At 73.8% G+C, this 56,376-nt stretch carries 49 protein-coding genes and 2 pseudogenes (2 of these 51 only partly in view); 18 read left to right on the top strand and 33 right to left on the bottom strand.

The window, feature by feature from the left end; all coding sequences use genetic code 11:
• The 5 genes in view from GA0070613_RS12395 to GA0070613_RS12375 are tightly spaced (each overlapping or abutting the next) and all read right to left on the bottom strand, a layout consistent with a single transcriptional unit that may run on beyond the window.
• Positions 1-602, bottom strand: partial view of a complex I subunit 4 family protein gene (locus tag GA0070613_RS12395; protein WP_089012441.1) — the start only. The gene continues 901 nt to the left of window position 1, outside the view; the window shows 602 of its 1,503 coding nt (coding positions 1-602); it begins with the start codon at positions 600-602; its stop codon lies off the left edge, out of view.
• A complete protein-coding gene (locus GA0070613_RS12390) occupies positions 599-2,557 on the bottom strand; it encodes an NADH-quinone oxidoreductase subunit 5 family protein (protein WP_089012440.1) in 1,959 nt (652 codons plus the stop codon). Before GA0070613_RS12390 ends, GA0070613_RS12395 begins: the two co-directional genes overlap by 4 nt.
• Positions 2,554-2,949 carry an NADH-quinone oxidoreductase subunit NuoK gene (gene nuoK, locus GA0070613_RS12385; RefSeq protein ID WP_089012439.1) on the bottom strand — a complete coding sequence of 132 codons (396 nt, stop codon included), beginning with the start codon at positions 2,947-2,949 and terminating at the stop codon, positions 2,554-2,556. Before nuoK ends, GA0070613_RS12390 begins: the two co-directional genes overlap by 4 nt.
• A complete protein-coding gene (locus tag GA0070613_RS12380; RefSeq protein ID WP_089012438.1) occupies positions 2,946-3,548 on the bottom strand; it encodes an NADH-quinone oxidoreductase subunit J family protein in 603 nt (200 codons plus the stop codon). The genes nuoK and GA0070613_RS12380 overlap by 4 nt, the downstream gene beginning before the upstream one ends.
• Positions 3,545-4,126, bottom strand: coding sequence for a NuoI/complex I 23 kDa subunit family protein (locus GA0070613_RS12375; RefSeq protein WP_089012437.1), 582 nt, complete (start codon positions 4,124-4,126; stop codon positions 3,545-3,547). Before GA0070613_RS12375 ends, GA0070613_RS12380 begins: the two co-directional genes overlap by 4 nt.
• 317 nt (positions 4,127-4,443) lie before the next feature.
• On the opposite strand from GA0070613_RS12375, the gene GA0070613_RS12365 reads away from it, so the two are divergent.
• The gene (locus GA0070613_RS12365) at positions 4,444-6,945 is read left to right on the top strand and encodes an MSCRAMM family protein (RefSeq protein WP_157746334.1); all 2,502 of its coding nucleotides are present in this window, start codon (positions 4,444-4,446) and stop codon (positions 6,943-6,945) included.
• A gap of 14 nt (positions 6,946-6,959) precedes the next feature.
• On the opposite strand, the gene GA0070613_RS12360 is transcribed toward GA0070613_RS12365, so the two are convergent.
• Positions 6,960-7,367: an ester cyclase gene (locus tag GA0070613_RS12360; protein WP_089012434.1), complete on the bottom strand. Its 408-nt coding sequence runs from the start codon at positions 7,365-7,367 to the stop codon at positions 6,960-6,962.
• A gap of 93 nt (positions 7,368-7,460) precedes the next feature.
• Between GA0070613_RS12360 and GA0070613_RS12355 the strand changes: the two genes are divergently transcribed.
• Positions 7,461-8,513: a glutathione S-transferase family protein gene (locus tag GA0070613_RS12355; RefSeq protein ID WP_089012433.1), complete on the top strand. Its 1,053-nt coding sequence runs from the start codon at positions 7,461-7,463 to the stop codon at positions 8,511-8,513.
• Between the two features lie 52 nt (positions 8,514-8,565).
• Here the strand turns inward: GA0070613_RS12355 and nuoH are convergent, their stop codons facing one another.
• Together nuoH and GA0070613_RS12345 are read right to left on the bottom strand one after the other, a co-directional pair.
• Positions 8,566-9,528, bottom strand: a complete 963-nt coding sequence (nuoH, locus tag GA0070613_RS12350; protein ID WP_089012432.1) for an NADH-quinone oxidoreductase subunit NuoH — start codon at positions 9,526-9,528, stop codon at positions 8,566-8,568.
• Positions 9,528-10,331: an NADH-quinone oxidoreductase subunit C gene (locus GA0070613_RS12345; protein ID WP_089012431.1), complete on the bottom strand. Its 804-nt coding sequence runs from the start codon at positions 10,329-10,331 to the stop codon at positions 9,528-9,530. Before GA0070613_RS12345 ends, nuoH begins: the two co-directional genes overlap by 1 nt.
• Before the next feature lie 113 nt (positions 10,332-10,444).
• Here GA0070613_RS12345 and GA0070613_RS12340 point away from each other — a divergent pair, with 113 nt between their 5' ends.
• Complete coding sequence (locus GA0070613_RS12340) at positions 10,445-11,491, top strand: glucose 1-dehydrogenase (RefSeq protein ID WP_089012430.1); 1,047 nt, start codon at positions 10,445-10,447, stop codon at positions 11,489-11,491.
• A gap of 20 nt (positions 11,492-11,511) precedes the next feature.
• Here GA0070613_RS12340 and GA0070613_RS12335 read toward each other — a convergent pair whose 3' ends face one another.
• Both GA0070613_RS12335 and GA0070613_RS12330 read right to left on the bottom strand, forming a co-directional pair.
• Positions 11,512-12,828 carry a DUF2252 domain-containing protein gene (locus tag GA0070613_RS12335; RefSeq protein ID WP_089012429.1) on the bottom strand — a complete coding sequence of 439 codons (1,317 nt, stop codon included), beginning with the start codon at positions 12,826-12,828 and terminating at the stop codon, positions 11,512-11,514.
• 36 nt (positions 12,829-12,864) lie between these two features.
• Positions 12,865-13,440: an NADH-quinone oxidoreductase subunit B gene (locus tag GA0070613_RS12330; RefSeq protein WP_089012428.1), complete on the bottom strand. Its 576-nt coding sequence runs from the start codon at positions 13,438-13,440 to the stop codon at positions 12,865-12,867.
• Positions 13,441-13,576: 136 nt separating this feature from the next.
• Between GA0070613_RS12330 and GA0070613_RS12325 the strand changes: the two genes are divergently transcribed.
• From GA0070613_RS12325 to GA0070613_RS12310, 4 genes are all read left to right on the top strand, one after another.
• On the top strand, positions 13,577-14,143 hold the full coding sequence (locus tag GA0070613_RS12325) for a SigE family RNA polymerase sigma factor (RefSeq protein ID WP_089012427.1): 567 nt from the start codon (positions 13,577-13,579) through the stop codon (positions 14,141-14,143).
• Positions 14,136-15,344: a hypothetical protein gene (locus tag GA0070613_RS12320; RefSeq protein WP_089012426.1), complete on the top strand. Its 1,209-nt coding sequence runs from the start codon at positions 14,136-14,138 to the stop codon at positions 15,342-15,344. Before GA0070613_RS12325 ends, GA0070613_RS12320 begins: the two co-directional genes overlap by 8 nt.
• 146 nt (positions 15,345-15,490) lie before the next feature.
• A complete protein-coding gene (locus GA0070613_RS12315; RefSeq protein ID WP_089012425.1) occupies positions 15,491-16,429 on the top strand; it encodes a hypothetical protein in 939 nt (312 codons plus the stop codon).
• A 135-nt stretch (positions 16,430-16,564) separates the two neighbouring features.
• Positions 16,565-17,512 (top strand): hypothetical protein, encoded by a 948-nt coding sequence (locus GA0070613_RS12310; protein WP_089012424.1) that lies wholly within the window; start codon positions 16,565-16,567, stop codon positions 17,510-17,512.
• Between the two features lie 118 nt (positions 17,513-17,630).
• Here the strand turns inward: GA0070613_RS12310 and GA0070613_RS12305 are convergent, their stop codons facing one another.
• The 3 genes from GA0070613_RS12305 to GA0070613_RS12295 are packed head-to-tail and all read right to left on the bottom strand — an operon-like array spanning position 17,631 to position 20,878.
• Positions 17,631-19,112, bottom strand: coding sequence for a pyridoxal phosphate-dependent decarboxylase family protein (locus GA0070613_RS12305; protein WP_089012423.1), 1,482 nt, complete (start codon positions 19,110-19,112; stop codon positions 17,631-17,633).
• 27 nt (positions 19,113-19,139) lie between these two features.
• Positions 19,140-20,531, bottom strand: coding sequence for an MFS transporter (locus tag GA0070613_RS12300; protein ID WP_089012422.1), 1,392 nt, complete (start codon positions 20,529-20,531; stop codon positions 19,140-19,142).
• Between the two features lie 32 nt (positions 20,532-20,563).
• Positions 20,564-20,878 carry an MGMT family protein gene (locus GA0070613_RS12295; RefSeq protein ID WP_089012421.1) on the bottom strand — a complete coding sequence of 105 codons (315 nt, stop codon included), beginning with the start codon at positions 20,876-20,878 and terminating at the stop codon, positions 20,564-20,566.
• A gap of 61 nt (positions 20,879-20,939) precedes the next feature.
• Here GA0070613_RS12295 and proB point away from each other — a divergent pair, with 61 nt between their 5' ends.
• Complete coding sequence (gene proB, locus GA0070613_RS12290; protein ID WP_172875802.1) at positions 20,940-22,049, top strand: glutamate 5-kinase; 1,110 nt, start codon at positions 20,940-20,942, stop codon at positions 22,047-22,049.
• Between the two features lie 10 nt (positions 22,050-22,059).
• Positions 22,060-23,301 (top strand): glutamate-5-semialdehyde dehydrogenase, encoded by a 1,242-nt coding sequence (locus tag GA0070613_RS12285; protein ID WP_089012419.1) that lies wholly within the window; start codon positions 22,060-22,062, stop codon positions 23,299-23,301.
• Positions 23,302-23,385: 84 nt separating this feature from the next.
• On the opposite strand, the pseudogene GA0070613_RS12280 reads toward GA0070613_RS12285, so the two are convergent.
• The 6 genes and pseudogenes from GA0070613_RS12280 to GA0070613_RS12255 all read right to left on the bottom strand — a co-directional run.
• Positions 23,386-24,270: pseudogene (locus GA0070613_RS12280) on the bottom strand (hypothetical protein); the annotation flags it as partial.
• Positions 24,271-24,326: 56 nt separating this feature from the next.
• Entirely contained in the window at positions 24,327-25,547 is a 1,221-nt protein-coding gene (gene moeZ, locus GA0070613_RS12275; RefSeq protein ID WP_172875801.1) for an adenylyltransferase/sulfurtransferase MoeZ, read from the bottom strand.
• Positions 25,548-25,617: 70 nt separating this feature from the next.
• Positions 25,618-26,511: a DUF3152 domain-containing protein gene (locus GA0070613_RS12270; protein WP_089012418.1), complete on the bottom strand. Its 894-nt coding sequence runs from the start codon at positions 26,509-26,511 to the stop codon at positions 25,618-25,620.
• 88 nt (positions 26,512-26,599) lie between these two features.
• Complete coding sequence (locus GA0070613_RS12265) at positions 26,600-27,508, bottom strand: DUF3152 domain-containing protein (protein WP_089012417.1); 909 nt, start codon at positions 27,506-27,508, stop codon at positions 26,600-26,602.
• Between the two features lie 5 nt (positions 27,509-27,513).
• The gene (locus GA0070613_RS12260; protein WP_089012416.1) at positions 27,514-28,488 is read right to left on the bottom strand and encodes an alpha/beta fold hydrolase; all 975 of its coding nucleotides are present in this window, start codon (positions 28,486-28,488) and stop codon (positions 27,514-27,516) included.
• Positions 28,489-28,533: 45 nt separating this feature from the next.
• Positions 28,534-31,374: a hypothetical protein gene (locus GA0070613_RS12255; protein ID WP_089012415.1), complete on the bottom strand. Its 2,841-nt coding sequence runs from the start codon at positions 31,372-31,374 to the stop codon at positions 28,534-28,536.
• A 148-nt stretch (positions 31,375-31,522) separates the two neighbouring features.
• Here GA0070613_RS12255 and GA0070613_RS12250 point away from each other — a divergent pair, with 148 nt between their 5' ends.
• From GA0070613_RS12250 to GA0070613_RS12225, 5 genes are all read left to right on the top strand, one after another.
• Positions 31,523-32,161, top strand: coding sequence for a TetR/AcrR family transcriptional regulator (locus GA0070613_RS12250; RefSeq protein WP_089012414.1), 639 nt, complete (start codon positions 31,523-31,525; stop codon positions 32,159-32,161).
• A 65-nt stretch (positions 32,162-32,226) separates the two neighbouring features.
• Positions 32,227-32,454 carry a DUF3107 domain-containing protein gene (locus GA0070613_RS12245; RefSeq protein WP_007073114.1) on the top strand — a complete coding sequence of 76 codons (228 nt, stop codon included), beginning with the start codon at positions 32,227-32,229 and terminating at the stop codon, positions 32,452-32,454.
• Between the two features lie 571 nt (positions 32,455-33,025).
• Positions 33,026-34,678, top strand: a complete 1,653-nt coding sequence (locus tag GA0070613_RS12235) for a DEAD/DEAH box helicase (RefSeq protein WP_089012413.1) — start codon at positions 33,026-33,028, stop codon at positions 34,676-34,678.
• A 309-nt stretch (positions 34,679-34,987) separates the two neighbouring features.
• Positions 34,988-36,154, top strand: a complete 1,167-nt coding sequence (locus tag GA0070613_RS12230; RefSeq protein ID WP_089012412.1) for a class I SAM-dependent methyltransferase — start codon at positions 34,988-34,990, stop codon at positions 36,152-36,154.
• Between the two features lie 153 nt (positions 36,155-36,307).
• On the top strand, positions 36,308-36,724 hold the full coding sequence (locus GA0070613_RS12225; RefSeq protein WP_089012411.1) for a helix-turn-helix domain-containing protein: 417 nt from the start codon (positions 36,308-36,310) through the stop codon (positions 36,722-36,724).
• A 4-nt stretch (positions 36,725-36,728) separates the two neighbouring features.
• On the opposite strand, the gene GA0070613_RS12220 is transcribed toward GA0070613_RS12225, so the two are convergent.
• The 4 genes from GA0070613_RS12220 to GA0070613_RS33945 form a co-directional block, all read right to left on the bottom strand.
• Positions 36,729-37,688 carry a hypothetical protein gene (locus GA0070613_RS12220; protein WP_089012410.1) on the bottom strand — a complete coding sequence of 320 codons (960 nt, stop codon included), beginning with the start codon at positions 37,686-37,688 and terminating at the stop codon, positions 36,729-36,731.
• Positions 37,663-37,893 (bottom strand): heavy-metal-associated domain-containing protein, encoded by a 231-nt coding sequence (locus GA0070613_RS12215; protein ID WP_089012409.1) that lies wholly within the window; start codon positions 37,891-37,893, stop codon positions 37,663-37,665. The genes GA0070613_RS12220 and GA0070613_RS12215 overlap by 26 nt, the downstream gene beginning before the upstream one ends.
• A 136-nt stretch (positions 37,894-38,029) precedes the next feature.
• Entirely contained in the window at positions 38,030-40,153 is a 2,124-nt protein-coding gene (locus tag GA0070613_RS12210) for a RecQ family ATP-dependent DNA helicase (RefSeq protein WP_089012408.1), read from the bottom strand.
• Between the two features lie 114 nt (positions 40,154-40,267).
• The gene (locus GA0070613_RS33945; protein WP_089012407.1) at positions 40,268-42,136 is read right to left on the bottom strand and encodes a BTAD domain-containing putative transcriptional regulator; all 1,869 of its coding nucleotides are present in this window, start codon (positions 42,134-42,136) and stop codon (positions 40,268-40,270) included.
• 142 nt (positions 42,137-42,278) lie between these two features.
• Here GA0070613_RS33945 and GA0070613_RS12200 point away from each other — a divergent pair, with 142 nt between their 5' ends.
• Positions 42,279-43,088: a hypothetical protein gene (locus GA0070613_RS12200; protein WP_089012406.1), complete on the top strand. Its 810-nt coding sequence runs from the start codon at positions 42,279-42,281 to the stop codon at positions 43,086-43,088.
• Between the two features lie 91 nt (positions 43,089-43,179).
• Here GA0070613_RS12200 and GA0070613_RS12195 read toward each other — a convergent pair whose 3' ends face one another.
• The 6 genes from GA0070613_RS12195 to GA0070613_RS12165 all read right to left on the bottom strand — a co-directional run bounded on the left by GA0070613_RS12195 (position 43,180) and on the right by GA0070613_RS12165 (position 48,696).
• Positions 43,180-44,286: a branched-chain amino acid ABC transporter permease gene (locus GA0070613_RS12195; RefSeq protein WP_089012405.1), complete on the bottom strand. Its 1,107-nt coding sequence runs from the start codon at positions 44,284-44,286 to the stop codon at positions 43,180-43,182.
• Positions 44,283-45,173, bottom strand: coding sequence for a branched-chain amino acid ABC transporter permease (locus GA0070613_RS12190; protein ID WP_089012404.1), 891 nt, complete (start codon positions 45,171-45,173; stop codon positions 44,283-44,285). The genes GA0070613_RS12195 and GA0070613_RS12190 overlap by 4 nt, the downstream gene beginning before the upstream one ends.
• A complete protein-coding gene (locus GA0070613_RS12185; RefSeq protein WP_089012403.1) occupies positions 45,170-45,958 on the bottom strand; it encodes an ABC transporter ATP-binding protein in 789 nt (262 codons plus the stop codon). Before GA0070613_RS12185 ends, GA0070613_RS12190 begins: the two co-directional genes overlap by 4 nt.
• Positions 45,955-46,698: an ABC transporter ATP-binding protein gene (locus tag GA0070613_RS12180; protein WP_089012402.1), complete on the bottom strand. Its 744-nt coding sequence runs from the start codon at positions 46,696-46,698 to the stop codon at positions 45,955-45,957. Before GA0070613_RS12180 ends, GA0070613_RS12185 begins: the two co-directional genes overlap by 4 nt.
• A gap of 3 nt (positions 46,699-46,701) precedes the next feature.
• Positions 46,702-47,907, bottom strand: a complete 1,206-nt coding sequence (locus GA0070613_RS12175) for a substrate-binding domain-containing protein (protein WP_089012401.1) — start codon at positions 47,905-47,907, stop codon at positions 46,702-46,704.
• A gap of 486 nt (positions 47,908-48,393) precedes the next feature.
• A complete protein-coding gene (locus tag GA0070613_RS12165; protein ID WP_089012399.1) occupies positions 48,394-48,696 on the bottom strand; it encodes a DivIVA domain-containing protein in 303 nt (100 codons plus the stop codon).
• 250 nt (positions 48,697-48,946) lie between these two features.
• Here GA0070613_RS12165 and GA0070613_RS12160 point away from each other — a divergent pair, with 250 nt between their 5' ends.
• Positions 48,947-49,210, top strand: coding sequence for a GntR family transcriptional regulator (locus GA0070613_RS12160; protein ID WP_408630984.1), 264 nt, complete (start codon positions 48,947-48,949; stop codon positions 49,208-49,210).
• A 246-nt stretch (positions 49,211-49,456) separates the two neighbouring features.
• Here the strand turns inward: GA0070613_RS12160 and GA0070613_RS12155 are convergent, their stop codons facing one another.
• Positions 49,457-50,572, bottom strand: coding sequence for a glycerophosphodiester phosphodiesterase (locus tag GA0070613_RS12155; RefSeq protein WP_089012397.1), 1,116 nt, complete (start codon positions 50,570-50,572; stop codon positions 49,457-49,459).
• A gap of 106 nt (positions 50,573-50,678) precedes the next feature.
• Between GA0070613_RS12155 and GA0070613_RS12150 the strand changes: the two genes are divergently transcribed.
• Both GA0070613_RS12150 and GA0070613_RS12145 read left to right on the top strand, forming a co-directional pair.
• Positions 50,679-52,013, top strand: coding sequence for a TrkH family potassium uptake protein (locus tag GA0070613_RS12150; protein WP_089012396.1), 1,335 nt, complete (start codon positions 50,679-50,681; stop codon positions 52,011-52,013).
• Entirely contained in the window at positions 52,003-52,668 is a 666-nt protein-coding gene (locus GA0070613_RS12145) for a potassium channel family protein (protein ID WP_089012395.1), read from the top strand. The genes GA0070613_RS12150 and GA0070613_RS12145 overlap by 11 nt, the downstream gene beginning before the upstream one ends.
• A gap of 68 nt (positions 52,669-52,736) precedes the next feature.
• On the opposite strand, the gene GA0070613_RS12140 is transcribed toward GA0070613_RS12145, so the two are convergent.
• The 3 genes and pseudogenes from GA0070613_RS12140 to GA0070613_RS12130 all read right to left on the bottom strand — a co-directional run.
• A complete protein-coding gene (locus GA0070613_RS12140; RefSeq protein ID WP_089012394.1) occupies positions 52,737-54,347 on the bottom strand; it encodes a serine/threonine-protein kinase in 1,611 nt (536 codons plus the stop codon).
• A 70-nt stretch (positions 54,348-54,417) separates the two neighbouring features.
• Positions 54,418-55,696, bottom strand: a pseudogene (locus GA0070613_RS12135) (fused MFS/spermidine synthase).
• 60 nt (positions 55,697-55,756) lie between these two features.
• On the bottom strand, positions 55,757-56,376 hold the 3' portion of the coding sequence (locus tag GA0070613_RS12130) for a coiled-coil domain-containing protein (RefSeq protein ID WP_089012393.1). The gene runs 418 nt beyond the window's last position; only the last 620 of its 1,038 coding nucleotides appear in the window; the start codon falls outside the window, past its right edge — the gene reads right to left on this strand; it ends in the stop codon at positions 55,757-55,759.

The following is a 56,376-nucleotide window of genomic DNA, read 5'->3' as shown; positions in this document are numbered from 1 at the left end:
TCGGCGGTGCCGGCGGCGGCGACCACCACGAAGACGCCGACCAGCAGCAGCACCGAGCCGAAGAGCGTGTAGAGGGCGAACTTGCGGGCCGCCCGCCGCCGGTCGTCGCCGCCCCAGCCGGCGATGACCGCGTACATCGGGAGCAGGACGACCTCGAAGAACACGAAGAACAGCACCAGGTCGAGGGCGAGGAAGGTGCCGAGGATGCCCACCTCGACCACCAGCAGCAGCGCGACCAGGGCCCGGCCGCTGCCGCCGTCGGGCACCCGCCACAGCGTGTACCCGCAGCAGAGCAGGGTGAGCAGGGCGGTGAGCACCACCAGCGGCCAGGAGATCCCGTCCACCCCGAGGTGGAAGCGCAGGTCGAGGCCGGGCACCCAGGGCAGGTCGAGCCGGTGCCAGGGCTGCACGGCGGGTCTCGGCCCGTAGCCGAACCAGCCGTGGTCGCCGCCGACCAGCGGCAGGGTGGCGAGCAGGGTCAGCGCGGCGGCGACCGTACCGACCAGCCGGGCCCCCCGGTCGTGCGGGGTGGCCGCCACCGCGACCGCGCCGAGCGCCGGCACGGCGAGGACCGCGACCAGCAGGAACTGTCCGAGGCTCACGGCGCCACCCCTCCGATCACTGCGACGGCGAGGCCGATCAGCAGCGCGCCGGCCAGCACGCCGGCCGCGGCGCGGGGCAGCGCGGCCCGGTGCAGCGCCGCCAGCCCGCCGCCCAGCTCCACCGCTGCGTGGCCGCTCCCCTCCACCAGACCGTCCACCCCCAGCTCGTCCCCGGTACGCGCGGCCCGAGCGAGCGCGGTCGTCGGGCGTACGACGAGGGCGTGCTGGACGTCGTCGAGCCGGAACGCCCGGGCGAAGACCGGCCGCAGCGGACCCAGGAAGCGGGCCGGGTCGGCGGCCGGGTCGCGGCGCCAGCCGGCCCAGGCGACGCCCGCCCCGACCAGCAGCAGCACCAGCGGCAGGAGCAGTGCGGGGCCGACGTGCACCAGGTCGGGGGCGACCCGGGACACGGCGGGCGTCCCCGGCCACAGGAGAGCCGCCTCCACGGGCGCGGCCAGTCGGTCGGCGAAGGTCTGCCAGAACCCGGCCAGGCCGAGCAGCGCGGCGGGAACCGCGAGCAGCAGCACCGGCCAGCGCATCACCGCCGGCGGGTCGTGCGGGCGGGCCAGCGGGCTCCGGGGTGCGCCGAGGAAGGTGCGAAGCAGCAGGCGGGTGGCGTACCAGGCGGTGACGGCGACGCCGAGCAGCCCAGCCAGCCAGACCAGCCATCCGACCCAGCCGTAGCTCGGGCCGGCACCGTCCAGCGCGGCCGCCTCGGCGGCGGCGAGCACGCCATCCTTGCTCCAGAAGCCGGAGAGCGGCGGCACCCCGGCGAGCGCGCCGAGGCCGACCACCATGCACCAGAAGGTCGCCGGCATGGCCGTCCGCAGGCCGCCCATCCGGGACATCAGGGTGGTGCCGACGGCGTGGATCACCGCGCCCGCGGTGAGGAAGAGCAGCGCCTTGAACGCGGCGTGGGTGAGCAGGTGGAACAGCGCCGCCGTGGGCGCCCCGACGGCGAGCGCTCCGGTCATGTAGCCGATCTGGGAAACCGTCGACCAGGCCAGGACGCGCTTGATGTCGTCCTGCGCGGTGGCGGCGAACGCGCCCAGCAGCAGGGTGATCGAGGCCATCACCCCGAGCACGGCGAGGGCCACCGGGGCGCGCTCGAAGAGCGGATAGAGCCGGGCGACTGCGTACACGCCGGCGGCGACCATGGTCGCGGCGTGGATCAGCGCGGAGATCGGGGTCGGGCCCGCCATCGCATCGGGCAGCCAGGTGTGCAGCGGGAACTGGGCGCTCTTGCCGGCCACCCCGGCGAGCAGCAGCAGGCAGGCGGCGGTGAGCGTACCGGTGGAGTAGGGGTGGCCGAGCACGTCGGCGATCTTGAAGCTGCCGGCGGAGACGCCGAGCAGGGCGATGCCGAGCAGGAAGCCGACGTCGCCGACCCGGGTCACCAGGAACGCCTTCACCGCGGCGGCCGGCGCCTCGGGCAGCCGCCGGTCGTGGGCGATGAGCAGGTACGAGCAGAGGCCCATCACCTCCCAGCCGACCAGCAGCATGATCAGGTCGCCGGAGACCACCACGGTCAGCATCGCGGCGGTGAAGAGGCTGATCTGCGCCGCGTACGGCGGATAGCGGTGATCCACCTCGACGTCGTCGTGCGGGCCGCGCCTCAGGTAGCCGATCGAGTAGACCTGTACGGCCAGGGCCACCGCGGCCACCGCCGTGGCGACCAGCACGGCCACCCCGTCCAGCCGGTACCCGAGGGTGACCGTCAACCCGCCCAGGTCGACCCAGCTGGTGGAGCCCTCGACCGGCCGGTCCACCCGGACCAGCAGCGCCACCGCGGCCAGCAGGGCCACCGCCGCGCCGGTCACGCCGAGCGCGATGGCCACCCGCCGGGCCGGGTCCTCGCCGGTCGCCGCGCCGCGCGGCGACGGCGGCAGCAGCAACCCGACCAGACCGACGAGCAGGGGTACGCCCGGCAGCGCCGCCGCGAGGAGCCCGGTCACTTCTCCTCCTCCGGCGCGCTGGCCGGCCCGCCCGAGCGCACGCTCGTCGTGCCGGCGGCCGGTACGCCGGCGGCCACGGGCGCCGGCGCCTCGGTCAGCGGCACGTCGTCCACGGTCACGCTGGCGCGCAGCCGGTAGAGCTGGAGCACGATGGCCAGCCCGACGCCGATCTCGGCGGCGGCGAGCACGATCACGAAGAGCGCGAAGACCTGACCGGAGTGCGGCAGCTGCGCCCGGACCGTGGTGTCCGCCGTGACCAGGATCAGGTTCACCGCGTTCAGCATCAGCTCGACGGCCATCAGCACGAGGACCGCGTTGCGACGGCGCAGCACGCCGTAGCCGCCGAGGCCGAAGAGCAGCGCCGCGGTGACGTACGGGACGACTGGCCTCACGCGCGCCCGCCCTCGTCCGCGCCCGTGACCGCCGCGCCGGCCGGCTCGGGCCGGGCCGGCGGTCGGCGTTGGCCGGCCGGCGTGCCGGCCGTCGTCGCGCCGGGCCGGCCGATGTCGGCGCGGGAGAGCACGATCGCGCCCACCAGGGCGGCGAGCAGCAGCAGCGAGAGCACCTCGAACGGCAGCACCCAGGAGCGGAACACCTGCTCGCCCAGGCGGTCGGCGGTGCCCGCGGCGGGCAGCTCCACCCGGGACCAGCGGAACGCGTCGACCAGCAGCACGGCCAGGCCCAGCCCGCTGCCGCCGCCGATCAGCGCGGCCGGCCAGCCCGGCCGGTCCAGGTCGTCGGAGGCGCCGATCGGGGCCCGGGTCAGCATCACCGCGAAGAGCAGCAGCACCACCACCGCGCCGACGTAGATCAGCACCTGCACCCAGGCCACCAGCTCGGCGGTGAGCACCAGGTAGTCACCGGCCAGCGCGCCCAGGCAGACCACCAGGTAGAGCCCGGCCCGGACCAGGTGCTTCGTGCTCACCACCAGCACGCCCGCGCCGACCGCCACGGCGCCGAGGGCCAGCAGCAGCACGTCCGCACCTGTCATGGGGTCGCACCTCCGCCGGCGGCGGGGCCGGGCTCGGGGCGTTCGGCGGCGGGGCGGGCCGGGGCTGCGGCCTTGCGCGCGGCGGTGGTCTCCTCCTTGGAGGGTTCGCCGTGCGGGTCGTGCGCGGGCGGCGGCGGGACGGTGGCCATCCACTCGCCCAGGTGGTCCTTGTCGTGCAGCAGGTCCTTGATGTCGTGCTCCGCGTACTCGAACTCCGGGGACCAGTAGAGCGCGTCGAAGGGGCAGACCTCCACGCATATGCCGCAGTACATGCAGAGCGAGAAGTCGATGTCGAACTTGTCGAGCACGTTGCGCTGCCGGGGGCGGGCGGCGCCCGGCACCGCCACCTCCTCCTTGTGCGAGTCGATGTAGATGCACCAGTCCGGGCACTCCCGGGCGCAGAGCATGCAGACCGTGCAGTTCTCCTCCAGCAGCGCGATCACGCCGCGGGAGCGGGGTGGCAACTCGGGGGCGACGTCCGGGTACTGCTGCGTGGTCGAGCGGCTGGTCATCGTCTTCAACGTGACCGCCAGCCCCTTCACCAGCCCTTGACCGGGCACGCCGCTGCGCTCGCTCACGCCGTCACCCCAGTTCGCTCGCCGGCGCGGTGCGGCATTTCCGCGCTGAGCTCACTGATTCGCTCGCTGCGCTCGCTCATGCCGCCCATCCTGCCCTGTGCCCCCGGCCCGCGCGACCACCACCCGGCTCTTGGCGGCCGCAGGGCGACCCGCGCACCCGTCGACCGGTCGGGCGACGTGCCGCTCCCCCCGATCGGGGAGGCGTGCCCACCGATCGGCTCGACCAGCCCGTGTGCCGTCCGGCGGGACATCGAACGCTTTGTTGAACCTCTATCCTGATCCTGCTGCGGCCGACGAGCCTGGGGGGACCACGGCCGATGAGACTGACCAAGAGGTGGATGCGCGCCCTGGCCGCGACCGCTGTCGTCGCCGCCGTGCTGGCGGCCGCACCGGCCGCGCAGGCCGTGCCGACCTACACGGCCACCGGTACGGTGACCGACCGGGCGACCGGCGCGCCGTTGCCGGGCGCCTGCCTCACCCTGTTCAACGCGCCCGACCGGGTGATCGCCACCCGCTGCGCCGACGAGCAGGGGCGCTACACCTTCTCCGGCCTGACTCGCACGATCCAGCCGCGCCTGCGAGCGCAGGCGGCGGGGCACGCGGAGCTGTGGTGGCCCGCCGAGCCCGACTACTACAACGCGGATCCGCTGCGCTACCCGACCGACGGCAGCACCACCATCGAGGCGAACCTGGCGCTGCTGGACGCCGTGGGCGGCTTCGCCGGCCGGATCACCCAGCCCGACGGCAGCCCCGCGTACGCCTCCGAGGTCACCGCCGTCTCGACCGTCGGCGTCTGGCGGGCGAAGGCGCCCACCGACAGCGACGGCCGCTACCGGCTCGGAAACCTGCCGGTCGGCTCCTACCGGCTCGCCATCGGCCCCCGGGGCTGGGACCCGACCCAGTGGCTGCCCGGCACCGGGAACCCGCCAGTCGTCACGGTCTTCGACGTGACCCCGGGCGCCACGACCACGGTGGACGGGCGGTACCTGACGACGACCGGGGCGTATGAGGGCGGCGTGCTGACCGGCACCGTGACGGCGGCGACCGGCGCGCCGGTCGCGGGCGCCTGCGTGACCGCAGTCTCCGTCTACAGCGGGCAGGAGGCCGCGACGGCGTGCACCGACGCCACCGGCCGCTACCGGATCACGACCGTGTCCTACAACCTCGGCTACAAGCTGCGGGTCAACGCCGACGGTTACCCCGAGCAATGGGCGCCGAACGCGGTGGACAGCCGCAACGCTTCCACGTACTTCCCGGCGTGGGGCCAGGACAAGATCGTGAACGTCGCTCTCCGGACGGGCGGCGGCACGGTACGCGGCCAGATCACCGACTACCCCGACGCCACCCCGGCCCTGACCAACTCGGTCCGGGTGGAGGCCGTCGACGGCTCCTGGTCCGCCTGGACCGAGGCGGTCGACGGGCGGTACCAGTTCGACCGGGTGCCGGCCGGTGACTACCGGGTCGCGGTCAAGCCGCTGGACCGGACCATCCAGTACCACCCGGGCAAGCCGACGCCCGCCGAGGCCACCGTCGTACACATCGCCGACGGCGAGGTCACCACGGTGGACGAGCAGCTCGTGCCCCCGGGCGCCGTCGAGGTGACGTTGACCGACGCCGTCACCGGGGCACCGGTGAAGGGCTGCGCACGGCTCTTTCAGGCGCAGGAGGTGGCGTGCGGCGACACCGGCACGATCACCTTCCCGAAGGTCTGGGCCACCGGCACCACCCTGGAGTCACTCCTCGTCGATGCCAAGCCGACCCACTGGACCAGGACCGTCTCCTCGGTGCGGGTCGTCACCGGCGAGACCACCCGGCTCACCGTGACCGTCGAGCCGGGCGCCGCCCTGGAGACCAGCGTCGTCGACGCCAGGGACGCTTCCGTGCCCCCGAAGACCTGCGTCTACGCAGTGAGTGCTGAGAAGCTGGCCACCACGCCGATGCGGCGGGAGGCCACCAGCTACTGTTCCGACACCAGCGGCAAGGTCCGCATCGGGCCGCTGCCGCCCGGGCCGGTGCAGTTGCTGGTCGTTCCGCCCGCCCCGTACGGCGCGCAGTGGTACACCGAGAACGGCGGCACCGGGGACCGGCGGGTCGCAGAGATCTATTCGATGCAGGTCGGCCAGACCGTGACCGCGCCGCCGATCCGGCTCGACCTGGCCGGCAAGCTGACCGGGCGGGTGAAGGACCAGGCGGGCAGCCCGGTCGACACCTGCGTGCAGCCCGTCGGCCTGCACCCGGACTTCGTGGACGTGCCGCCGGTGCGTGCCTGCGCCACGGGCGGCAGCTACGTCCTCGATCGCCTCGGCCCGTACCGCTGGCCGCTGGGGGCGGACGGCCGCGTCCTCTCCTCGGGGGCCGTGCTCGCCCCGGGCTGGTCCGGCAATGTCGACAACCGGTTCGAGGCCACCCTCGTTCAGGTCACCGCCGGCACCACGACGACAGTCCCGGACATCGTGCTGCCGCGGGGTGCCCAGATCCGGCGGCTGGACCTCGGTACCGCCGCCAGCCAGGGCGGCGTGCTGGAGGTGTACCAGCCGACCACCGGCGATCGGGTCTGGTATCCCGTCGGCGTCGAGTCGGTCATCACGGTACCCCTGCCCGCCGGGCCGGTACTGCTGCGGCTGTTGCCCAACGGCGGCAAGCCCTGCTGGTACGTGGGACCGCGCACCTTCCTGTCGGCGCGCGCCAAACAGGGCCCGAAGCCGGTCACCCTCACGGCCGGGCAGGTGATCGACACCTTCCGTCTGGCACCCGGCGACACCTGCGGGCCGGTCCCGGTCACCCGCGCCCTCCCGCCACGGCCGGGTCCGCAGGGCTGAGCCGGAGCGGGAGCTCAGGCCGGCGGGATCATCTCGACGCCGAGCTGCTGGAGGACCTGGAACAGCTCGTTGACGCTCCACACGTCCACGATCCGGCCGCTGTCGTCGAAGCGCAGGAACGACGCCCCCGAATAGCTGACCACTCGGCCGGTCGGCGGCACCGGGCCGAACTGCCCGGCCTGGGTGCCGGCGGCGCGCCAGTGCACGGCCACCCGGTCACCGGAGGCCACCACCTCGACGGTCTTGTAACGCAGGTCGGGGAACGCCGCCCGCCGGTCCCGGTGCCAGGCCAGCGCGGCCTCCGGGCCGGTCCCGCCCAACCCCGGGCAGTTCTCGGCGACCAGCTCGTACGCGGTCTCCTCGCGGTTCGCGTTCCACACGTCGGCGATGAAGCGTCGGGCCGCGGCCTCCACATCGATCACGGCGGCAGCCTAGTCCCGCCGCATCCCGCTCGGCCTGACGGGACCCGCCAAAACGACCATGATGGGACCGGGACGACAACGACAGGAGGCGGCGTGACCGAGAGCGGCGACGAGATCCTCAACCGCACCGGCGGGAAGTACGTGGAGCCGGGCGGCGAGTTCACCCGGGACCAGCGCTACATCGCCACCCGGATCACCGCGGACGGGCGGGACGGCTGGCCGGTGGAGCCCGGCCGGTACCGGCTGGCGGTCAGCCGCGCCTGCCCCTGGGCGAGCCGGCTGATCATCGTCCGCCGGCTGCTCGGGCTGGAGGACGCCATCTCGATGGCGGTGGCCGGGCCGACGCACGACAAGCGGAGCTGGACCTTCGACCTGGACCCGGGCGGGCGGGATCCGGTGCTCGGCATCGAGCGGCTGGCCGAGGCGTACTTCAAGCGGTTCCCGGGGTACGAGCGGGGGATCACCGTGCCGGCGATCGTGGACGTGCCGACCGGGCAGGTGGTCACCAACGACTACGCGCGGATGGGCCTGGACCTGTCGACCGAGTGGACCGCGTACCACCGCGAGGGGGCGCCGGAGCTGTACCCGGAGCGGCTGCGGGACGAGATCGACGAGGTCAACGCCGTGGTCTTCGCCGACGTGAACAACGGCGTCTACCGGTGCGGGTTCGCCGGCAGCCAGGCGGCGTACGAGAAGGCGTACCACCGGCTCTTCGACCGGCTGGACTGGCTGAGCGAGCGGTTGGCCGGGAAGCGGTACCTGGCCGGCGACACGATCACCGAGGCGGACGTGCGGCTGTTCACCACGCTGGTCCGCTTCGACCCGGTCTACCACGGCCACTTCAAGTGCAACCGGCAGAAGCTCAGCGAGATGCCGGTGCTCTGGGCGTACGTCCGGGACCTGTTCCAGACCCCCGGCTTCGGCGACACCGTCGACTTCGACCACATCAAGCGGCACTACTACGAGGTGCACCGGGACATCAACCCGACCGGCGTCGTGCCCCTCGGCCCGGACCTGTCGAACTGGCTCACCCCGCACGGCCGCGAGGCCCTCGGCGGACGCCCCTTCGGCGACGGCACCCCGCCCCCGCCGCCTCCGGCGGACGAACGCGTCGACCCCGCACACACCCCGCTGGAGGTTGGCTGAGTTTGAGAAGGTGGCCCCTTCTCCACCGGACACGTTGCGAGGGGTCCGCTCCTCACATCGCGAGGCGGACGGCGGCCGTCAGGACGAGCTGGGCGAGGGCGAGGGGGACCAGCACCAGCCAGCACAGCCGCTGGAGCTGGTCCTCGCGCAGCCGGGGGTACGACACCCGGAGCCAGATGATCACGAACGCGACCGCGAAGACCTTGATCAGCGTCCACAGCCAGCCGAGCTGGGCGTCCGCGAACGGGCCCTGCCAGCCGCCGAGGAAGAGCACGGTGGTCAGCGCGGCGATCACCACAATGCCGACGTACTCGGCGAGCAGGAAGAAGGCGAAGCGCAGGCCGGTGTACTCGGTCATGTAGCCGAAGACCAGCTCCGAGTCGGCGACGGGCATGTCGAACGGGGGCCGCCGGATCTCCGCCAGCCCGGCGACGAAGAAGACCACCATCGCGGGCGCCTGCCAGAGCAGCCACCACGGCCGCCACGCCTCGACGATGCCGGAGAGGCTGAGCGTGCCCGCCGCCATCGCCACCGACGCGGCGGCCAGCACCAGCGGCAGCTCGTAACCGAGCAGCTGGGCCGCGCCGCGCAGCCCGCCGAGCAGGCTGTACTTGTTGGCCGACGCCCACGCCGACATCAGCACCGCCACCACGCCGATGCCGACCACCGCGAGGACGAAGAACAGGCCGATGTCCAGCGGCTGCCCGACCAGGTCACCCGGGCCGAGCGGGATCACCAGCAACGCGAGCAGGTACGGCACCAGCGCCACCGCGGGGGCCAGCCGGAAGACCGCCCGGTCCGCGTCGCGCGGCGTGACGTCCTCCTTCTGCACGAACTTGATCCCGTCCGCGATCAGCTGCGCCCAGCCGTGGAAGCCGCCCGCGTACATCGGGCCGAGCCGGCCCTGCATGTGCGCCATCACCTTGTGCTCGACCTGCCCGACGAGCAGCGGCAGGGTGAGGAACGCGACCAGCACGCCCGCCACCCGGAGAATCAGCTCCAACCAGGCCGGCATCAGGCCCTGCCTCCCTCGGACGTCGGTTCGTCGCCGGCGGCCTCTGCCGGTTCCTGCCGGGCAGGACCGGTCGGGCGCTCGCCGGGCGTGGGCCGGGCGGCACGCTCGGCGGGCGCGGGGCGGGCCGGGCGGTCGCCCGGGGCGGGGCGCGCGGGGCGTTCCCGGGCCGGGCGGGCGGGCACGCCGCCGCGGGGGCCCTCGCCCACCCCGGCCGCGCCGGCCGGCGTGGGCGTCGTCCCCCACTCCCCCGGCGCCGGTACGCCCGGCGGGCGGATCGGCCGCCGGCCGCCGCCGGCCTCGGACTCGCCCGGCTCCTTCGCGCCCGGCCAGGGCTTGGCCACCCGGGAGGCGAGGACGAACTCCTTGCGCAGCGGGTGCCCCTCGAACTCCGGCGGCAGCAGCAGCGGCTTCAGCTCACCGTGCCCGTCGAACGAGATGCCGAACATCTCGTACGTCTCGCGCTCGTGCCAGGCCGCGCCCGGATAGAGGTCGACCAGCGACGCCACGGTCGCCGCCTCCCGGGGCAACCGGGTGCGCAGCAGCAGCCCGTGCCGCCCGGTGGTCGACCAGAGGTGGACCACCACGTCGAAGCCCTCGGCCAGCTCGTCGACCGCCGACAGCCAGTCGAAGAAGTCGAAGGCCAGCTCGGCGTCGTCGCGGGCCGCGCGCACCGCGTCCCGCCAGCTCGCCGGGGGTACGTCGACGGTGGCCCGGGCGTACCCCTGACCGCCGGAGACCGACGCGGTGGCCTCGACGGGCGCGAGCAGCGCGACCAGTCGCTGGCCGACCTCTTCCGGAGTCATGCCGCTGATCCTATGGCCGGCGGCCCGCACCCGTGTCGGGCCGTCCGCGCTCCCGGCCCGGGGAACTGGCCGCTTTCCCGGCGGGCGGGCTCCGGGCGGGGAAAGATGAACCCGTGCGCGCCGTGTCTGTGTCTCCCAGGGTCCCCAACTCTCTCCAGCTGACCGAGGACTGGCCCGAGCCGGCCCCCGAGGAGGGCGCGATCCTGGTCGAGGCGCTGGCGGTGGGCATCTGCGGCACCGACCTCGAGATCATCGCCGGGGCCTACGGGAAGGCGCCGCCCGGCCAGGAGCGGCTCGTGCTGGGCCACGAGGCGCTGGGGCGGGTGCTGGAGGACCCCACCGGCACCCTCCAGGCCGGCGACCTGGTGGCCGGCATCGTCCGGCACCCCGACCCGGTGCCCTGCCCCAACTGCGCGGTGGACGAGTGGGACATGTGCCGCAACGGGCAGTACACCGAGCACGGCATCAAGGCGCTGCCCGGGTTCGCCCGGGACCGGTGGCGGCTGCAGCCCAAGTTCGCCGTCGGCCTGGACCCGGTCCTCGCCCCGGTCGGGATGCTGCTCGAACCGACGAGCGTGGTGGCGAAGGCCTGGGACCACATCGAGCGGATCGGTCGCCGCGCCGAGTGGAAGCCGCAGACCGTGCTGGTCACCGGGGCCGGGCCGATCGGCCTGCTGGCCGCGCTGCTCGCCACGCAGCGCGAGCTGTCGGTGCACGTGCTGGACCGGGCCACCGAGGGGCCGAAACCGGAACTGGTCCGGGCGCTCGGCGCGACGTACCACGCCACGCCGGTGGCTGAGCTGGAGTTCGAGCCGGACGTGGTGGTGGAGTGCACCGGCGCGCCCGTGGTGGTGACGGACGTGATGTACAAGGCCGGGCCGACCGGCATCGTCTGCCTGACCGGCGTGTCCAGCGGCGGCCGGACCATCGACTTCGACGCGGGCGCGCTCAACCGGGCCCTGGTGCTGGAGAACAACGTGGTCTTCGGCTCGGTCAACGCCAACCGGCGGCACTGGGACCTGGCCGCCGAGGCGCTCGCCCGGGCCGACCAGGCCTGGCTGAGCTCGCTGATCACCCGTCGGGTGCCGGTGGGGGCGTACGCCGAGGCGTACACCCCCGGACCGGACGACATCAAGGTGGTGCTCGACTTCACGGCCTGAACGGCCGGGCGGAACGCCGCTCAGATGCCGGGCAGCCTGCCGTTGCGGAACAGGTCCACGAAGAGCTGGTGGTCGTGGCGGGCCTGGACGCCGTACGCGTGCGCGAAGTCGACCAGGTACCGGACGAAGCCCTCCACGTCGGCGTCGACGGCGGCGACGATCGCCTCCTCGGTGGAGTAGTCGACCAGGTCGTGGCTGGACTCGTCGTCGGCGACCGAGTGCATCCGGGCCACCGCCCGCCCCAGGTCGGTGAGCACCCCGGCCAGCTCCTCCGGCTCGTTGACGTCCGCCCAGTCCAGGTCGGCCGCGTACGGGGAGACCTCGGCGACGAGTTGGCCGACCCCGTCCAGCTCGGTGAAGCCCACCCACGGGTCGGCGTACGCCTGGAGCGCCCGCTGCGACTCGGCGGTCCGGTGGCCCTGGTGCTTGAAGTAGCCGCGGACCCGCTCGTCGTCGATGTACCGCGCCACCGCCGGCACCTGGGCCTGCTTCATGTAGATGACGACGTCGTTCTCCAGCGCCTGGGTGTGCCCCTCCAGCAGCAGGTTGTACGACGGCAGGCCGGCCGACCCGATGCCCACGCCCTTGCGCAGCACCACGTCCTTGATGTTCGCCGCGACGGGACGCAGGCGGATCGCGGACTCCGGCCGGGTGCCGAGGTAGTCGTGGAAGGCGGCGCGGACCGTCTCTCGGGTCTCCCCGTCGACCTCGAACACGCCGTCGGCGAGCGAGAACCGGCGGTCGTAGTCGTCGATGGTGGTCTGCGTGGCGAGCAGGTCGACCCGGGTGTTGAGCCGGGCCTGCTGGAGCACCCGGCGCAGCACCCCGTCGGCGTTGTCCAGGGTGATCGAGCCGATCGCGTCGTCCCCGCCGGCCGCGATGGCCCGCAGCTCGGTGAGGTAGGACCGGGCGAAGCCGCTGACCAGCTCGCCGATCACCTGGTCGGAGAGGGCCTTGGCGTACCCGAGCAGCGCCACGCTGGCCGCGAAGCGCTTCAGGTCCCAGGAGAACGGCCCGACGTACGCCTCGTCGAAGTCGTTGACGTTGAACACCAACTGCCCGGAGGCGTTCATGTACGTGCCGAAGTTCTCCGCGTGCAGGTCGCCGTGGATCCAGACCCGGCTGGTCCGGTCGTCGAGGAACCGGTCGTCGGCGAAGTCGCCGCGCTGGTCGGCGTAGAACAGCGAGGCGCTGCCCCGGTAGAAGGCGAACGGCGACGCCGCCATCTTGCGGAACTTGCGGCGGAACGCCGCCGGGTCGAGCGCCATCGAGGCGCCGAACTCCTCGGTCAGCACGTCGACGATGAAGGCGGAGCGCTTCTCCGCGGACTGGGTCATGGTCCGCAGGCTAATCCCCGACGGCCACTACCGGCCTCAGCCGGCCGGAGGACGTACCGGTGGTGCGGTGAGGGAGGCCACCGGGCGCGGCGCGGTCTCCGCGGGCCCGGCGTCGACCGGCGAGGCGAGCCGGTCCGGGCGGCTGACGCCGCCGATGCCGGACTGCTCGGCGGCGATCTTCTCCTGGAGGAGGAGGATGCCGTGCAGCAGCGCCTCCGGCCGGGGCGGGCAGCCGGGCACGTAGACGTCGACCGGGATGAGCTGGTCGACGCCCTTGGTCACCGAGTACGAGTCCCAGTACGGGCCGCCGCAGTTGGAGCAGGCGCCGAACGAGATGACGTACTTCGGCTCGGGCATCTGGTCGTAGAGCCGCTTGATCGCCGGGGCCATCTTGTCGGTGACCGTGCCGGAGACCACCATCAGGTCGGCCTGCCGGGGCCCGTGCGCGAACGGGATCACCCCGAGCCGGATGAAGTCGTGCCGGCCCATGCTGGTGGCGATGAACTCGATGGCGCAGCAGGCCAGCCCGAAGTTGAACACCCAGAGCGAGTAGCGCCGTCCCCAGTTCAGCACGAACCGGATCGGCTCGCCGAGCACCGCTGGTAGCTGCACCTCGGGCCTCCCTCGCGTGTCCCCGATCCGACAGTCAACCACAGCGCTCGGTCGACAGCCGGCGCAACCGTCGGCAGCATCGGCACGTGTGACGAGCGTCGACCGCGCCGGCGGCGACGGCACGGGGAGGACCCAGATGATGGTGACGGGGGAACCGAGGCTCGACGAGCCTCCACCCGAAGGGGCCGCGGGGCGGCGCGACCGCCGGGAGCGGACCGACGGGGTCGAGTTCGACGAGCTGTACCACGCGCACTTCCGGTCGCTGACGCTCCAGCTCACCGCCTACTGCGGTGACCTGTCGCAGGCGCAGGACCTGGTGCAGGAGGCCTTCTGCCGGGCCTTCGCCCGCTGGTCCCGGGTGTCCCAGTACGACGATCCGGTGGCCTGGGTGCGCCGGGTCGCCTGGAACCTGGCGACCAGCCGGTGGCGCCGGCTGCGCACCGCCCAGACGTGGCTGTCGCGGCAGCGCGAGGAGCACGTGCCGGGCCCCGGCCCCGACGGGGTGGCGCTGTCCGCCGCCCTGGCCCTGCTGCCAGCCCCGCAACGGCGGGCCGTGGTGCTGCACTACCTGGCGGATCTCTCCGTCAACCAGATCGCGCAGCAGGAGGACGTGCCGGAGGGCACGGTCAAGTCCTGGCTGCACCGGGGCCGCGCGGCGCTGGCGGCCCAGCTGGCCACGAACGAGGTGAACGACCATGACTGACTTCGACGAGATGCTGGTCAGCGGGGAGTTCGCGGCGTACCGCGAGGCCCTCGCCCCGGCCGTGCAACCGGCCGGTCCGGGGGCGGTCCGGCAGACGGTCCGGCGGCGGCGCCGGCGCACCGCGGTGGTCACCGCGGCGGCCGTGCTGCTCGCCGTGGCGATCCCGGTCGGCGTGAACGCGGCCCTGGACCGACGGACCGGTCCGCGCCCCGGGCCGGCCCAGACCGGCGAGCCCACCCCGTCGCCGGCGACACCGGCACCGAGCCCGTCCACCGCGTCGCCCACGCCGAGCACCGCCAGCCCCACCCCGGCGGCGCCGGACGGCCGCATCAGCCGGTCCCAGCTCCTCGCCACCAGCGTCGACCTGGCCGTCTGGCCCGGGGAGATGCCGCCAACGACATGCACCAGCAAGGACGTCCGGCTCCGGGCCGGCCCGCTCAGCGAGTCGCTGCCGGCGGTGCTGGGCGACCTCGCCTACGGCGACCTGGACGACGACGGCGCGATCGAGACGGTCGCCCTGGTGGGCTGCCGGTACGGCGAGGCCTCGGCGAAACAGCTGGTGGCGTTCGACCGGGACGGAGCCGGGCGGATCGTCACGATGGGCCGAGTGGTCGGCACCCGCGAGGGGATGGACGACATCACCGCGTTCTCCGTCGAGTCCGACGGGCAGATCCGGGTGCACGTGGCCGACATCCAACCCTGCTGCAGCACGCCGTCATGGGCACCGCAGCGGCAGTGGCGGACGTACGCCTGGATCGGCGACCGGTTCGACCAGACCGCCGGGCCGACGAAGTTCGGAGTCGACCCTCGACTGACCGACCTCACCCTGACGGCCGGTGACCTGGTCGTCGGGCCGCCGGACGCGACGGGCAAGCGGACCGGCTCGGTGACCGTCATCGTGGTGAACAGGGGACCCGTGGACGTGCCCCTGCTCGGCTTCTCCGACTTCTACAGCGTCGGCGAGCCGGCCGGCGGGGACCTGGCCCGGTGCCGGGCGGTGCGGTCGGAGGGGTCGGACGCCTGCGTCCTGGACGGCCTGCCGGCCGGGAAACGGAAGACGTACACCTTCACCTTCCGGTACGACCCGCCGGACATCGGCGGTCCGCCGACCCTGCGGGTCATCCACTACGACTCCCAGGAGCGGTACTGGAGCGACCTGAAGTGGAAGGACAACCAGGTCGAGCTGAAGACGGTCGGCTAGGCGCGCGGCGACCCGGCGCCCCCGGGTCGCCGCGTCACATTGGCGGCAGGCCATACCGCAACCGACCGTCCGAGATGGACGTGTCACCAGTATCGGGCGGACGGAAGCGCCGCCGCCCGCCAACGGGGATCCACGGGAGGACCAGCATGACCACACGCACGGCACGGATCGCCACCTCGCTGCTCGGCGGGGCCGCCGCCCTGCTCACCCTGACCGCGCCGGCCGCCGCCGCGCCGACCGGAACGACCGGCGGTACCGACATCACCGCCCAGCGGCTCGTCCTCGAGCCGACCGATCGGGGGTACGTCGGGACGCTCACCGCCACGGTGACCAACCGGAGGTCGACCGCGACGTCGGTCAACCTGGTCATCACCGAGCCGGCCGCCGCCTCGTTCAGCACGATCGAGCCCGGCGGTGCCTGCCTCTACGACCGGCTCGTGGAGAACCGGCTGGTCATCGGCTGCATGGGCGACCGGATCGAGGCCGGGCAGAGCGTCGCCTTCCGGCTTGGCTTCCACGTCTGGACCACCGCCCGCGACTACCCGATGATCGCCGACGGCGGGCGGATCGAGGTGGTCCCGGACGGCGCCACCCGGGCCGCCGACAGCACCGGCTTCACCACGCTGTTCCGCTCCACCACCGGGAGCCTGAAGAAGCCCCGGCCGTACGTGCAGGCCACCGAGACCGACCTGAGCATCCGGGGCGGCGCGGTGGTGCTGACCCGGCAGGCGGACGACAGCCTGCTGGGCCGGATGCCGGTCACCGTGCGCTACGGCAACGATGCCCCGACCTTCCTGCTCAACGTCGGCGCCGCCCTGCCGGCGGGGGTGGCGGTCCACCACATCGAGCCGCAGGACATGCCGAGCTTCCCCAACTGGTTCAGCGTGCCGGGCGGCCGGTTCATGCCCGGCGAGGAGCGGACCTTCGACGTCTTCCTCAGCGCGCCCGCCGGCACGCCGGCCGGTGAGCTGGGCACCGGCACGTTCACCGTGGCCGGCAGCTACTTCTGGGGGACCGACCCGCAGGACGTGGACCCGGCGGACAACAGCACCTCGTTCGCGGTGACCGCGGTCGACGCGAGCTGACCGGCGGCGACGGACCCGGCGCACCCGCGCCGGGTCCGTTTCGTCCCACGGGGCCGCCAACTGTCCGCGGCCGTCGATATCGTGCGGACCGATGCCCGCCGGCGACGGCGGGCCGTCACACGGGGAGGAACGACCATGTCCATCACTCCGTCCACCGGCCGGCGGGTCGCCGCCGGCCTGCTCGGCACCGCGCTGGCGCTGCTCGCCGCCGGAGCGCCGGCCACCGCGGCGCCCGCCGAGGCCACCGGTCCACTGTCCATCACCGCGCAGCGGTTGGTGCTCGACCCCACCGACCAGGGGTACGTCGGCACCCTCACCGCCGTCGTCACCAACGAAGGAACGGTGGCCGACTACCCGACCCTGACCTTCACCGAGCCGGCCGGGGCCTCGCACACGACGATCACGCCGGGCGGTCCCTGCTTCTTCCTTGGCCTGGAGGCGAACCGGATGCGTATCCAGTGTCTGGGCGAGCAGATCCAGCCCGGCGACAGCCAGACGTACTCGCTGGGGTTCCACGTCTGGACCACCCCGCGCGACTACGCCATGACGGTCGCCGGCACCGAGATCGCGGTGGAGCCGAACGGCAAGCCGCAGTTGGCCGACACCGCGGCCTTCACCACCCTGTTCCGGTCCACGAAGGGCAGCCTGAAGAAGCCTCGGCCCTACGTGCAGGCCGTCGACAGCGACCTCCGGATGACCGCCGGAAACGTCACCCTCGACCGGCTGCCCGACGGCAGCCTCAGCGGCCGGATGCCGGTCACCGTCCGGTACGGCAACGACGCCCCGTCGTTCGACCTGCCGGTGACCGCCAGCCTGCCGGCCGGGGTGGCCGTCGACCACATCGAGCCGCAGGACATGCCGAGCTGGAGCGATGGATTCAGCGTGCCCGGGGGCCGGTTCATGCCGGGCGAGGAGCGGACCTTCGACGTCATCCTCACCGCACCCGCCGGCACGCCGGCCGGTGACCTGGGCGTGGGTTCGTACACGGTCTCGTCGAGCTACTTCTACGACGCCGAGGTGCAGGACGTGGACCCGAGCGACAACACCGCCTCGTTCACCGTGACGGCGGCCGACGCGAGCTGAACAACGCGTCACCCGGCCGGGGTACCCGCCGCGACCACTCGTCATATTGCGTCGTGGATCACAACGGATCGAGGGCCCGGAACCAGGTCGGTTCCGGGCCCTCGCCGGCGGCGAAAGGTCACCAGGCCGGGCGTTGCAGCAGTCCGACGAACTCCACCAGCAGCCGTTCCCGCAGCCGCACCGGGGCCGCGGCGAGCAGGGTGTTCACGGTCGCCATCCGGTCCGGCAAGGGGCCGGGGCCACCGCCCAGGCCGAGGCCGACGGCCAGCCCGGCGATCAGCTCCGGGGTGAGCGCGTCCGGGGTCAGGCTGCCGGCCAGCGCCAGCAGCTCCGACGGAAGCTGCACCGGGCCGGCCGCCCGGGCCGCGGCGACCGCGTCGGCCAGGTCGGGGCCGAACTCGGCCACCCGGGGTGCCACCGCCGCGGTCACGGTGAGGTGCACGCTGGCCGGCAGGCCGGCGTACGACAGCTGGGGCTGGGTGTGCCAGCCCCGGGCGGTAAGCTCGTCGACCAGCACGAACAGGTCCAGCCCCGGGTCGGTGCTGGTGAAGCAGACCACGCTCGACTCCGGCTCGGCCATCAGCCGCAGCCCGTCGACCGCGCGGACCGCGTCGGCCAGCCCGGCCACCGCGTCCCGGGTGAGCGCCGCGAGCCGCAGGTAGCCGTTCTCGCCGAGGTGCCGCAGGGTGGCGTACGCGGCGGCGATCGGGCCGCCGGAGCGGGTGGAGGCGATCACGGGGTTGACCATTGTGTACCCGGGCCAGTCGGCGTACGCGAAGTACTGCGGCGCGCGCAGTCCGGGATCGCGGTGCAGCAGCACCGACACCCCCTTCGGGGCGTACGCGTACTTGTGCAGGTCGACGGAGATCGAGGTGACCCCGTCGACGGCGAAGTCGAACGCCGGCACCGGGGCGCCGAGCCGCCGCAGCCAGGGGAGGGTCCAGCCGCCGAAGCAGGCATCCACGTGGCAGCGCACCCGGGCCGCCGCGGCGACCGCCGCGATCTCCGCGACCGGGTCGACCACGCCGTGCGCGTACGCGGGGGCGGAGCAGGCCACCAGCACGGTCTCCGGCCGGATCGCGGCGGCCATGTCCGGAACGGCGGGGCGGAGGGTGACCGGGTCGACCGCAACGGGGTCGAGGGCCACCCGCAGGTAGTGGGCCGCCTTGGCGAAGGCGGCGTGCCCGCTGACCGGCACCACGATCCGCGGCTCGGTGACCTCCGGGCGGGCGTCCCGGGCCGCCTTCACGGCGAGGATCAGCGACTCGGTGCCGCCGCTGGTGACGCTGCCGACGACGTCCGGCGCGCTGGTGCCCGGCCCACCGCCGAGCAGGCGGGCCGCCGCCCCGACCAGCGCGTTCTCCATCGCCAGCAGCGACGGAAACGCGGTCGGGTCGAGCCCGTTCACGTGCGCGCTCTCGGCGTGCGCGGCGTGGGCCAGTTCGTCCAGCCCAGCCACCCCAGGGTCGTACACGTACGCGAACAGCCGCCCGCCGTGCGTCGGCCGGTCCCACCCCCGCAACCCGCGGATCTCGTCGAGCACCCGCTCCGCGGGCACTCCCTCGACGGGCAACGCGCCCGCTCTCTCCTCGTCGATCATGGACGTGTGGCGCCCTTCTTGTGACGGTCAGCGGCTTTCCTCCCCCACTACAACGCCATGATCGGCGGAGGGGGTGGAGGTGGCGGCGGCGAGACGTTCGGCGGTCAGGTCGTAGCGACGCAGCAGCAGCACGGCCGCGCCGACCAGGAGGGCGGGGAGGGCGGTGAAGCCGAGCAGGACGCCGAGGCGGGCGGTGGCGGACTGGCTGGCGGCGACGCCGGTGGACGAGGAGGCGTACCCGCTGACCTGGAGGACCAGGCCGTAAAGGCCGGGGCCGAGGGCGAGGCCGAAGGTCTCCCCGGCGGTCCACAGTCCGGTGAAGACGCCGGCCTGGCGGCGGCCGGTGCGCGCGGTGTCGTAGGCGATGCAGTCCGGGAGCATCGCCAGCGCGAAGACCTGCTGGCCGGCGTAGCCGACGCCGATCAGCGCGACCAGCGGGTAGATCCCGACGGCCGGCAGCACCGGCGCGGCGACCAGGGCCAGCGCGCCGACCGCGAAGATCAGCGACGCGGCCACCAGGGCGGCGAGCTTGCCCACCCGGGCGCCGACCCGGGTCCAGAGCGGCATGACCAGCAGCGCCGGCCCGACGAAGCAGGCGAAGAGCAGGGTGGGCCCGGTCTCCGGGTCGCGCAGCACCTGGTCGGCGAAGTAGCTCACCCCGGCCAGCACGGTGGCCACCCCGGCGGACTGCACCACGAAGCAGGCCAGCAGGGCCCGGAACGGCCGGTTGCGGCCGGCCACCGCGAGCTGGGCCCGCAGGCTCGGCTCGCTCTCCCCCACCGTGCCGGTCGGCGCGGCGCGGGTGCCGAGGAACGCGCCGACCGCGCCGGCCACGATCAGCCCGGCCACGAAGAGGCCCATCCAGCGGTGCCCGGCCAGGCCGTCGCCGCCGGCGGTCACCACCGCCGGGGCCACCGCCCCGGAGACCAGGATGGCCAGCGCCAGCACCGCGATCCGCCAGCTCATCAGCCGGGTACGTTCCGCGTAGTCGCCGGTCAGCTCGGCCGGCATGGCCACGTACGGCACCTGGAAGAAGGCGAACGCGGTCGCGGTGGCCAGGAACGCCACCGCCACGTACGCCCCGGCGGCCGGCCCGGCGCCGAACGGCGCCGCGAAGATCCCGGCGAAGAGCACGGCCAGCGCGAGCCCGCCCAGCAGCAGGTACGGCCGGCGGGCACCCCAGCGCGACCGGGTCCGGTCGGAGATCCGCCCGGCGACCGGGTTGACCACCACATCCCACGCCTTCGGCAGGAGCACCAGCAGGGCGGCCACGCCCGCGGCGACGCCCAGCGTGTCGGTCAGGTACGGCAGGAGCAGCAGCCCGGGCACGGTGCCGAAGGCCCCGGTGACCAGCGAGCCCAGTGCGTAGCCGGCGTGCACCCGGCGGGGCAGCCGCCCGGTCGGCCCCGTCGCGTCCATGGGGCCGAATGTTACTCACGTTATGGCCTGGGTCACATCCCCTCCTCCGGCGACCACGCCGCCGCCCTCATGTCCACCCCGGACGCACGCAGCGGGCAACCCTCGGCCCGTAGCCGGGCCCGCGCCTCGACCTCGTGCCCCGGCGGCAACCGCCCGGCCGAGTTCACCACCCGGTGCCAGGGCACCCCGCCCCCGTGCCGGGCCATGATCGAGCCGACCAGCCGGGCGGAGGTCCGCCCCGAGCGCTCGGCGAGCGCGTCGGCGACCGCCCCGTACGACATCACCCGGCCCGGCGGGATCCGCTCGACCAGGTCGAGCACCGCCTCCACGTACTCGTCAGGTGTCACGGCCAGCCACCATATGGGAACGGCGATCGGTGCGGCGGCCCAGACCGCGCAGAATGGTCGGGTGCGCGAAGCAGTCACGGCCGCCCGGCGGATCGTCGTCAAGATCGGCTCGTCCTCGTTGACCACCGCGGCGGGCGGGCTGGACGACGCCCGGGTGGACGCGCTGGTCGACACCCTCGGCGCGCTGGCCGCCGACGGCCGCGAGGTGGTGCTGGTCTCCTCCGGCGCGATCGCCGCCGGCCTCGCCCCGCTCGGACTGGCCCGGCGCCCGCGCGACCTGGCCACCCAGCAGGCCGCCGCCAGCGTCGGACAGGGCCTGCTGATCGGCCGGTACGCGGCCAGCTTCGCCCGGCACGGCCTGACCGTCGGGCAGGTGCTGCTCACCGTCGACGACGTGACCCGGCGGGTGCACTACCGCAACGCGTACCGGACCCTGCGCAAGCTGCTCGACCTGCGGGCGGTGCCGATCGTCAACGAGAACGACACGGTGGCCACCGAGGAGATCCGGTTCGGCGACAACGACCGGCTGGCCGCGCTGGTGGCCGCGCTGGTCCACGCCGACCTGCTGGTGCTCCTCTCGGACGTGGACGCGCTCTGGACCGGCGACCCGACCCGGCCGGAGAGCACCCGGATCACCGAGGTCCGCGGCGACCGCGAGCTGGCCGGGGTCGACATCGGCGGCGCGGGTCGCGCCGGGGTGGGCACCGGCGGCATGGTCACCAAGGTGGAGGCGGCCCGGATCGCCACCGGCTTCGGCATCCCGGTGGTGCTCACGGCCGCCCCGCTGGCCGCCCCGGCGCTGGCCGGTGAGCCGGTCGGCACGCTCTTCCACCCCGAGCGGCAGCGCCCCGCCGCCCGGCTGTTCTGGCTCGCCCACGCCACCACCCCGCGCGGCCGGCTGCACCTCGACCCGGGGGCGGTGCAGGCCGTGGTGGGCCGGCGCAAGTCACTGCTCCCGGCCGGGATCACCGCCGTCGACGGCGCCTTCACCGCCGGGGACCCGGTGGACCTGGTGGACGCCGAGGGCGCACCGGTGGCCCGAGGGCTGGTCAACTACGACGCGGTGGAGCTGCCCGGGCTGCTCGGCCGCTCAACCGGAGAACTCGCCGCGGCGCTCGGCCCGGCGTACGAACGGGAGGTCGTCCACCGCGACGACCTCGTGCTGCTGTGAGGAGTGCAGGATGAGCGTCGTCGAGCAGGCCCGGCGGGCCCGGGACGCGGCGGAGGCGCTGGCCGTCGCCACCCGTACGGTCAAAGACGCCGCGCTTCACGCGATGGCCGACGAGCTGGTGGCGCGTACCCCGGAGATCCTGGCCGCGAACGCGACGGACCTGGCGGCCGGGCGGGAGGCCGGGCTGACCGCGGCCGTGCTGGACCGGCTGGCGCTCGACCTGGGCCGGGTGGCCGGCATCGCGGACTCGCTGCGCCAGATGGCCGCCCTGCCCGACCCGGTCGGCGAGGTGGTCCGCGGCTCGACCCTGCCCAACGGCCTGGAGCTGCGGCAGGTCCGGGTGCCGTTCGGGGTGGTCGGGATCATCTACGAGGCCCGCCCGAACGTCACCGTGGACGCCGCCGGGATCTGCCTGAAGTCCGGCAACGCCGCGCTGCTGCGCGGCTCCTCCTCGGCCGCCCACTCCAACGCCGCGCTGGTCGCGGTGCTCCGCGACGCGGTCGCCGGGGCCGGCCTGCCGGCGGACGCGGTGCAGCTGCTCGACGCCGGCTCGCGCGACTCGGTCAAGGAGCTGATGCGCGCCCGCGGCCTGGTCGACGTGCTGATCCCGCGCGGCGGCGCGTCGCTGATCCGGACCGTCGTGGAGGAGTCCACCGTCCCGGTGATCGAGACCGGGGTGGGCAACTGTCACGTCTACGTGGACGCCGCCGCCGACGTCGCCAAGGCAGTAGCGGTCACCCTGAACGCCAAGACCCAGCGCCTCTCCACCTGCAACACCGCGGAGTCGCTGCTGGTGCACGCGGGGATCGCCGACGCGTTCGTGCCGCCGATGCTGGCCGCCTTCGCCGACGCCGGGGTGACCGTGCACGGCGACGCCCGGGTGGCCGCGTACTCCGCCGCGGTCGTCCCGGCCACCGAGGAGGACTTCGCCACCGAGTACCTCTCGGCGGACATCTCGGTCGCCGTGGTCGACTCGCTGGACGCGGCAGTCGCGCACATCCGCCGGTACGGCACCGGCCACACCGAGGCGATCGTCACCGACTCGCAGCCCGCCGCCCGGGAGTTCGTGGCCCGGGTCGACGCGGCGGCCGTGATGGTCAACGCCTCCACCCGGTTCACCGACGGCGGCGAGTTCGGCTTCGGCGCGGAGATCGGCATCTCCACCCAGAAGCTGCACGCCCGCGGCCCGATGGGACTGCCCGAGCTGACCAGCACCAAGTACGTGGTCACCGGGGACGGCCACCTGCGCTGACCCGGGTGGCCCTCAGGGGGTCGGTTCGGCGGGCTGCGACGGCCCGGCGGCCCGCTGCGACGGGATGGCGGCGGGGACCGCCGGGCGGCAGGCCCGGATCGCGCGCAGCGTGGTGTGCACGTCGAACTGGTGGCCGTCGTCGCTGTCCCAGCCGCCGTCGCTGCGCTGGGTCTCGGCGAGCCGCTTGCGCGCCGACACCAGCAGCCACTGCTCCTCGCCCACCTCGACCCGGCGCAGCGTCGCGGCCAGCCACGCCACGTCGGCCGGGGACATCTCCGGGATCCGTTCGGCCAGCACCGCCTGGATCCGAGCCGACTCGTAGTACAGCTGCTGCCGGTGCAGCACCGCCGCGCTCAACCAGCCGGCGGGGAGGAACGAAGGCCAGCTCCCGTCCGGGGCGAGCTGCGCGGCGAGCGCCTGCGCCGCGGCCTGCACCACCCCGGCGTACGCCCCGCCGACGCGGTGGTCGAGCGGGCCGGCGGCGCGGGCGTCCAGCCCGGCGACGGTCAGCCAGAACCCGGCGTTGGCGGTGAGGTAGAGCTGGGCCTCCGGGTCGCCGGGACGGGCCCACTCGGGGGCCAACCCGGCCAGCGCCGCGTCCTCGTCCCAGCCGCCGTCGGGGCGCTGCCGGGCGGCCAGCCAGTCCAGGGCGTGCCGGGCCGCCGGGCGACCGAGCGCGCCGAGGTCGTCCAGCTCGCCGAGGCGGAAGCAGGTCGCGTCGATCGAGGCGATGTCGCTGCCCAGGGTGGCCGGCCAGCCGCCACCCGACGCCTGCCCGGCCTCGGCCGCGTCGAGCAGTTCGACCGGCACCGGCGTGCCGGTGCGCAGCCGGGAGAGGCGGGCGCGGTCCACCGCGTCACCGTGCGCCACGACGAAGCCGATCGCGGCATCCAAGTCGACCACGGCGGCAACGCTACCGGCGCAAACGCGGTTGCGCCTCGGTAGCTCGGCCGACGTGGCCCGGCCCACCGGCGGGTACGCGAAGGGGCCCTCCCGGCAGCGGCAGGGCCCCTTCGACCGACGACTCAGTACGCGGGCAGCGACGGATCGATCTGCTTGATCCAGGAGAGCACGCCGCCCTGGACGTGCACGGCGTCGCGGAAGCCGGCCGCCTTCAGCGCGGCGAGCGCCTCGGCGGAGCGGACACCGGACTTGCAGTGCAGCACGATCTGCCTGTCCTGCGGGAGGTTGGCCAGCGCCTCGCCCGAGATGATGTCGCCCTTGGGGATCAGGGTGGCGCCGGGGATCCGGACGATCTCGTACTCGGCGGGCTCGCGGACGTCGACCAGGAAGACGTCCTTGCCGGCGTCCTGCCACTCCTTCAGCTCCAGTGCGGTGATGGTCGAGTCGACCACCGCCTCCTGCGCCTCCTCGGAGACCGCGCCGCAGAAGTCCTCGTAGTCCTCCAGCAGGTCGGTGACCGTCGGGTTCTCGCCGCAGAGCACGCAGTTCGGGTCCTTGCGGACCTTGATCTTGCGGTATTCCATCTCCAGGGCGTCGTAGACCATCAGCCGGCCCACCAGCGGCTCGCCGATGCCGGTGAGCAGCTTGATCGCCTCGTTGACCTGGATCGAGCCGATCGAGGCGCAGAGCACGCCGAGGACGCCACCCTCGGCGCAGGACGGGACCATGCCGGGCGGCGGGGGCTCCGGGTAGAGGCAGCGGTAGCAGGGGCCGTGCTCGGCCCAGAACACCGACGCCTGGCCGTCGAAGCGGTAGATCGAGCCCCAGACGTACGGCTTGCCGAGCAGCACCGCAGCGTCGTTGACCATGTAGCGGGTGGCGAAGTTGTCCGTGCCGTCAACGATCAGGTCGTACCGGTCGAAGATCTCTCTGACGTTCTCCCGGTCCAGCGCGGTGTTGTGGATCTCCACCTGGACCAGCGGGTTGATCTCCCGGATCGAGGCCGCGGCGGACTCGGCCTTGGACCGTCCGACGTCCGAGACGCCGTGGATGATCTGGCGCTGGAGGTTGGACTCGTCCACGGTGTCGAAGTCGATGATGCCGAGCGTGCCGACGCCGGCGGCGGCGAGGTACATCAGGGCCGGCGAGCCGAGACCGCCGGCGCCGACGCAGAGCACCCGGGCGTTCTTCAGCCGCTTCTGCCCCTCGACCCCGACGTCCGGGATGATCAGGTGGCGCGAGTAGCGACGGATCTCGTCAACGGTCAGCTCGGCGGCGGGCTCGACGAGCGGGGGCAACGACACGGTGGACTCCCCGGGATCGGCGGTGGCGAACCGCGCCATTGTCGCTCGCCCGGGTGCTGATCGGCCATGAGGAGGGCCACGTCGCCCGATATGCGGGAGCGGGAATAACTCAGACGCCGTCCACCGGCTCGCCGGAGTAGCGGGAGCCGTCGACGTACGGCCAGGCGTTGGCGACGCAGCCGTCCAACCCGTACGTCTGCTGTTGCATCACCGGGGCGGGCTCCCCCGGCCCGGGGCAGGCCTGGTGTTCCTCGCCGAGCTCGTGCCCGACCTCGTGGTTGATCACGTACGTGCGGTAGATCTCCAGCGGCGCGCCGTAGTCGGGTACCGACTCCATCCAGCGGGCCAGGTTGATGATCACCTGGCCGGGGAGCCGACAGGAGGTGTACCGCTCGGTGGTCAGCCCGCCCTCGGCGCACATCCGCTCCGAGGTCGCCGGGGTGGCCAGGTAGATGGTGAAGTCGGCGGCGGCCTCCTCGGTCACCCGCTGCAACCGCAGCTCGTCGGAGGCGATCCAGCTGCGCCGGTCGCCCAGCACCTCGTCCACGGTGGCGGCGAAGGCGTCCACGTCCTGCCCGACGCCCTGCTCGACGGCGACCCGGTAGCGGCGCAGCGGGCCGTCGTACCCGCGTACCGGGGAGCGGCCGTCGGCGGCGGCGAAGCTGCCGGAGGCCTGGGTCCGGTACCGTCCGGGCTCCACCCGGGGGTCCGCGCCGAGCCCGCTGGCCGGCCGTGGATTCCCGGCGGTCGCGGGCCGTTGGTCCGCCGGTCGGGGGGTGAGCTCGGTCAGGCCGGCCACCGTGCCGGCCACCGCCAGCAGGGCGACCAGCAGCAGGACGGTGCGCCGACGGCGACCCCGTACCCGACGCCCGGTCGGTCGGACCGGCCTCTGGTGAGCGGTCACCGCCGGCGGACGGTCGAAGTCGAGCCGGGGCGGGTCGGCGGGACGGGCCGGCCCGTGGTCGGGCTCGGCAGGCGGGTCGTAAGGGGACGACGACGTCATGCCATCAGCCTGCCATGCAATTCGGGGCATTTAACCGCGTTTACCCGCTGTTACCGCAAAGCGCGCCCCGTTACTGTTTTCGGGACGATCACACCGGCGGTCCGGTATACCGCCGCCCCTCCACGTACGGCCAGGGATTGGGCGTGCAGCCGTCCAGGAAGAGGGTCTGCTGCTGCATCACCGGCGCCGGCCGGCCCGGGCCCGGGCAACCCTCGTGGTGGTGCCCCAACTGGTGGCCGACCTCATGATTGATCACGTAGAGCCGGTAGCGCTCCAGCGGCAATCCGGCCTTCACCAGGTGCGGCACCGACAGTCGCCAGCGGTCCAGATTGATGATCACCTTGCCGGGGCTGCGACACGAGGTGTACGGCCGCCCGCCGATCCGGATGTCGGTGCCCCCGGCCAGACACATCTGACCCGCCGTACGGGCCGTCGCGAGGTAGATCGTGAAGTCGTACCCGGAACCGCCCGGTACCCGCTGCAACCGCAACTGACCGCTGTCCACCCAGCTCCCCGGCCCGGCGAGCGCCGTCTGCACCGCGTCGCCGAAGGCGTGCACGTCCTCCCCGGAGCCGTTCTCCACCGCCACCCGGAAGCGCCGCAGCGTGCCGGACCGGCCGAGCACCCCGCCCTGGCGGTCGTCGTACCCGAAGCTGCCGCGCCCCGCCGAGGGCACCGGGCCGGGCAGGCTCAGCACCGGCTCGGCGGGGGTGCTCGGGCTCGGCACGGGCCGGCCGGACGGCGACCCGGACGGGGACGGGGGCGGCGTGGGCGCGGTCGAATGGGCGGCCGTTTGGGCGGCCCACCCGTCGTTCACCAGCACCTCGGCGCTGGCCGGCGGCCGCTGCACCAGCACGCCGACGGCGAACCCGGCGGCGACCAGGAACGCGGTCACCACGACCACCGGCCGCCAACGGCGCGCGGCGGGTTGAGCGGTCGGGCGGACGGCAGGAGCGGGCCGAGCGGAGCCGTGCCGCGGCCGGGGGGAACTGGGCATCCGGCTCAGCCTGCCATGTCGTGACCCCGCGCGCTCTCCTCCGTTTCGGCGAGCAGTCCCACCACCGCCCGCGCCACCGTGCGCGGCACCTCCAACTGCGCCACGTGGCCGACACCGTCGAGCATCAGCAGCCGGCTGTCCGGGATGACCCGGGCGGCCTGCGGCGCCACCCGGACATCGACCAGCCGGTCCTGCCGACCGCCGACCACCAGCGTGGGCGCCCGCACCGTGGCGGCCAGCCGCCAGAGCGAACCCGACCCGGGCAGGTACGACCGCAGGAAGCAGGAGACCAGACCGCGGAACGTCCGGACGTACGCGGCGGCGTAGTGCGCGGCCTCGTAGCGGATCCGGATCTCCTCGACGGCCTCCTGCCGGCGCTGCTCGCTGATCCGGGTCAGGTCGGCGACGCAGGCCTCCATCACCTGCTGGGCCGTCACCTCGGGGGCCAGCTGAGTAAGCCGCCAGGCGGCCAGCCGCTCGCCCCGGGGGATCGCCAGGAGCGGCAGCATCCGCCCCTGGAGGGAGCGCCGGAAGTCCAGGAATGGCAGTGCCGGGGAAATCAGGGTCAGCGTCCGCACCAGGTCCGGCCGCAACGCCGCGACCTGCACCGTGACCGCCCCGCCCAGCGAGTTGCCGAAGAGGTGCACCGGCCCCCGGTCGCCTTGCTCGATCCAGCGCACCACCCGCTGGGCGAAGGAGGGGATCGTGTAGCGCCGCCCCGGCTCGCTGCGCCCGAAGCCGGGCAGGTCGATGGCCTGACCGTCCAGCCGGTCGGCGAGCAGACCGGCCAGGTCCGTCCAGTTCTGCGACGAACCGCCGAGGCCGTGCACGTAGAGCGCCGGCTCCGCGCCGGGCGCGGTGGCCGGGGTGTCCCGTACGTAGGTGACCGAGCCGTCGAGGCGTACCTGGCGGCCGGGCCATGGCGGCGGCACGTGGTGCGCCGGCAGCAGATGGTCCGGCCAGAGGTTGGCGCGCTTCATGCTCCCAGTGTTTCCCATGCCGCCCCGACCGACACCGGCTCCGGATCAGGCCAGCAGCGCCTCGAGCCGGCGGTTCACGGCGGCCAGGGTCGCCCGGACCACCGCCTGGCGGGGGTCGCCGGCGACCAGCGCGGAACCGGCCAGCTGCTCCACCCATCCGTCGCAGACCAGCAGCACGACCACGGTGGCGACCTCGCAGTTGCCGAACGGCACCACGGCGGCGTGCTCCACGAAGCAGCGCCCCCGGTCCGCCGACTGCGCGGCACCGCGCAGCAGCTCGTCGACGGCCACCGCGGCGGCCACCGCGCAGAGCCGCAGCACGTAGCCGTCGACGGCCGGGCCGGTGGATCGGCCCTCGGCGGTCCCGTCCCCGGCGAGCAGGCGTACCTCGACGGTGGCGTCGAGGCCGAAGGTGCTCACCTGGACGTGGTCGATCACCACCCGGGGCCCCGGCGCGCCGCCGGTGTCCAGCGGTCGCGAGGGCGCAGTCTCCGTCGTGCTCATCTGACCACCGGAGTACGACGTGCCGAGGGTCGCCGGGCTGCCGGTGGGCGTACCGGCCGGCGCGGCGGCGAGCGACGTCTCCTCCACCGTGGCCCGACCCCGGTGCGGCGCGGCCTGCCGGCGCCGGCGCGGCGACTCCGGCTCGGCACGTGGCTCGGTCCGGCCCTCCGGGCCCCCGGCGGCGGAGGCCTCGGCGAGCCTCCCGGCCCGACCCTCGGGCTCCTCGGCGGTGCGGCTCTCCGGGGCACCCGGGTCGCGACTCTCCGGGGCACGCGCGTCCGCCCGAGCCGGGCCGGTGCGCGACGCGCCGGCGCGCTCCTCGGCGGGCCGAGTCTCGGCGGCACCCCGGTCGGCGCGCCCCTCGGCGGAGCGGCGGCGGACCGGTGGTGGCGGCGTGGCCGGCATCCCCGGCAGGTTCTGCGGGGCGGCGGCCAGCCCCATCCGCTCCTGGAGCAACCGCGCCACCTGGCGGCTCACCTCGGCCGGGTCGGCGCCGTCGGCCAGGTCGAGCCGGAGGCTGTGCGCGCCGGCCGGAGTCCGGCGCAGGGCGGCGTCCCGGACGCCGGCGACCTCCCGGACGGCGTCGAGGATGGCGTTGACGTCGAACCCCTCGGGTCGCTCCCGCAGCGGCGCGGGCTCGTCGTCACGGCGCAGGTGGGTGGCGATCCGGGCGAGTTCCGGAGTTTCGGCGGATGGCTCCACGGCTGGCGGCTCCGGCACGACGGGCACGTCCGGTTCGGCGGGGACGCGCTGCGGCAGCATCGCCGACGCCCCGTCGTCCGGCCGGGTGTCGGCGACCGGCTCGGCCGTCGGCACCGGTTCGGGGGCGGACCGGCGGGCTGCGTAGGGGGGTGCGCTCGTCGGGGCGGGCGCGGGGACGCGGTCGAAGCGGGCCACCCCGCTCGGGGCGGTGGCGGGGCCCGGGCCGGCGGGGGGCGGTGGATGGCCGCCCGTCCCGGCGGGAGGTGTCGCGAAGACCTCCTCGGCCTGCGGACGCAGTCGGAACGGCCGGACGGTCCGATCCTCGGCGGACCGGACGGCCGCGGGCGGGGCCGGCTCCGGCCCGGCGGACGGCGGGTACGCGGCGGGCGGAGCGCCGGCCGGCACGCCGTACGCCGGGGCGCCGCCGGGCGCCTCACGGGGCACCGGCGCGACGCCGGCGGGTCCCGCGTCCGGCGGGGCGCTGGCCGGCGCCTCCCGCGACACCGGCGGGGCGCTGGTCGGGGTGGCGTGCGGCACCGGCGGGGCGCTGGTCGGGGCGGTCTGCGGCGGCGGGCTGAACGGCGTGGCGGCGGGCGCTCCGCCGGCCCACGACGGCCGGTCGACGTTCTCCCACTCGTACGTCGGGCGGGGCTCGCCATCGGTCCGGGCGACCTCGTACGGCCGGGCCGGCGGCGTTTCGTAGGCCGGTGTCGGCTCGGCGCGCACCGGCTCGTACGGCCGGGCGGGCTCGGCGCGCACCGGCTCGTACGGCCGGGTCGGCTCGGGCACCCACTCGGCGGCCCGTTCGTCGCGGACGCGGCGGCCGCCCGGCTCGTCTTCGCGGGGCCACGACGGCGCCCAGCCGTTGCCCCAGCTCGGCCGGTTCCAGCTCGGACCCTGCCATTCCGACTCTTCGGCAGGCGCGGCGCGGCGCTCGTCGGCCGGCTCGGCGCGCCAGCCCGGCTCCTCGGCGGACGCATTGCGGTGATCGGCCGGCTCGGCGGGGGGCGGCTCCGGCGGGACCCGGTCGGCCCACCCGTGAGACAGCGACGGGGCCGGTTCGGGGGCGCCACGCTCGACGATCGGGGCGTGGAAGCCGGGCGGCACCTCGAACCCCGCGGCGGCGGTGCCGACCGGCGGCACCTGCATGGCCGGCGGCGCGGAGGACGGGACGGTCCCCTCCGCCCAGCGCGACCCGCGGCTGGCCGGCGGGTCGTCCGAGGCGTGCCGGCCGGGCTCGGCGTCGGCGGACGGCTGCTCCACCGCGGGCGCCGGCCGCTGGGCCGGTACGACCAGCCGGTCGGCGTCGAGGTCGCGGCGCGGCTCGTCGGCGGGCGGGGCACTCACCGGAGCCTGGCGGGTCACGGGCGGCTCCTCCTCGGCGTGGCGCACGCCGTTGACGTGGGGACGGCCGTTGACCCGGGCCGGCGGCTCCCCGGCGGGCAGCCCGGCCAGCGGGGCCGGCAGGTCGCCGTGGCGGGTGGACGAGGCGCCCCAGCCGGCGGTGGGGTCGGGCTGCCGCCAGACGGGCGCCGGCTCGCGGCCGGCCTCGCCGCGGCGGGACCAGCCGGCTGCCGGGGGCGCCCACCCGCTGGCGGAACGGGCCAGGTCGTCGTGCTGACCCGTCCCGTCGCCGTGCTCTCCCGGGGTGGCGGCTCCGGGTTGCCCTGATTCACTCACCGCGCGCTCCTTGGTCGCCCCCGGTGAGGCTACCGTGTGGTGACAGTGGCGATAAGTTACAGCGGCGGGCCAATTCCGGGACGGGTTCACGAATCCGGCCGGTTCGGGTGATAAGTGCCGGCTCGTACGAAGAAACTCGGAGGCTCCCATGACCGCTGTGGGGAACGGTGCACAGACCGCCGGCCGTCCCACCCGCCTGCCCCGTTCGGCGCGCCGCAAGCAGTTGCTCGCGGCCGCCCAGGAGGTGTTCGTCGCCCAGGGTTACCACGCTGCGGCGATGGACGACATCGCCGAGCGGGCCGGGGTCTCCAAGCCGGTGCTCTACCAGCACTTCCCGGGCAAGATGGAGCTCTACCTGGCGCTGCTGGACACGCACTGCGACGCCATCGTGGCGCAGGTGCACGACGCGATGCGCGGCACCATCGACAACAAGGAGCGGGTCAGCGCGTCGGTGCGCGCGTACTTCGACTTCGTCGACCACGAGAGCGAGGCGTTCCGCCTGGTCTTCGAGTCGGACCTGCGCAACGACCCGGCCGTCCGGCAGCGGGTGGAGCGGGTCGAGCAGGGCTGCATCGCGGCGATCACCGACACCATCATCTCGGACACCGGTGTCAGTCGGGCGCACGCCGAGCTGCTCGCCTCCGGCCTGGTCGGGGCGGCGGAGACGGCGGCGCAGTTCTGGCTGGCCGGTGGCCGGCAGGTGCCGAAGGCGGAGGCGGAGGCGCTGGTCGCCGCGCTGTCCTGGCGGGGCATCGCCAGCTTCCCGCTGCAAGGTGAGTCAGCCTGAACATCGGGCCGCCAGATCGGATAGCCTTCCCACGGCGGCTTTTTCGCCCCAGTTGAGGAGGCACAGTGGAGGTCAAGATCGGGGTGCAGTACGCGCCGCGCGAGCTGGTCCTGGAGAGCGCGCAGTCGCCGGCCGAGATCGAGCAGATCGTGACCGACGCCTTCGCCAAGGACGAGGGCACCCTCTCCCTGACCGACGAGAAGGGCCGACGGGTCATCGTGCCGGTCAACAAGGTCGCCTACGTCGAGATCGCGGAGGCCTCGCCCCGCGCGGTCGGGTTCACCGTCCGCTGACGATCCGGTCGCCGCGGCAGGTGACGCGCCCGCGTCCCTGCCGCGCGGCACGCCGGGGGCCGGCTCAGTTGTTCAACCCGGCGGCGTTCATCCGCGCGGTGTGCGCGGCGGTCAGCCGCCGGAACAGCGCCGGCACGTCCACGCCCTCCCGCCGGGTGATCAGCGCGGTGAGCCCCCCCGGTCCGTGGCGGCGACCCGCCCGGCCTGGGAGAGCGCCTCCCCGACGAGCCGCCGGGCCCACATCGTCGTCGGTGATGGCGTCACCGACGTAGCGAGGCTACCGTCCGCCCGCGTGACGCGGCGGTCCCGCTGGCTTGTGGCGCAGGTCACACCGATAGCCCCCGGATGTCGCACCGCCACCTGGAACAGGGACAGCCACCAGGGGGTTCAGGTAGTATGTAACAGTTGCCGTGGGCGTCGATCCGATCAGTGAACTGGTCGCACCCGACCCGCGGAGCGCGTGCGGCCCGGTCCGGCTCGGTATTCCGCCCCGACCGTGTGGCCCGCGCCATACCGATCGCGCCCTGAGGACATGACGGGGCGCACCACGAGAGGGCACCCCCAAATCCATATGAGCGAGCAGATTCAGGACAACACGGGCCAGGAACTGGCTCCCACCGCTCCGGTCCGTCCGGAGGCTCCCACTTTCGCCGAGCTCGGCGCCCGCGCGGAGACCGTCGAGGCCCTGGCCGCCGCCGGCATCACCCGCGCGTTCGCCATCCAGGAGTACGCGCTGCCGATCGCGCTGCGCGGCGTCGACCTGATCGGCCAGGCGCCGACCGGCACCGGCAAGACCCTCGGCTTCGGCGTACCGCTGCTGGAGCGGGTCTTCGCCCCCGCCGAGGGCGGCGACGGCGTGCCGCAGGCGCTGGTCGTCGTACCCACCCGCGAGCTGGGCATCCAGGTCGCCAAGGACCTCGACGCCGCCGGTCGCACCCGGGGCATCCGGGTGCTGCCGATCTACGGCGGCGTGGCGTACGAGCCGCAGATCGAGGCGCTCCGCCGGGGCGTCGAGATCCTGGTCGGCACGCCCGGCCGGCTGATGGACCTGCAGAAGCAGAAGCACCTGCGGCTCGACCGGGTGCGCGCGCTGGTTCTCGACGAGGCCGACCGGATGCTCGACCTGGGCTTCCTCGACGACGTCGAGAAGATCCTCGCGATGCTGCCGGAGGACCGGCAGACCATGCTCTTCTCGGCCACCATGCCGGACCCGATCGTCGCCCTGTCCCGGCGCTTCCTGCGCCGGCCGGTGACCATCCACGCCGGGCACACCGCCGAGACCGGCCCGTCGCCGCAGACGCAGCAGCTGGTCTACCGCACCCACTCGATGAACAAGGTCGAGATCGTCGCGCGCATCCTGCAGGCGGAGGGGCGCGGCCTGACCATGATCTTCACCCGGACCAAGCGGGCCGCCGACCGGGTCGCCGAGGACCTCGACTTCCGCGGCTTCGCGGTCGCCGCCGTTCACGGGGACCTGGGCCAGGGCGCCCGGGAGCGGGCGCTGCGGGCGTTCCGCGCCGGCAAGATCGACATCCTGGTCGCCACCGACGTGGCGGCGCGCGGGCTCGACGTCACCGGCGTCACCCACGTCATCAACTACGACTGCCCCGAGGACCAGGACACCTACACCCACCGGATCGGTCGTACCGGCCGGGCCGGGGCGACCGGTGTCGCGGTGACCTTCGTCGACTGGGACGACATGCCCCGCTGGCGGATCATCGACAAGACGCTCGGGCTGGAGATGCCGGAGCCGCCGGAGACGTACCACACCTCTCCGCACCTCTACACCGACCTGGACATCTCCCGGGACGTCACCGGCACCCTGCCGACCGCCGAGCGCACCCGCGCCGGGCTGGCGGCGGAGGTCGAGGAGGACCTCGGCGGTGGCCGGTCCCGGCGCGGCGAGAGCCGTGGCCGGGGCGAGCGCGGCGACCGCGAGCGTGGCCGGGGCCGGGGCGGCGACGCGGCGGCCACGCCGGAGGGCGGGACGCCCGCCGACGCCGCCGCCGAGGAGGGCACCCGTACCCCGCGCCGGCGGCGTCGCCGCCGGGCCGGCGAGGCGGTGGCCGGCGAGCCCACCGCGGTGATCACCGCCGAGGGCGGCGCCGAGCCGGCCGCGACGGCCTCCGCCGAGGGCGAGGCGGCGTCGAAGCCGCGCCGCCGCCGGCGCCGTCGTGGTGGCGGTTCGGGCGCCGGTACGCCGGCCGAGGCGACCGCCGACTGACCTCTGCGACACCCCGACGTCCCCCGCACCGGTCCCCGGTACGGGGGACGTCGGCTGTCCGGGCCCACGCGGCCGGGCCGGGCTGCCGGCGCTCCGAGGAGGGACACCCCACGGGCGCCCTTTGCTCTGCTGCAGCGGAGGCAACACCATCGCCCGCCAGGTGTTGCGGCGGCTGAAGCAGAGCAAAGCATGCCGAGAGGACACCCAGCACCGGCACTCCCTGCCACCGCGAGCGGGGCGGAGGGGTGCCACAGGACACTCACGACCGGCCCGCCGGGGAAGCCGGCGGCCGGGAAGGATGATGGAGCGATGCCGGAACCGTTGGACGCCGCCCTGACCGAGGTCCGGGCGCTGCTGCTCGACCCCGCGCTGACCCGGGCGGTCGCCGCCGGAAAACGCCGGGGGCACCGGCCCTCGGTGGTCCGCGCCGAGCTGCGGCCGGTCACCCTCAAGGGCGGCCCGCGCCTGCAGATCTCCACCTCCGACGGGGCCCGGCCGTACACCCGGAACGTGGCGCCCGGCGCGGAGGCCGGCGCGGCGGTCGACGCGCTGCTGGCCGAGCCGTTCGGCAACTGGCACGTGGAGACGGCCGACGCGACGCTGCAACTGCGGGTGACCAAGTCGGGCGAGGCGCAGGTGCACCGGGCGGCGGCGAGCCGGCCGGCGGCCGAGCCGGGCGGCCACGACCGGGAGAAGGACTACCTGCTCGACCCGGGTGATCCGATCTTCGCCGAGATCGGCGGCTCGGCGGCGAAGCGCCGCCAGGTGGACGCGTTCCTCCGGGCGCTGGCCGCGACCCTGCCGGACGACCTGACCGGCCCACTGCGCGTGGTCGACCTGGGCTGCGGCAACGCGTACCTGACCTTCGCGGCCCACCGCTACCTCACCGCGCGCGGGCTCGACGTGGAACTGGTCGGGGTGGACGTGCGCGAGGACCAGCGCCGGCGCAACAGCGAGCTGGCCGCGCGGCTGGGCTGGGCGGACCAGGTCCGCTTCGTCGCCGGCACCATCGCCGACGCAGTGGTCGAGCCGGCCCCGGACCTGGTGCTGGCGCTGCACGCCTGCGACACCGCCACGGACGAGGCGCTGGCCCGCGCCGTCCGGTGGGATGCCCGCTGGGTGCTCGCCGCGCCCTGCTGCCACCACGACATCGCGGCCCAGCTGCGCTCCCGGCCGGCGCCCGGGCCGTACGACCTGCTCACCCGGCAGGGCATTCTGCGCGAGCGGTTCGCGGACGTGCTGACCGACGCGCTCCGGGCCGGGCTGCTCCGGTTGCACGGCTACCGGGCGGAGGTGGTCGAGTTCGTCGACTCCCGGCACACCCCGCGGAACCTGCTGATCCGGGCCCGCCGGACCGGGACGTCCCCGACCGACGCCCAGCGGGCGGAGTACCGGGACCTGGTCGACCAGTGGCGCGTCACGCCGCGGCTGGAGACCCTGCTGTCCGGGGCGGCGACCGACGGGCCGGCGGCCTAGCGGCGCCGCCCGGTGCCGCGGTTCCCGACGCTCCGGGGCCGGTCCCGTCACGAGACCTTCGGACCGATCAGTCGGTTGCTTCCACCTCGGGCCGTACTACCCTCTTAGGCGCACCGTCCGGTGCTCCGGCCGGGAAGGGAAGACCCCGCAGGAATGGGTTCCGCAGAGGTTTCACCACAGATGGCCTTCGCGCGCTTCGTGCGCCGGGCCATCGACAACGCCCGTGAAGAACGCGGCTGGACGGTGACCGACCTGGCCACGCACACCGGCGTGGGCCGGTCCACCGTGTTCCGCTGGCTCGCCGGCGACTGGCAGGACTACCCCGAGCTGGCCAAGGTGCGTGGCTTCTGCGCCGCCCTCGACCTGCCGGTGGCGGCCGCCTTCCGGGCCCTCGGGCTGCCGGACGCCGGCGCCGCGCCGCGCCGCCGCGCCGAGGACGGGCCGGTGGAGGCGGACGTCCGGGTGATCCTGGAGCGGCTGGCCGATCCCACCGTTCCCGCCGAGGAGAAACACCACATCCGCGACCTGCTCCGCTACCTGGCCCGCCGCCCGGTCCGCCGGGCCGGCTGAGCGGTCAGGGCACCGTCACGGTGAAGCCGGCGGTGTGCACCACGCCGGCCACCTGGAAGTCCAGGAACATCCGGTAGCGGCCGGGACCCGGCACGGTCAGCTGGAACGTCACCGCATCGCCGTCCCGCCCGCTCTGCGGGTGCACGTGCAGGTAGCCCAGGTCGCCCTCGCGGAGCGCGACCAGGTGGCCGTACGCGCCGAGGTAGCGCTCCAGCGGCGCGGCGGTTGTACCGGCCCGGACCCGGAAGCGCAACGGCGTCGACTCCCCCGCCTTCGGGGTCCCCTCGTAGGCGACGGTGAACCCGTCGACCGTGCCGGTGGTGGCCGGCGCCGGCAGCGGGCGGGGCGCGAACCCGCCGGGCGCGGTCAGGTCGGTGCCGAGCGTGACGGCGGTCTGCCCGCCGTCGTCGGCGACCGCGGTGAAGTCCGCGTACGCCCGCCAGACGCCCGGCTGGGTCAGGGTCAGCGGCACCGACCAGGTGCCGTCCGTCGCCATGGTCGGGTGCAGGTGCTGGTAGCCGGTCAGGTCGCGGCGGACCACGATCAGGTGCAGCGGCTTGTCGTGCACCACGGCGAACCGGGTGACCGCCCGCCGCCGCTCGTCCCGGATCTGGAACCGCAGCTCAGTGGCCCGGCCGACCGGGAACTCCACGGTCGACGGGGCGAGGGTGTAGCCGGCCGCGCTGACCGACAGGCCGGCGGCGTCCGCGCCGGTGCCCTGGTCGATGGTCGCCCCGCCGTGCGAGTGCGCGGCGGTGCCGGGCGGGTGGGTGTGCCCGGCGGCCGTCGGGGCCGCGCCGGACGCGGTGCCGGGCGGCGGGTTCAGCCGGCCGAGGCCGAAGCCGAGCAGTACGGCGAGCACCAGCCCGCCGACGACCAGCGCCAGCCGAAGGGTGCTCCGGTCCGGCGCGACGGTCGGCTCCCCGCCGGAAGGCGACTCAGGCAACGCCGCCGGCCAGCTCATAGCCAGCCTCGTCGACTGCGGCCCGGACCGACTCCACCGGCAGCGGCGCGGCGCTGGTGACGGTGGCGGTGCCGGCGCTCAGGTCCACCCGGACGTCCTGCACACCGGGCAGGGCTGACAGCTCCCCGGCGACCGCCCGCACGCAGTGCTCGCAGGTCATCCCGGTGACGGCGTACGTCTGCGTGACGGGTCGCTGCTCGGTCATGGGCCCCACGGTACCGCCGGACGGGGTGCCGGTCCCCGCACGGTCGGTGACGGTGGCGACGCTCGCATTCCGGCCTCGGCGGGAACTTTTCCCCGGCAACGGACGACCCCCGAAGGCACGCGCCTCGCGGATCGGGTCAGCCGGCCACGGCGAGGGCGAGGGGCAGGACGTCGGGGGCGCCGGCCCGGCGCAGCAGCCGGGCCACCATGGTCGTCGTCCAGCCCGAGTCGACCAGATCGTCGACGAGCAGCACCGGCCCGTCCAGCCCGGCGACGACGGCGGCCAGTTCGTCGGGGACGGTGAAGGCGTCGTGCAGGGCGCGTACCCGCTGGGCGCTGTTGCCGCGCGGCCCGCCGGCCCCGGCCGGACCGTTCGGGACCACCTGGCCGAGCAGCGGCAGCCGGCCCACGGTGGCGATCCGCCCGGCGAGCGAGTCGACCAGCGCGGGGTGCGTGCGGGAGCCCACCGCGACCACGCCGACCGGGCGGCGCGGCCACGGGTCGTCGCCGTGCGCCCAGGCCTTCAGCACCTCCACCACGGCCGCGGCCACGTCGTCCGGGACCGGTCCGTCCGCCGCGTCCGGCCCGACCAGGCCGCGCAGCCGCCCACCCCAGCCCAGGTCGGACAGCCGTCCCACGGCCCGCCCGGCCAGCGCCTGCTCCGCCGGCGGGATCCGGCCCTTCAGGGGTACGCCCACCGCCTCCAGCCCGGTCGGCCAGAGCTTCTTGGGCGCGATCTCCACGCCGGGGCGGCCGAGGAAGGTCTGCGCGGCGGTGAGCGCGGCGTCGGAGACCTCGGCGGCGAAGAGTGGGCCGGCGCAGCGGTCGCACCGGCCGCAGTCGCCCGCCTCGGCGTCGTCCAGGCATTCCCGCAGGTAGCGCATCCGGCAGCCGGGCGTGGTCGCGTACTCCCGCATGGCCTGCTGCTCGGCGGTGCGCGCCTGGGCGACGCGGCGCAACCGGGCCTCGTCGTAGACCCACGGCTCGCCGGTGGCGAGCCAGCCGCCGCGGACCCGGCGGACCGCGCCGTCCACGTCGAGCACCTTGAGCATCAGCTCCAGCCGGGCCCGGCGCAGGTCGACGACCGGTTCGAGGGCCTGGGTGGACATCGGCCGGTCGGTGGGCAGCGCGGCGAGCACCGCGCGGACCTGCTCCTCCGGTGGGAAGGCCAGGGAGGCGAAGTAGCGCCAGATGGCCGCGTCCTCGACGCCGGGCAGGAGCAGCACCTCGGCGTGCTCCACGGCCCGGCCGGCGCGGCCGACCTGCTGGTAGTAGGCGATCGGCGAGGGCGGCGCGCCGAGGTGCACCACGAAGCCGAGGTCCGGCTTGTCGAAGCCCATGCCCAGCGCGCTGGTGGCGACCAGCGCCTTGATCTTGTTGTCGAGCAGGTCCTGCTCGGCGGCCCGGCGGTCGGCGTCCTCGGCCTGGCCGGTGTAGGAGGCCACCGACCAGCCCCGGGCCCGCAGGAACTCGGCGGTCTCCCCGGCCGCCGCGACGGTCAACGTGTAGATGATCCCCGAGCCGGGGAGCCGGTCCAGGTGGTCGGCGAGCCAGGCCAGCCGGTGCGCCGGGCTCGGCAGGTCGAGTACGCCCAGCCGGAGCGACTCCCGGTCGAGCGTGCCCCGCAGCACCAGGGCGTCACCCAGTTGCTCGGCGACGTCGGCGGTGACCCGCTCGTTGGCGGTGGCGGTGGTGGCGAGCACGGGCGTCCGCTCGGGCAGGTTGCCGAGGAAGGTCCGCAGCCGGCGGTAGTCCGGCCGGAAGTCGTGCCCCCAGTCGGAGACGCAGTGCGCCTCGTCCACCACCAGCAGGCCGGTGGTGGCGGCCAGCTTCGGCAGCACGGTGTCCCGGAAGTCGGGGTTGTTGAGCCGTTCCGGGCTGATCAGCAGCACGTCCACCGCGCCGGCGTGGATCTCGCCGGTGATCTCGTCCCACTCGTCCAGGTTGGCGGAGTTGATGGTGCGGGCCCGGATGCCGGCGCGCGCCGCCGACTCCACCTGGTTGCGCATCAGCGCCAGCAGCGGCGAGACGATCACGGTCGGGCCGGCGGCGTCGGGGCGCTCCCGCAGGAGGGCGGTGGCGACGAAGTAGACCGCCGACTTGCCCCACCCGGTGCGCTGCACGCAGAGCACCCGGCGCCGGTCCACCACCAGCGCCTCGATCGCCCGCCACTGGTCCTCCCGCAGCCGGGCGTGCTCGCCGGCCAGCCGGCGCAGCACCGCCTCGGCCCGCTCCCGTACCGCCGCCCGATCCTGGCTCATCCGGCATTTCTACCAGCGCCCACCGACCCTCACCCCCACCCCGCCCGCGCCCGCTCCCGGTGATCAAGAGGTTTGCGCCCGCCCAGGCTCCGGATCGTGACGCAAACCTCTTGATCAACTCCGCTGGAGCGGGGTGGTCGGCGGGGTGGACTCGGGGAGCGGGGGGAGGAAGACCAGGAGGTCGCGGAGGGAGTCGGTGAGCAGCGGCGGGAGGAGGCAGCGAGCGGCCAGCTCCTCCATCGAGCCGAACGGGCCGCGGAGCCAGCGGTCCATCGCGACCTGCCGGGCCTGCGCGGCGGTCATCCCGGGCAGGCCGGCGAGCCCCCTCTCCCCCACCGCGTTGATGTCGACCAGGCCCCCGTCGTCGAACGTGCGGCGCAGGTCGGGCCGGCCGATGTGCAGCTCCTGCCGCGCCGCCGGGTAGTGGTAGAGCAGGTACCGGGCCTGCTCGCGGCGTACCCGCCGGTCGTCGGGAACGGGTGCCGGCCGGCCCGGCGGGCGGCCGGTGATCGCCGCCCAGACGGCTCCGTTGAGCAGGATCGTGTGCAGGACGCCGAGGATCCAGACCAGCAGCCAGGTCAGGATGAGCAACCCCTCGGCATCGGTGACCTCCGCCTCCGGGTCGCTGTTGCCGATCACCATGATCACCGTGACGCCGAAGGCCAGGTAGCAGAGGGCGGCGAGCCCGTTGCGCAAGCTACGCCGCCAGATCGCGTAGACGAGCACCACCAGCCAGGTGAGCAGGGCGAAGGAGAGCAGCGCGGTGAGCGTGCCCACGATCGTGGCGCCCACACTCAGCCAACGCGGCACCGGCTGGGGGCGGACGGGTGACTGCTCGTATCGCGGTGGCGGCAGGAACGGGGCGGGCGGGCCGACCGGCGGCCCGGGGAGGGCGACCGGCGAGCCGACCGGTCCGGGCGGTGAGCCGATGCCCGGCGCGGACCTGGAGGCGGCGACCGGCGCCACGGAGCTCGTGGTCGCTGCGGGTACGGGCGCGAAGCCGGTGACGACCGGCGGCGCGAACCCGGCCGGCGGCGAGGCCGGCGCGTCGGGCGTGCTCGCGGGGACGAGCAGGTCGGGCGTGCCCGCCGGAACGAGCGGGTCGCGCCGCTGCCCGGCGGCCGACTCCGACCCGTCCGGCCGCTCCTCGGCCGGAGCCGCCGTTACCGGCTCGGTCGGGACCGCCGCGGCCGGCTCGGTCGGGACCGCCTCCAGCAGCGTCGGGTCGGAGCGGAGGACGCGGCGGTGCAACTCCTGGAGCACCTCGCCCGGCTCGATGCCGTACTCCTCCCGGAGCAGGTCGGCGAACTCCCGGTACGCGGCGAGCGCCTCCGCCTGCCGGCCGCCGCGATGCAGCGCCAGCATCAACTGGTACCGCAGCCGCTCCCGGACCGGGAACTCGGCCACCAGCTCGACCAGTTCGCCGACCAGCTCGCGGTGCCGCCCGCTCGCCAGCTCCAGCTCGACGCGGGTCTCCAGGGCGACGGCCCGCAGCTCGACCAGCCGGTGCCGGGCGGCCTCGAAGACCGGCCCGGCGAACCCGGTGAACGGCTCCCCCTGCCAGAGCTTCAGGGCCGCCGTCAGCTCGGCCAGGGCCTCGGCCGTACGCCCCGCCGCATGCCGCTGCCGGGCCCGCTGGACGCCACGCTCGAAGCGGACCGCGTCCACCGCCTCCGGCGTGATCCGGAGCAGGTACCCGGCGTCGGTCAGGGTCAGCACCTGCCCGGGCGTACGCGGCGAGCGGTCCGGCTCCAGCACCCGGCGCAGCCCGGCGACGTACTTCTGCACCACGTTGGGGCCGTTCGCGGGCGGCTCCTCCGGCCAGACCGCGTCGACGATCTGCCCGGTGGGCACCGGGCGGCCGGCGGAGAGCAACAGCACGGCCAGCACTGCACGCTGCTTGCCGGGGCCCAGGTCGAGTTCCCGGTCGGCGTACCAGGCCCGCTGAGGGCCGAGGATCTCGAAACGCAGCGTTCCTGACATGCGAGTTTCCGCTCCTGACACCCCCATGGTCGCCGGACGGCAGTGCCCGGCAGCCGGACGGCAGCATATCGGCAGCCGAACCGCCGTGCCGGCCCGCAGCATCGTCACCGGCAGAAGCCACGCAGCGAGAAAGAGAAGTGCGATGACACAGGCAACGGGCAGCGCCGGCACCATCCGACGGGCGGTCGGCACGGTCGGCGTCATGCTGGCCGCGACCACCCTGCTCGGGGGTTGCGGGCCGAAGAGCGAACCGGCCGCGGCGCCCGGGACCAGCCCGACCCCCAGCCCGAAGGAGGCGCTCCTCGACGCCGTCCCCGACGGTACGGAGGGGGCGTTCCGGTTCAGCGGCAAGGACTCGTCCAGCGCCATCACCGGCCGGATCGACCCGGAGGCGAAGGCCTTCGAGATCAACACCGCGATGGCGCCGGACAAGGACGGCATCACCGCGAGGATGTCGTTCCTGCTGATCGGGGACGAGATCTGGATGAAGGCGAAGTTCAGCGGCCACCCGGGCCTGCCGAAGTTCCCGAACAAGTGGATGAAGCTGGACCGCGCGAAGCTGACCGACGGCGGGAGCGTCCCGTCCTACGACGGCGCGGACCAGGGCAACGCGGGTCCGCTCATCGAGGCGGCCACCTCCGTCGAGGAGCAGGGCCCCGGGCGGTACGTCGGGATCGTCGACGTGAGCAGCGGCAACGCGGCGAAGGCGCTGGAGGACGGCGAGGCGGCGGCGCTCGGCGAGGCCGCCAAGCAGGTGCCGTTCACCGCGGTGGTCGGTCCGGACGAGCACCTGACCTCGCTGACGCTGAAGATCCCGGCCGCCGGCAAGCGGAAGGCGTACGAGTACGTGGTCACGTACGCCGACTACGGCAGCCCGCCGAAGATCACCGTGCCGACCGGCAGCCAGGCGACGAAGGCGCCGGCGATGGCATACGAGATGTTGAACAGCTGACCCACGACGCAGGGGGCGGCGGCCACACGGGGGGCCGCCGCCCTTTCGTCGTCAGCGGGCCCGGCGAAATGATCAACCGGATCGAGGGAGGTCAGGGGCGGCGGAGGGCGGTGAGGAGGGGGGTCAGACGGGTGCGGAGGCTGGCCAGGCCGCCGGGGAAGAAGTAGACAGCCAGGATGAAGACGGTGCCCAGGACGAAGAGGGGCTGGGACAGGGGGTGGCTGAGGAACGCCGGGAGGTTGTCGACGGCGTCGCTGCTGCCGAAGGCGGTGAGGCGGTGGTCGAGGTACATGTAGAGGACGCCGCCGAGGACCGGGCCCCAGCGGGTGCCGGGACCGCCGAGCACCACCATGACCAGCAGCGACAGGGTCAGCTCGGAGGAGGTGACGTGCGGGGAGGCGCCGCCGACGATCAGGCAGTAGACCACCCCACCGGCCGTCGCCAACCCGCCGGCCAGGGTGAACGCGACCAGCTTGAACCGGTACGGGTCGAGCCCGAGCACCCCGATCCGCCGCTCGTCGTCGCGCAGCCCCGCCAGCACCCGCCCCGTCGGTGAGCCGCTCACCCGGTGCACCACGAAGACCACCAGCGTCAGGTACGCCAGCGCCAGCCAGTAGAGGTTCACCGTGTTCGCCACGCCGACCAGGGCCGGCGGCAGCCCGGAGACGTCCAGCGGCAGCCCCTCCTCGCCGCCGGTGAGCCCGCCGAAGTCCCGGGCCACCAGGATCGCCCCGACCTGGGCGAACGCGAGGGTCACCATGGCGAAGGCGATCCCGACGGTACGCAGCGCCACCGCACCGAGCAGCGCGGCGAGGACCGTCCCCCCGATGACCGCGAACAGCGCGGCCTGCCACAGCGGCAGCCCGCCGCGGGTGACCAGGACGTCGGTGCCGTACACGCCGGCGGCGAAGTAGAGGGCGTGCCCGAAGGAGAGCATCCCGGTGCGGCCGAAGAGCAGGTCGTAGCCGGCCGCGAGGCCGCCGAAGACCAGGCAGATGGCGAGCAGTTGCAGGGTGCCCGGCGAGTTCAGCGGCCCCTCGAAGACTCCCGGCAGGTTCACCGTCGAGTACGGCACGATCGCCGCCACCACCAGCGCCAGCAGCGGCAGGTACGGCCGCAGACCGTGCCAGCGCCGGCGGGCCGGGGTCAGCTCCGCCGGCACCGCGGCCGGCGGTGCGTCGACCATCGAGTCGGTCATGCGTGCGCAACCTTTCCGGCCAGCCCCTGCGGGCGCAGCAGCAGCACCACGGCGAGCAGCCCGACCACGCAGAGGTCGCCCAGGCCGGAGGTGCCGTAGTAGTTCACGAACTGTTGCAGCAGCCCCACCGCGACCGCCGCGTACGCGGACCCGACCACCGAGCCCATTCCGCCGATCACCACCACGATGAAGGCGAAGATCAGCAGCGAGCCGCCCTGCCCGGGCGACACGGTGCCGAAGTAGATCCCACCGAGCGCGCCGGCCAGCGCGGCGGCCGCCCCGCCGAGCGCGAAGACCAGGGTGAACGCCTTGCGGACGTCGATGCCGAGCGCGGTCACCATCTCCCGGTTCTCCACGCCGGCCCGGATCACCAGGCCGTACCTGGTCCAGCGGAGGAAGGCGAGCAGCCCGCCGAGGACCACCGCCGCGGCGACGATCAGCAGCAGCCCGGCGTTCGGCACGTTCGCGCCGAGGACCCCGGTCACGTCCCGGGTCCACGCCGGACGGGGGAACGGGCGGGCGTCGGCGCCCCAGGTGGCCTGGAGCAGCGCCACCCCGGCCAGCGACAGGCCGACGGTGACCAGCACCTGCTCGATGGTGCGGGAGTAGAGCGGCCGGATCAGCACCAGCTCGACCAGCACCGCGACCAGCGCCCCGGCGAGCACGCCGAAGGCGACCGCCACCACGAACCCGAACCCGTCGGAACCGGCGCCGGGCAGGTTGCCGGCCGCCCACCACGTCGCGTACGCCCCGACGCCGAGGAAGAGGCCGTGCGCGAAGTTGAGCACGTCGGCGAGGCCGAAGACGAGGGAGAGCCCGGAGGCGACCAGGAAGTAGAGCGCCGCCAGCCCCAGCCCGGTCAGCGTCAGCAGGACGACGGCGCTCATCGGGGCTCGCCCTTCCTCGCGACTGCGGGGCTCGCAACCTCACTCCTCGCACTCGGGGCGTGCTCCTCCCCGGAGCCCACCCCGAGCAGCGACTTGGTCAGCGCCGTCTCCAGGAGCAGCTCCTGCGCGTTCCCGGTCCAGGCCACCTTGCCGGCGGAGAGCACCACCGCGTCCTTCGCCAGCCGGCGGACCACGGCCAGGTTCTGCTCGACCAGCAGCACCGGCACCGACCCCGCCACCCGTTCCAGCACCTCGGCCACCTCGGTCACCACCTTCGGCGCCAACCCCTTGGTCGGCTCGTCGACCAGCAGCAGCCGGTTGTCGTTGAGCAGGACGCGGCCGATCGCGAGCATCTGCTGCTGCCCGCCGGAGAGGGAGCCGGCCCGTTGCCGTCCGCGCCGGTCCAGCTCCGGGAAGAGCGCGAAGACCTTGTCGTACGCCGGGGTGGTGCCCCGCCGTTCGGCGAGCCGCAGGTTCTCCGCGACGGTGAGGCCGGCGAAGACGCAGCGGTCCTCCGGCACGTAGCCGAGCCCGCCGCGGACCAGCCGGTGGGTGGGGCGGGCGAGCAGGCTCTGCGCGTCCATCCGGATGGTGCCGCGCACGTCGCCGTTGCGGGGGGTCAGGCCGACGATCGCGCGCAGCGTGGTGGTCTTGCCGACGCCGTTGCGGCCGAGCAGCACGGTCACCCCGGTGGGCGCGACGGTGAACGACACCCCCTGGAGGATGTGCAGCCCGGCGATCCGCACCGACAGGTCCTCGACGGCGAGGACCGGTTCCACACTCATAGCGACTCCCCCAGGTAGGCCTCCTGGACCGTGGCGTTGGCCATCACGGTCTCCGGGGTGTCGCAGGCCAGCAGCGCGCCGTGGTGCATCACGGCGATCCGGTCGGCCAGCTCCAGGATCACGTCCATGTGGTGCTCCACCATCAGCACCGACCGGCCGCTGTCCCCGGTCAGCGACTTGATCACCTCGACCAGCTCGGGCACGTCCTCGGCGCTGACCCCGGCCATCGGCTCGTCCAGCAGCATCACCCGGGGCTCCCCGGCGAGCAGCAGGGCGATCTCCAGCTTGCGCTTCTCGCCGTGGGCCAGGGTGCCGGCGAGCGCCGTACCCCGGTGGTGGAGGCCGACCCGGTCGAGCGCCGCGTCGGCGGCGGCGGCGACCTCCCGGTCGGCCGCCGCCCGCCGCCACAGCTTCATCGAGCCACCCCGGTGCGCCTGTACGGCCAGCCGGACGTTCTCCCGCACGGTGAGCGAGCCGAAGACCGAGGACGCCTGGAAGGTACGCCCCAGGCCGAGCCGGGCCCGCCGGTGCGGCGGGAGGGCGGTGATGTCCTCGGAGTCCAGCAGGATCCGCCCCTCGGTGGGCCGGCGCAGGCCGGTGATCAGGTTGAACAGTGAGGTCTTGCCGGCGCCGTTGGGCCCGATCACGCCGAGGAATTCCCCGGGCGCGAGGTCGAGGTAGACGGAGTCGACGATGGCGACCTCACCGATCCGCCAGGTCAGACCGCGGGTGGCGAGCACAGGTCAGCCCTTCATCTGGGTGACCGGCGGCGCCGTCTCGTCACCGGTCAGGCTCTTCTGGGCGGCCGCGGTGAAGGTGGTGCCGCTGCCGGTCAACTTGGCCTGGTACATGGGCTGGAGCAGCGCGTGGTCCTCGGCGCGGATGGTCATCGGGCCCTTGATGCCGTCGAACTGCCAGCCTTCCAGAGCCTTGATCATCTTGTCGACGTCGTCGCCGCCCTCGGACACGGCGCGGACGACCATCTGGGCGGCGGCGAAGCCGTCCGGGTGGAACAGGTCGAGCGTCCCGCCGGGGATCTTCGCCTTGGCGGCCTTGGCGGCCTCGGTGTCGCTGGCCCCGTCGAAGTAGTGCGACAGGAAGGAGATCTTGCCGCCGGCGGCGCCGAAGGTGGGCCAGGAGGCGCGGATGTCCAGGCCGGTGACGACCGTAGTGGAGGCGAGCACGCCCTGCTGGTCGAGGGTCTGCCACATGGCCGGGGCGGTGGTGCCGGCCCAGGCGACGAAGAGCAGGTCCGGCTTGGCGGCCTTGATCTGGCTGGCGAACGGGGTGAACTCGGTGGCGCTGGCCGGGGCCCGGACGCTGCTGACGGTGGCGCCGGCCCCGCCGATGACCTTCTTGACCGCGGCCTCATTGGCATCGCCGAACGCGCCGTCCTGGGCGAAGACGACGACCTTCTTGCCCGTCGCGTCGCCGATGAACGACTTGGCGGTCACCACGTCCTGGTACGACTGCCGCCCGGACCGGAAGGTGTACTTGTTCGCGCCGGTCACCGCGTCGGTGGCGGCCGGGCCGGAGATGAAGAGGACCTTGTTCTGCGCGGCGATCGGGGCGACCTGGAGGGCGACGCCGGACGCGGTGGAACCGGCGATGATCTTCGAGCCCTTGCCGATCAGGTCCTTGGCCGCGGAGACCGCCTTCGCCGGGTCACCGGCGTCGTCGACCTCGGTGAGCTCGATCTTCCGGTCACCGACCTTGCCGGTGCCCTTGGTGGCGTAGTCGAGGCCGGCCTTGAACCCCTCGATGTACTGCTTTCCGTAGCTGGCCAGCGGTCCCGACTGGGAATACACCAGACCAACCTTCACCGGCGCGGCGCTGTCGCCGCCGCCGGAAGCGGTGTCCTGCGGGCTGCCACAGGCCGTGGCGGCAATCGCCGCCGCCATCATCGTGGCGGCGGAGAGGAACACCCGCCGCGTGTGCCGGACCGTCATCGCGACTCCAGGTGAGGACAGGGGGAACTCATTTGTCGGCTCACGCTAGAAGTGACGTCACCCACGGGCTATGTGGCCGAAACACACAAGTAACCGTAGTGGGGTGGCCGGCCGTAACAACAGCCTGCCACCACCGGTGATGACGTCCATGGGTGGTGGTCGCAGCCGCCACCACCCGCGACGGCGGTGTGTCGCACCCCGCCACCGCCGCGCCGGGAAACCGGACCTTCGGCTACCGCTGCCGGCGAGGCCCGCACTCGCCGTCATGGTCCGCCGGGAGCGGACAGCGCCGACGGCCGTCGAGCAACCGGTCACAGAAGACTCTATGACGGACGTGCTGGGCGTCCTCCTCGGAGACGGTCGTCTCGGCCCGGTCCACATCGGAAAGGACGGCGAGCGCCCGACAGATGCCCCGGGCGAAGCGTCGGGCCCCGTCGAGGTCGGTGGCGAGCACTGGCAGGTGGACGACGAACCGCTCCCGGCCCATCAGCGCCTCCCCGGGGTGAACCTGGACTGCCAGCTTCGCAACGCCCCCTTGATCCGGACGTTCTCCTCCGCCGTACGGGCCAGCTCACGGCGGACGATCGCCAGGTCTCCGGCCACCCGGTAGAGGAAGGCGTACACCTCGGCCGGGTCGAGGCCGTGCCGCACGGTGCGGAAGTGCCGGTCGCGGATCTGCCCCACGCTCAGCGGCCGACAGGACTCCGACCGGTACCAGCCACCGTTCGGCGGCCGACTCGACGCCGGCCGCCGCCGCGCCGGCCGGAACAGGTTCAGCACGTTGCGCATGACCACCTGCCTCCCGCAGTAGCCCTGGAAGGCGGCCCGGCCCGCGGAAAGGGGACGCGAACCGGACCGCCGGCCCCGCGACCGCAGCCCTAATCGGCGGTACGACCCCGGAGCCAACCTGGATGTCCGCCCGCCGGGGCTTGCCGAACCAACCGGAGCCGGACAGACAGAGGCTACACAAAATACTTGTGTAGGTCGACCCCAGAGTCACGACGCGGCAACTTGTTGCAGTTGCTGGTGTAGGCCCGGCATGATCGGAGACGCCGAACCAACCGGAGTCCTCACCATGCCCACAGCCGAAGCCCCATACCGCCAGATCGCCAACGACCTCACCGCAAAGATCAAAAGCGGGGAACTCAAACCTGGGGACAAGTTGCCCTCCACGAGGGAGCTCGCCGAGGCATACAAGGTCCACATGAACACGGCCTCACGCGCGCTCTCCCTGCTGCACGACCGTGAGCTGATCACCGGTCAGCCCGGTCGCGGCACCTACGTCGCCGAGCGCCCCGCGTGATAAAGGCAACGGACGCTACGAACCTGATGACGTAGACGGATCATCCGACGGGACCCCACATCGTCGGCTGAGTCATTGACGTCATCAGCTTCGTAGGGCGCCACGACACCACCCCACGGCCAGGCCGGGCTGGGGCGGGAGTCGGATCCGTTACGCCGACGTGGGGGTGTCCGGGAGAACCGGATACCCCCACGTCGGCGAGATGGCGTGGATCGAGCGGGCCCTGGCGGGCCCGGTGGGCGGTCGTCAGAGGCCGGCGCGGGCGGCGACGGCGGTGTCCGGCTGGTCGGCGAAGGCGCCGTCCAGGCCGAGGCCGAAGAAGAGCTCGTACTCGGCGGTGATGTCGCCGCGGGCGTTCGGGTCGGCGCCGATCCGGAAGTCCACCGGCAGGAACTGGTTCTCCGCGCGGAACGTCCAGGCGTGCACGACCAGGTTCTCCCGGTGGGCGTCCCGGATCAGCGTGGTCGGGGCGAGCAGCTTGCCGGCGGCGTCCCGCGGGACGATCAGGTTCTTGTTCGCGCCGACCCCGTCGGCGTAGCCGGCCACCCACTTCAGCCCGGCGGCGGTGGCCAGGTCGGCGTAGGTGCGGGCGTCACCGGCGGCGGTGAAGTCGTACGGGCGGCCGGCGGCGTCCATCAGCTGCACCAGCCGGACGTCGATCATGCGGTCGAGCTTGCGCAGGTTGGCCGTCTCGAAGGACTGGATGAAGACCGGGTCGTTGCGGTGGGTCAGCTTGTTGGCCCGGAGCACCGCGACCAGCGGCTCCTCCAGTGCCAGCCCGATCGAGGCGAAGTAGGTGGGGTGCTTGGTCTCCGGGTAGACGCCGATGGTCCGGCCCCGGGCCTTCGACTCGGCCCGGGCCAGGTCGATGACCTCCTGGAAGGTGGGTACCTCGAACCTGCCGTCGAACGCGGTGTTGGCCACCCGGACCTGGGGCAGCCGCTCCTTGGCCCGCAGCGTCTTCAGCTCGGCCAGGGTGAAGTCCTCGGTGAACCAGCCGGTCACCGGGACGCCGTCGATGGTCTTCGTCGCCTTGCGGGCGGCGAACTCGGGGTGGGCCGCCACGTCGGTCGTACCCGAGATCTCGTTCTCGTGCCGGGCGACCAGCACGCCGTCCTTCGTCGAGACCAGGTCCGGCTCGATGAAGTCGGCACCCAGCCGGATCGCCAGGCGGTAGGACTCCAGGGTGTGCTCCGGTCGGTAGCCACTCGCGCCGCGGTGGCCGATCACGATGGGCCGGTCGGCCGCGCGGGACCGCTCGGTGCCGGGCTCCGAGTCGGCCTGGGCGGCCACGGCCGGCACCACCACGGCCGCCGCGAGCAGCGCGCCGGCCACGCCGAGGGCAGAAAGGGTACGTCGCAACGCCGTCTCCTGTCGTCGAGGGATGCGCCCAGCAGACCGGTCCCGGTTGACCACCAGTTGGTCGGTTCCTGACCTGCCGGTGAATCTCCGGGCGGAAGATTGCCTGGTGCGTCGGCTGCTCCGTCACCCCGTGCGACTGGTGCCGTTCGGGTTCCTGGCGGTGATCCTGCTCGGCACCGGCTCGCTGATGCTGCCCTGGGCCACCAGCGAGCAGCGCTACACCCCGTTCGTCACGGCGCTCTTCACCGCCACCTCGGCCGTGTCGGTCACCGGCCTGGCGGTCAACGACACCCCGAACTACTGGAACGGCTTCGGCCTGGCCATGATCACCGTGCTCACCCAGCTCGGTGGGCTCGGCATCCTGACGATCGCCGCGCTGATCATCCTGGTGGTGTCCCGGCAGCTGGGCCTGCGCAACCGGCTCCTGGTGCAGGCGGAGACCGCCGAATTCGGCATCGGCGACGTACGCCGGCTGCTGACGCGGATCGCGGCGACCGTCTTCATCACCGAGGCGGTGATGACCGTGGTCATCACCGGCCGGCTCTGGCTGGCCTACGACTACCCGCCCTGGTCGGCGCTCTGGTCCGGCGCCTTCCACTCGATCCAGGCGTTCAACAACGGGGGGTTCACGCTCTACTCGGAAGGGCTGCTCGCCTTCTCCCAGGACCCGTGGGTGGCGCTGCCGCTGGGCCTGGGCGCGATCATCGGCGGCCTCGGCTTCCCGGCCCTCTTCGAGGCCGTACGCGAGTGGCGGCGACCGAGGCGGTGGGCCGTCGCCACCAAGCTCACCATCTGGGGCAGCGCGGCGCTGATCACGCTCGGCTTCGGCTACCTGCTGCTCGCCGAGTGGACCAACCCGGCCACCATCGGCACGTACGACCTCCCGGGAAAGGTGCTGGCCGCGTTCACGCAGATCGCCTTGAGCCGGACCGGCGGCTTCGACGTGATCAACGTCGACCAGCTCGCCGAGGCGAGCTACCCCCTGCTCATCATCCTGATGTTCATCGGCGGCGGCAGCGCCAGCACCGCCGGCGGCATCAAGGTCTCCACCTTCTTCCTGCTCGCCTTCGTCATCTGGGCGGAGCTGCGCGGCGAGCCCGACGTGACGGTCGGCCGGCGGCGGGTCGCCCGCGCCAGTCAACGGCAGGCCCTCACGGTCGCCCTGCTCAGCGTCGCCCTCGTCGTCGTCGGCACGGTGGTCCTGGTGCTGACCACCGTGGGCGTTCCCTTTTACCAGGCGCTCTTCGAGGTGACCTCGGCCTTCAGCACCACCGGCCTGTCCGTCGGCGTCGCCCCGCAGCTGCCGCGCCCGGGCCAGTACATCCTCACCGCGCTCATGTTCATCGGCCGGGTCGGCCCGCTCACCCTCGGGTCCGCGATCGCGTTGAACACCCGGCGACGCCTGTACCGCTACCCGGAGGAGCAACCCATTGTCGGCTAGGAAGACGGACGACGGCGGCATCGTGGTGATCGGCCTCGGCCGGTTCGGCTCGCACCTGGCCGACTCGCTCACCAGCCTCGACCACGAGGTGCTCGCCGTCGACCGGAGTCAGGAACGGGTGCAGCACTGGTCGGAGCGGCTGGACCGGGTGGTGCAGGCGGACGCCAGCGAGGAGGACGTGCTGCGGCAGCTCGGCGTGGCGGACTTCGGGCGGGTGGTGGTCGCCCTCGGCGCGTCGGTGGAGGCCAGCGTGCTCACCGTGCTGGCCCTGACCGAGCTGGGCGTCCCGCAGATCTGGGCCCGGGCCAACTCGGAGAAGCACGCGAAGATCCTCCGGTCGATGGGCGCGCACCACGTGATCTTCCCGGAGGCGGAGACCGGCGAGCGGGTGGCGCACCTGATCGTCAGCAAGATGCTCGACTTCATCGAGTTCGGCGACGACTTCGCCATCGCCAAGGTGCGCGTACCGGACGGGATGGTCGGCCGGCCGGTGCGCGAGCTGGCCGCCGACCGGTACGGCGTGCAGGTGATCGGGGCCAAACTGCCCGGCGAACGCTTCCGCTATGCCGAGCCGGACACCGTGCTGGAGAAGGAGAGCGTGCTCATCGTCGAGGGCAGCAACGTGCAGGTGCAGCGCTTCGCCGCGCTGGCCTGAACGCCATCCGGACCGTCACTTCCCCTTGCCCTTGCTCTTGCCGCCGTGACCACCCCCCTTACCCTCGGTCACTTTCCTTTTCCCTCGCCACCGTCCTTGCCCTTGCTGGGTTTGACCGGCTTCGCCCGCGCGCCGGAACTGCCCGACGAGTGCGAGCCGCTGCTCTTCGCGGTGGTGGGCTTCGCGGGCGCCCTGGTCGTCGGCGGCGCGGTGGTGGGCGCCGACCCGGCCACCCCGGAGACCTGCACGCCGCAGGTGCTCTCGCCGAGCTTGAACTCCACCGGAAGCGGGTTGCCACCGGTGTAACGGCCGCTCAGCTCCACCTTCTTCGACGCCCCCGGCGCCAGCGCGGCGTCCGTGGCGGGCGGCTGCACCAGCACCGCCCGTCCCTGCTGCCGCACCGCCGGCTGGGCCTTGGTCACCGTCTGCTGGCCGGGGAAGGTGAAGCTCATGATCCAGTCCCGCAGCTCCCGGCCGCCGGTGTTGGTCAGGGTCAGCTCGGCGGCGAAGTCCCGGCCGGTGTCCTGGCGCAGCACATAGTCGACCTTGCACGGCACCGGCTCGGGCAGCCCCATCCGCGCCTCTGTGGGCTCGATTCCCCCGCTGGCCGAGCTCCGCGCGGTCATCCCCCACAGGCCGGCGGTGACCGCGACCAGGCCCACCGCGGCCACCCCGGCCTCGACCCTGCGCCGGCGGGCCGCCGCCCGGCGGGTCCGGGTACGCAGGGCCGAGAAGGGCAGCGCGTCGGTCGCCGACGACCAGGGCAGGATCGTGGTCCCGGCATTCTCCAACAGTGTCGGGTCGAACTGGCCCAGCGCCGGGGAGACCGGCATGATCGCCGCGACGCCGGCCGCGGCGGCGAGCGTACGGGCGACGTCGGCGGTCGCCGGGCGGTCCGCGGGACGCTTCGCCAGGCAGCGCCGGACCAGCTCCTCGATTTCGTCGGGCAGCCCGACCACCGGCGGCATCGGGTCCGGGTCGTTGTACATGTGCGCCCGGAGCATCTGGGTGGTGGTGCTGGCCTGCCAGGGCAGCCGGCCGGTCAGCATCCGGTACAGCAGCAGGCCGACCGCGTAGACGTCGGTGGCCGGGGAGACCTGGCCGTTGTCGAGCCGCTCCGGGGCGAGGTAGGCGGGAGTGCCGAGCAGGGCCCCGTCCGGGCCCTTCTCGCTCTCCCCGACCAGCGCCGAGATGCCGAAGTCGACGACCTTCACGCCGGTCGGGGTGAGCATGACGTTGCCGGGGGTGACGTCGCGGTGCACCACGCCCCGGGCGTGCGCGGTGGCCAGCGCCGAGGCGACCTCCGCGCCGATGGTCACCGCCTCGCGCCAGGGCAGCTGCCCGCCGCGGCCGAGCCGGCTGCTCAGCGGGCCGCCGTCGACCAGCTCCATCACGACGTACGGCACGGTCAGCCCGGCCTGCTCGGACTCGCCGTAGTCGTACACGTTGGTGATGTTGGGGTGGCAGAGCCGCGCGGCGGCCTGCGCCTCGATCCGGATCCGGTGCCGGAACGCCTTGTCGCTGGCCAGCCGGGACGCCAGCACCTTGACCGCGACCTGGCGGCCGAGCACCTCGTCGTATCCGCGCCACACCACCGACATGCCGCCCGCACCGAGCTGTTCGATCAGCCGGTACCGCTCACCCAGCAGCTGCTCGCCGCTCCTGACCGCTCCGCCCATGGTCAGTCCTGTTGCCCGGGGTGATCCGACCTACACCTGAACAGTCGGAATCGGTCAGAAAGTCACTCGTTCAGGCGGTCGCGAGCAGTTGGTCCACCGGGGCGTAGTCGTCGGTCAGCACCAGCGCGTCCCCGACGTACCCGGTCAGCTCGTCGTCGTGCAGCAGGCGCGCCGTCTCCGGCAGCGTCGGCAGTCCGAGCCGGATCCGGGCCAGCGGCAGCGGCGCGTCCGAGCCGACGATCAGGAAGTTCGAGCCGTACCCTCCGGCGATCGCGCCCGGCGGGGCGATCAGCGCGACGTGCCGGAACTCGGCGGCCACGGTGGCCAGTTCCGCCCGGATGAACCGCCCCGGCGGATAGTCGATGACGTTCTGCAGGTAGATCCCGCCCGGCCGGAGCACCCGGCGGATCTCGGCGGCCATCTCCCGGGTGGCCAGGTGCCAGGGCACCACCAGGTGACCGAAGGCGTCACCGACGATCAGATCCCGGCTGTCGGTCGGTTCGGCGTCGAGCAGCACCCGGGCGTCCCCGACCGCCGCGCGCAACTCCGGGCCGGTGCGCACGCCCAGCTCGCGCCGGTCCAGCTCGACCAGGCCGCCGTCGATCTCGAACACCAGGTTGTCGGTGCCCGGCCGGGTCGCGGTCAGGTAGCGCCGCATGGTGAAGCCGCCGCCGCCCAGGTGCAGGGCGTCCAGCCGCTGCCCCTTCGGCGCCGCCGCGTCGGCCACCAGGCCCATCCACTGCGTGTACGCGTACTTCAGGTGCGTCGGATCGGCCAGGTCGACGTACGAGTGCTGGGCGGAGTTGAGGTAGAGCGTCCGCCCCTGCGTCCACTGCGGGTCCACCTCGACTCTCGCGCAGTGGTACGCGGTCTCCACGTCGCACGGGTTCGGGGCGACCGTGGCGAGGCCGGCGCCGGTCAGGCCGAGCACCGCCAGGGCGGCCTTCGCCCGGGCCGGACCGGTCAGCCCGGAGCGCGGTGAGCAGCAGCACGGCGCTCGCCGCGCCGCCGCGCAGCGCCTCACCGGCGTACCGGACGACGGGGAGGGTGACCGCGGTGGCGATGCCGGCCAGCACCAGGGCCGGGGCCAGCAGCGTACGTGGGTCCCGTCGGTCGGCCAGGAACCCGCCCATCCACGCCCCGTACGCGATCGCGGCCAACGCCATGCCGATGACCGAGCTGGTCACCTGGAGGGTGACCCCGACGTACGGGCCGACCAGGCGCAACGAGACGGTCTCCAGGACCAGCACGGCCCCGCTGGAGAGGAACACCAGGACGGCGGCGAGTCCGTTCGGCAGGGCTCGGGGCGGCGTCGGCGCGGTCGGCGCGGTCGGCGCGGACTCCACCACGACGTCGGACGATGAGCTGCTCACCGTCGCGATGCTACGCAGCCGTCCCGGCACCCCGGGTCAGTACATCGAAAGATGAACATGGTTTGTGTGGTCGGCGGCGGGACTGCCGCCGCCGCTGTACGACCGCCAGCCGGTGTTCGGCATCCAGATCTGCCGGTACCAGATCACGTACATCACGCCGAGCCGGCTCGCGTTGTTCTTGAAGTAGTTGGCCAGGCTGTCCCCGTACGCCTTGTCCCCGCCGCTCGCCGAGACGTTCTCGAAGCCACCGGTGGCGGCGGAGAAGTCGCAGGCGCGGCCCTTCGGGTGCTCGCCGTCCCCGCCGCTGCGGAAGCAGGAGACGTACCGCTTGTAGCCGGCCGCCTGGGCCTGCTGGAGCGCGTGGAGGGTGCGCGGGGTGATGCAGCCGGAGGTGGTCGGGTCGTTGACGGAGCAGGACTCCGACGGCCAGGAGCCGTCCGAGTTGCGCGGGGCCGGCTTGGCGGAGGTCGAGCCGCCGCTGAACCCGGAGCTGCTGCCCGAGCTGACCTTGGCCAGCGCGATCTCGGCGTCCCGCTTCTTCTTGGCCAGCACCGCGAGCTGCTTCTGCTGCTCGCGCACCTCGATGTCGATCGCCGCCTTGGCCTTGGCGGCCTCGACCTTGGCGTCGGTGAACGCGCGCAGCCGCTTGCTGTCCC

Source organism: Micromonospora inositola, assembly GCF_900090285.1.
Taxonomy (GTDB): Bacteria; Actinomycetota; Actinomycetes; order Mycobacteriales; family Micromonosporaceae; genus Micromonospora; species Micromonospora inositola.
Note: the sequence above shows the minus strand (reverse complement) of the source record. Positions and strands in the feature narration are given on the sequence as shown.

Excerpts from the sequence above, each read along its gene's own strand:
- GA0070613_RS12250 (WP_089012414.1), top strand. The coding sequence starts at position 31,523 with ATGACCGCTGTGGGGAACGGTGCACAGACCGCCGGCCGTCCCACCCGC.
- GA0070613_RS12210 (WP_089012408.1), bottom strand. The coding sequence starts at position 40,153 with ATGAGCCAGGATCGGGCGGCGGTACGGGAGCGGGCCGAGGCGGTGCTG.
- GA0070613_RS12310 (WP_089012424.1), top strand. The coding sequence starts at position 16,565 with ATGTCCATCACTCCGTCCACCGGCCGGCGGGTCGCCGCCGGCCTGCTC.
- GA0070613_RS12315 (WP_089012425.1), top strand. The coding sequence starts at position 15,491 with ATGACCACACGCACGGCACGGATCGCCACCTCGCTGCTCGGCGGGGCC.
- GA0070613_RS12305 (WP_089012423.1), bottom strand. The coding sequence starts at position 19,112 with ATGATCGACGAGGAGAGAGCGGGCGCGTTGCCCGTCGAGGGAGTGCCC.
- GA0070613_RS12300 (WP_089012422.1), bottom strand. The coding sequence starts at position 20,531 with ATGGACGCGACGGGGCCGACCGGGCGGCTGCCCCGCCGGGTGCACGCC.
- GA0070613_RS12220 (WP_089012410.1), bottom strand. The coding sequence starts at position 37,688 with ATGAGCTGGCCGGCGGCGTTGCCTGAGTCGCCTTCCGGCGGGGAGCCG.
- GA0070613_RS12160 (WP_408630984.1), top strand. The coding sequence starts at position 48,947 with ATGATCGGAGACGCCGAACCAACCGGAGTCCTCACCATGCCCACAGCC.
- GA0070613_RS12285 (WP_089012419.1), top strand. The coding sequence starts at position 22,060 with ATGAGCGTCGTCGAGCAGGCCCGGCGGGCCCGGGACGCGGCGGAGGCG.
- GA0070613_RS12380 (WP_089012438.1), bottom strand. The coding sequence starts at position 3,548 with ATGACAGGTGCGGACGTGCTGCTGCTGGCCCTCGGCGCCGTGGCGGTC.
- GA0070613_RS12265 (WP_089012417.1), bottom strand. The coding sequence starts at position 27,508 with ATGCCCAGTTCCCCCCGGCCGCGGCACGGCTCCGCTCGGCCCGCTCCT.
- GA0070613_RS12320 (WP_089012426.1), top strand. The coding sequence starts at position 14,136 with ATGACTGACTTCGACGAGATGCTGGTCAGCGGGGAGTTCGCGGCGTAC.
- moeZ (WP_172875801.1), bottom strand. The coding sequence starts at position 25,547 with ATGGCGCGGTTCGCCACCGCCGATCCCGGGGAGTCCACCGTGTCGTTG.
- GA0070613_RS12260 (WP_089012416.1), bottom strand. The coding sequence starts at position 28,488 with ATGAAGCGCGCCAACCTCTGGCCGGACCATCTGCTGCCGGCGCACCAC.
- GA0070613_RS12140 (WP_089012394.1), bottom strand. The coding sequence starts at position 54,347 with ATGGGCGGAGCGGTCAGGAGCGGCGAGCAGCTGCTGGGTGAGCGGTAC.
- GA0070613_RS12215 (WP_089012409.1), bottom strand. The coding sequence starts at position 37,893 with ATGACCGAGCAGCGACCCGTCACGCAGACGTACGCCGTCACCGGGATG.
- GA0070613_RS33945 (WP_089012407.1), bottom strand. The coding sequence starts at position 42,136 with ATGTCAGGAACGCTGCGTTTCGAGATCCTCGGCCCTCAGCGGGCCTGG.
- GA0070613_RS12335 (WP_089012429.1), bottom strand. The coding sequence starts at position 12,828 with ATGACCCAGTCCGCGGAGAAGCGCTCCGCCTTCATCGTCGACGTGCTG.
- GA0070613_RS12200 (WP_089012406.1), top strand. The coding sequence starts at position 42,279 with ATGACACAGGCAACGGGCAGCGCCGGCACCATCCGACGGGCGGTCGGC.
- GA0070613_RS12230 (WP_089012412.1), top strand. The coding sequence starts at position 34,988 with ATGCCGGAACCGTTGGACGCCGCCCTGACCGAGGTCCGGGCGCTGCTG.
- GA0070613_RS12365 (WP_157746334.1), top strand. The coding sequence starts at position 4,444 with ATGAGACTGACCAAGAGGTGGATGCGCGCCCTGGCCGCGACCGCTGTC.
- GA0070613_RS12195 (WP_089012405.1), bottom strand. The coding sequence starts at position 44,286 with ATGACCGACTCGATGGTCGACGCACCGCCGGCCGCGGTGCCGGCGGAG.
- nuoH (WP_089012432.1), bottom strand. The coding sequence starts at position 9,528 with ATGCCGGCCTGGTTGGAGCTGATTCTCCGGGTGGCGGGCGTGCTGGTC.
- GA0070613_RS12190 (WP_089012404.1), bottom strand. The coding sequence starts at position 45,173 with ATGAGCGCCGTCGTCCTGCTGACGCTGACCGGGCTGGGGCTGGCGGCG.
- GA0070613_RS12345 (WP_089012431.1), bottom strand. The coding sequence starts at position 10,331 with ATGACTCCGGAAGAGGTCGGCCAGCGACTGGTCGCGCTGCTCGCGCCC.
- GA0070613_RS12175 (WP_089012401.1), bottom strand. The coding sequence starts at position 47,907 with ATGACGGTCCGGCACACGCGGCGGGTGTTCCTCTCCGCCGCCACGATG.
- GA0070613_RS12165 (WP_089012399.1), bottom strand. The coding sequence starts at position 48,696 with ATGCGCAACGTGCTGAACCTGTTCCGGCCGGCGCGGCGGCGGCCGGCG.
- GA0070613_RS12270 (WP_089012418.1), bottom strand. The coding sequence starts at position 26,511 with ATGACGTCGTCGTCCCCTTACGACCCGCCTGCCGAGCCCGACCACGGG.
- GA0070613_RS12325 (WP_089012427.1), top strand. The coding sequence starts at position 13,577 with ATGATGGTGACGGGGGAACCGAGGCTCGACGAGCCTCCACCCGAAGGG.
- GA0070613_RS12225 (WP_089012411.1), top strand. The coding sequence starts at position 36,308 with ATGGGTTCCGCAGAGGTTTCACCACAGATGGCCTTCGCGCGCTTCGTG.
- GA0070613_RS12185 (WP_089012403.1), bottom strand. The coding sequence starts at position 45,958 with ATGAGTGTGGAACCGGTCCTCGCCGTCGAGGACCTGTCGGTGCGGATC.
- GA0070613_RS12235 (WP_089012413.1), top strand. The coding sequence starts at position 33,026 with ATGAGCGAGCAGATTCAGGACAACACGGGCCAGGAACTGGCTCCCACC.